Here is a 54,177-nt window from a genome sequence, read left to right on the forward strand (position 1 = left end):
TATGTGAACATAAGCAAGAATTCGCAGGGCCTTGAAGAAATCGAAGTGCAGGGCAAATTTATCACGCAATGGATCGGAAAACGCATTGTGCGCGATCAGATCACGGCAACGAGCGGGACGCAGGATATTCTATACCGGATCGTCCGTGAAAATATCATTTCCCCGCGGGTTGCCGCCCGCCGCATTCCGAATATTCTTCTTGACCCGCTGGACGTGGACACAGGAAGCGGCAGGATCAACTACACGTCCGAAGCCTTCATAAATGCGCTTCTGGCCGTGGAAACGGCGGCGAAAGCGGCAAAGCTGGGCTTCCGTTCCCGTTCTGATGTGCGCACGGGCAAGCACTATTTCAGCGTCTACGCTGGCCGCAACCTGACCGCGGATCAGACGGAAAACCCGCCTTGTATCTTTTCGCAGGAATTCGACAACATCACAGAGCAGGAATACACAAACAGCGTTGAAAACCTGAAAACAACCGCCTATGTAGGCGGCGAAGAGGTAGAACCGCGGGTTGTGGCCGAAGTAGGCGGCGGCGCGTCCGGCCTTGACCGTGAAGAAATCTTTGTGAATGCAACGGACATTACGAAGGTTTACACGGACAGCGCGCAAACGGAGATCACGCGCACGGACGCGGAATATTTGGCGTGCCTCTTGGAGCGGGGCGCGTCGGAGCTGGAACAATACGCCGAAACATTGAGCTTTTCCAGCAAGATCAACACGCACGCAAAAACGAAAACAAAATAATACGGCGGCACTTCCCGAAAGGAACGGACTTCGGGAAAGTGACCGCCGCAGAAGTAAAGCGCGCGGAAAGCTGGATTGCCAACTATCCACGTAAAATTTTAGGTTGGAAAACGTCTGAAATGCTCTTCCGTGAAGCCGTCGCCGCCCTCTGAAAAAAATATTTCAAATTTTTTCGCATTTACTCTTGACATTTCCGTTTCGATTTTGTAAACACCCCGTGAACTTTATGAAAACCAGGGCAGAAGCGGGGCCTTTCCCGCTAAGGGAAATCCCCCGCCTGTAAGCAGGGGATTTCCAAAAAGGCGTAAAGCTTATGTCAAACCCTTTAGAACCTGTATTCATAATCGAAATTGCCGGATGAGCGGGAATTTTTGAAGCCAATCAAGGCAAATTTTCTTGCAAGGCTGTCGCCTTGCAAGAAAATTTAACATAGAGTGGCTTCAAAAAGGCCGCTTAGACGGTGGTTACAGGTTGTGGATACAGGTTCTACAGCCCCAGGCGCTCAAACTGCTCCGGAGGCGCGTCGTTTTCCTTCAGCAGCGCTGCCATCAGCCCTTCCAGCCGGGCCTTCTGGGCTTCATCCTCTATGGGGTGCTCCTGGGAAGGGTCTGCCTGCAAATCGAAGAGCAGATCCCCATAGCCATGCCCGCCGCCAAAATTCCCGTCAGGCTCCATCTGCATAACAGGCGCGCCCTTTGTAAAGGAGAAAGGCGTGTGCCACTTCATGGACTGCAGGGACTCTTCACTAAAGAAGCTTGCCATATGGGTGGGCATCATGGTGTATTCGTAAAGGGGCTGGTTTTCCGGGGCGGCCGGGGCCTTCATCAGCACATACCGCCCGTCTGTACAGCAGAGCATGCCCCCGTGTATGCCGAAAAGGGCCGCCTCCCGCACAGGCTGTTCCTTCTGGAGAACCTTGCCCAGGTCTGTGCCCAGCATGTCCTTGGGCACAGGAATCTGGAAGAAGCGTAAGAGGGTTACCGGCAGGTCGATGGTCTGCACCAGGGCCTCCCGCCGCTCCCCCTTTATCCCGCAGCGGGGATCCCAGATGAACAGGGGGATATGGGACACTTCCTCGTACAGGGGCATGTAATTTTTAGCCCAATAGCCATGCTCTCCCAGCATGTAGCCATGGTCTGTGTTGACAATGAGCATGGTGTCCTTCCACATGTCCTGCTCGTCCATCACGTCTAGCACCCGGCCTAACTGGGCATCGCACATGGACAGCAGCGCTTTATAGCTGCGCCTGCCCTCTGCCACCTCCTCCGGGGATTCCTTCACCATGGCATAGTCGGGCCAGTCAAAGCGCTTGCCCGCGTACTCTGTGGGGTACAGCTCCTTATATTTGTCATAGGTGAAGAAAGGCTCGTGGGGGTCAAAGCACTCAATTTGCAGGAACCACTTGTCCGCGTCCCTGTTCTGCCGCAAAAACGCAATCCCCGCGTCAAAGCATTTCACCTGGGGGTGATCTTTCTCCTGCTGCATAAAGCGGCGGTTCACCACGTCCTGCCGGTAGAGCATCCCCCGGTAGCCGTCAAAGCTGATAAGGTTGGGATCTTTATCCTCCACCCCGCCTATCACCGCCTTCCAGCGATCCCCCTCCTGGCCCCGGAAGTTTTCCCAGGTGGCATAGCGGGTGTGGTAGGTGCCGCCGCCGTCCTCCCAGTAGTGCCCGTGGTCGCTGATGAGATGGGAATGTATGCCGTTCTGCCATAAGATCTGGGGCATGGAGTCGTCAAAAGGCTCTATAGGCCCCCAGCTTCTGTGCAGGAAATTGTACCGCCCGGTGTGCAGCTCCCGGCGGGCAGGCATACAGGGCAGGCTGCCCGCGTAGCAGCTTTCAAACTGCACCGAGCGCTGCTGCAAGCGCAGGAAATTGGGGGTTAAGGATTCTGTGCAGCCGTATGCTTCCAGCATGTGGCGGTTGAGGGAATCGAACATAACCATGATTGCGCGCATATAGCTCCTCCTCTCTTTAATGTGTTTATCGTCTTAATTCCGGTTTTTCTTTAGGCTTTGCCTGAAGATGGGAAAATGCAGGATTTTTGCGCAGGGCTTGCATTTTGGTGATGGATGCTCACAACCCAAATGTGAACAAACAATTAAATTACAAAACTGTTCGCTGCAAACCCGCTGTTTTGTAAACGGATTGTCATCTTTGTAACCATATTGTTGTTTTTGGCCGGAAACGGGGAACGCCGGATGTTGGCCCAGCTTTCCAACAGCTTCTACGCCAGACTGTAATTGGCGGCAAAGTTCTCGTCCCAGTTCTTCTCCAGGGCTTCCCGCCACCTGAGGGCCTTTTCCGTCAGCTCTTTTGTAAGCTCCGGCAGCTCCTCCGCCAGGTTGCGGGTTTCGCCGGGATCGGCTTCCAAATCGGACAGGAACACAGGGGCCTGCACAGGCTCCCCTTCCACCAGCACGCCGTTTAAAACCAGCTTATACCTGCCGTGGCGTACAGCGGTCTGCCCGTCCATTTCCCAGAAAATATCTTCGTGGGGGCTTTCCGCGCCCTGGGTGAGCACCTCCTGCAGAGAAGCGCCGTCCAGGGTGTAGGCTTCCGGATCGCCCCCGGCCCAGCTCAGCAGGGTGGGGAACACATCCATAGCGCCGCAAGGCTCTTTGATAACCTGCCCGGCGGGGATAACCCCGGGCCAGGAGAAGATGCCCGGCACCCGGACACCCCCCTCAAAGAGGCTGTATTTATGGCCTTTAAAGCCGCCGGTCTGCCCGCCGTAATAGGGGTCGGGGGTGCCGTCCAGCCAGTTGCGGGACTCCCGGGAGGGGCCGTTGTCGCTTTGGAAGAAAATGCAGGTGTTTTCATATTCCCCGCAGCGCTTCAGTTCGTCTAGTATCTCCCCCACGCCGTCGTCCACCGCCGCAATCATGGCGGCCATCACCTGCCTGTCCCAGGGCAGGTGGGAAAAGCGGGCCATATATTTTTCCGGGGCGTGCATGGGGTAATGGGGGGCATTATAACCCACATAGAGGAAGAAAGGCTCCTGCTTCCCCGCGTGGCCCCGGATGCTCTCCACTGCCTTTTCCGTAATAAGCTCTGTCATGTAGCGGCCGTTCTCCCGCACCTCTTTTTCGTTTTCCCACAGGTCGTGGGTGGGGTCGGTGTGGCCGTCTGCCATGCCCCAGTAGAAAATGTGGGAGTAATAATCCACGCACCCAGCCATGAAGCCGTAAAAATCATCAAAGCCGTTCTGGTTGGGGCGGCACTCATCTTTAAGCCCCAGGTGCCATTTGCCCACCAGGGAGGTTTTATATCCCTGGCCCTTTAAGGCCGCGGCAATGGTGGGCACCTTGGGGGTCAGGCCCGAAGCCTTCCTGTGCCCTGCCAGAATGGCCCGCACCCCGGCATTGCCGGGATAGCGGCCTGTGAGCAGGCAGGCCCGGGAAGGGGAGCACACAGGGCTGCCGGAATACCAGTCGGTAAACCGCGCGCCGGAGGCTGCCAGCCCGTCAATGTGAGGGGTGACAAAGTCCTTGCTGCCCATACAGGACAGATCCCCATATCCCTGATCATCTGTCATAATGACAATAAAATTCGGTTTTTTAGCCAAAGCTTCCGTCTCCTTTCAGCGGTAGATGGACACGTCCACCAGGGGGCCGTCCCCCTCTTTGGCGTGCTCATACAAAAAACATTTTACCTGCCTGTCGCCTATCACATAGTTTTCCGGCTTTTCCTTCCGGCAGCGGTCCGTAGCCCTGGGGCAGCGGCTTGCAAAAGGGCACTGCTTCATGTCCCCTGCCAAGTCCGGCAAATCCTCGCTGGCGTGTATCTCCAGCTTTTCCTCCCGGAAAGGCTCCGGGGTGCTGGAAAGCAGCAGGACGGTGTAGGGGTGCAGGGGGCTTTGGATGATATCGTCTGTGCCGCCCTGCTCCACGCAGTTGCCGGCATACATGACCACCATGCGGTTTGCCATATACCGGGCAGAGGCCAGGTTGTGGGTGATGTAGAGATAGGTGAGGCCTTCCTTTTTCTGTAAGTCCAGCATCAGGTTCATAATGTCAATGCCAATGGACACGTCCAGCATGGAGGTAGGCTCGTCTGCCACCAGGATGGAGGGCTTCACCGCCAGGGCGCGGGCAATGACAATGCGCTGGCGCTGGCCGCCGGAAAGCTGGTTGGGGTGCTTTTCCATGAAGTCAGCGGCAGGGGTGAGGCCTACGGTTTCAAACAGCTCCACCACCCTCTCCCGCACCTGGGCCGTGCTCAGTTCCGGATAGTGCAGCTCCACCGCCCGGCCCACAATGCGGCCCGCCTTATGGGCGGGGTTTAAAGAGCCGAAGGGATCCTGGAAAATCATCTGCACCTCCTTGCGGAAGCGGCTCACATCCTTTTTCCCTGTGTGGCCGGTCACGTCCATGCCGTTTACGGAGATGCTGCCCTCTGTAGGCTCATACACCTTGCACAGCATTTTCGCCATGGTGGACTTCCCGCAGCCGGACTCTCCCACCACCGCCAGGATTTCCCCCTTGCGTATCTCAAAGCTCACATCGTCCACAGCCTTCAGGCTGGCCTTGCCGAAAAGGCCCTGGCGCTTGACGAAATATTTCTTTACATGGTCAAACTTTACCGCCACATTTTCCATTTACCCTACCTCCTTTGTAAGCCTGTGGTAGCAGGCGCAGCTATGCCCGCGCCCCAAATCCTCCAGCGCCGGCGGGGCTGACAGGCAGTCCTCCTGGCGGCGGGTGCAGCGCTGGTAGAACAGGCAGCCCGGGGGCGGGGTGATTAAATCCGGCACGCTGCCGGGGATGCCGCTCAGTTCCTTGCGAGGCCCCACCAAAGAGGGGAAGGCCTGCAAAAGCCCGCTGGTGTAGGGGTGCGCCCCGCCCTGGAGCAGCTCTCCCACAGGGGAGATTTCCGCCATGCGCCCGGCATACATAATGGCAATGCGGTCGCACATTTCCAGCATCAGGGGCAGGTCGTGGGTGATGAACAGCACAGAGAAGCCCATCTTTTCCTTCAGCTCCTGTATCCTGCGGATGATGTTATACTGCACCACCACGTCCAGGGCTGTGGTAGGCTCGTCAAAAATCACCAGGTCCGGCTGCAATGCCAGGGCCATGGCGATAACCACCCGCTGGCGCATACCGCCGGAAAGCTCGTGGGGGTATGCCTTAATGCGGGCGGGGTCGATATTCACCAGCTTTAAAAGCTCCCCGGCCCGCTCCAGGGCCGCCTTGCGGGGAAGCTTTTCGTGGGCCAGGATGGCGTCCATCAACTGGCTGCCAATGGTGACCACAGGGTTCAGGTTGTTCATGGCGCTTTGCAGCACCATGGAGGATTTTTCCCAGCGGAAGGTGCGCAGCTCCTCCTTGGTAAAGGCCAGCACGTTTTTGCCGTTGAACGCAATGGTTCCGCCTGATATGTGGGCCGCGCCCTTTAAAAGCTGCATGATGGAGAAGGCCACTGTGGATTTCCCGCAGCCGGACTCCCCGGCAAGGCCGAAGAACTCGCCCTTATGGATGTCAAAGCTTACGTCCGTTACGGCCTGCACCTCCCCTCTGTCCGCTGTGTAGCGGACATTGAGATTTTTTACAGACAATACGATTTCCCGGTTTTCCATGGTTTCCATCCTTTCCCCGTCACAGCTTCACGGCGCCGCCCCGGTCGTTTGCGTAGATATCCAGGAACGAGTTGCCGATAAGCATAAAGCTGAAGCCTAAGGTTGCGATGCATAGGCCGGGGGGCAGCATCCACCACCAGGCGTTGTATAAAATGGCGTTGTTGTCAAAGGACACGGAGAGCATCTGGCCCCAGCTTATGAGGGAAGGGTCGCCCAGGCCCAAAAAGCTCAGGGTGGCTTCCGTAAGCATGGCGGAGGTTATCACCATCACCATGTTGGCTGTGACCACAGGGATAATGTTGGGCAGGATTTCCCGGAACATGATTTCCAAAGTGCCCATGCCCTGCACCTTTGCCGCGTCCACATATTCCCGGCGGGCCTCCGACAGGGTTTGGGAGCGGATGCTGCGGGCCATCCACAGCCAGTTGAGGCCCCCGATAATGATAATCAGGTTCCAGATGCCCATGCTGGGCAAAAACGCCGCCAGCACAATCATAAAGGCCAGGGTGGGCACCACCAGGAACACGTCTACAATGCGCATCAGCACTTCTCCTGTGCGCCCGCCCTTATAGCCTGCCAGCAGCCCCACGAAAATGCCGATGAAGCTGGTGAGCAGCCCAGCCAGCACGCCTACGGACATGGTGACCTGGGTGCCGTACACCACCTGGGAGAAGATGTCCTGCCCATAGCTGTTCACCCCCAGGGGGTGGGCCAGGGAAGGCTTTTCCCAGGGCATGAAGCTGATATCCTTGGGCTGGTACGGGGCTATCAGGGGGGCAAACACTGCCACCAGGGCGAAGAACAGGAGGATGAAAAGCCCCACCTTGGCCCGGGTATTTTTCAAAAGGTATTTTTCCAGCATCAAGTAGCCGTCGGACTTCTGCCTTGCCGCCTTTTCTTTTTTCATAAGTAATCGCCACGCGATACGGAATCCGCACAAAAAGCCATAACGCTATGCCCTTTTGTGCCCGGTACCGTCCTTTCTTTGATATTTTTCACACGCCCGCGCTCCTTTCTCAGTCCAGGGATACCCGGGGGTCTATCAGCGGGTAAATTAAATCCGCCAGGAAGTTGATGGCCACCACGCTCAGGGCAATGATGGCAAAGCAGCCCTGCACCAGGGGATAATCGTGGCTTAGGATGGCGTTCATAATGGTTAGGCCAATGCCGGGATAGGAGAAGATAATCTCCGTGGCGATGGCGCCGCCCACCGCCTGGCCCAGGCTGAGCATCAGCCCGGTGAAGGAAGGGAGCAGTGCGTTGCGCAGGGCATATTTCGTCAGGATTTTGCTGCGCCGCAGCCCCTTTGCCTGGGCCAGCACAATGTAGTCCTCAGAGAACACCTGCAATATGTTGCTGCGCATCATAATCATGCGCCCGGCAAGGGACACAATCACCAGCGACAGCACCGGCAGGCAGGCGTGGTAGGCGATGTTCCCCGCCTTGGCCCAGAAATTGCCAAGCTCTGCCCCGGGGGTCATGGCGTGGCCCATGGGGAACCACCCCAGGTAATACCCCAGGCCCATGACCAGCAGCATGCCCACCCAGAAATAGGGGATGGACTGGATGTAGAAGGACGTGCCCACTGCCAGGTTGTCAAACCAGGATCCCTTTTTCAGGGCCGCCAGGGTGCCGATGATCCAGGCAATCAAAAAGGACAGCAGGGTGGAGATGATGACCACCAGCAGGGTCCAGGGGATGGCCTGGGTGATGATATCGCTGACAGGGATGGGGAAGTTTGTGTAGGACACCCCCAGATCCCCCTGAAAAAGCCCGCCCAGATAGCGCGCATACTGCTCAAAGATGCTCTTGTCCAGGCCGAACTGCTCCCGCACCTGCTGGGCATACTCGGCAGAGCCAAGGGCGCTTTGGGACGCCAGGTATTCCGCCGGGTCGCCGCCCATCATGCGGGGCAGCAGGAAGTTGAAGGTAAGCGCCACCCACAGGGTGAACAAAGCGCTTATAAACCTTTTGCATACATATTTTACCGTGATGCCTTTCAAGCTTTCCTCCTCCTTTTTAAAAGGGAGGATACTCCCAGCTACCAGGAATATCCTCCGCTTTATTTTTTACCTGTATTTATTTTTTCCCAAAAGACTTGCCCGAACCCCTTATAATCAGCCTACGGGCCGCACGTTGATAAGGTTGCGGTTGCTCTTGACAGACGCCTCGTAATCCGTCCATCCTGTAACGGCGGCGCCGTCATAGTAGGGGATGTGTCCGCTGGAGTTATACATGGGCAGGAACACGTAATCCTTTGCCAGCAGATCCTGCATCTGGTAGTAGAGATCCTTCAGCTTTTCCTCGTCCGTCTCGGCGGAAGCCTGCTCCAGAAGGCCGTCCATCTCATCGCTGCGGTAGCGGAAATAGTTCAGGCCGGGGGTGCTCTCGCCGGCGGGGGCGGTCATGGAGGAGTTGAAGCAGCTATTCAGGGCCGCGTAAGGATCCGGCGGGAAGTTGATGCCCATCTGCAGAAGGTCATATTTGCCTGTCTGGGCCAGGGAGGTCAGTTCGGGCCAGGTGGCCAGCTTGGGGATAATCTCCACGCCCAGGTTCAAAAGCCACTGCTGAATCATGCCGGCTTCCATCTGCTGGGCAGGGGCGCCGGAAGCGTTGTGATAGGTAAAGGACAGGCGCTTGCCGTCTTTCTGGTAGATGCCGTCGTCGCCCTTGGTGTAGCCCGCGTCCTCCAGCACCTTCTGGGCGGCTTCCAGATCAAAGGCCAGGGAGTTTTTGGCTTCCTCGCTTACATAGTCGCCAAAGAGATCCGGCAGCCAGCCGATGCTGGTGGGCAGCACGCCGTTATACTCGCCGCGGGAGATAAGCTCCGGCTGGTTGATGGCCATGGCCATGGCCTTGCGCACGGCCACATCGGAGAGCAGCTCATTTTCATGGTTTATCAGCACGGAGAAGTTGCCAAGGCCAGCGTAAATATCCATCTGGGCAAATTCCTTGGAGGTGAACTCCGGAATGCTGGACATGGCGATGGTGCCGGTGGTGCAGTCGATTTCCCCGTTTAAGAGGCCCAGGGTGGTGTTGGGAGAGGTGTTGTAGAGCACAATAAGCATTTTGTCCACCTTGGGGGCGCCGTTCCAGTAATCCTTGAAGGCGGTAAGCTCTACAGAGGTGCCCACTGTGTACTTGTCCCAGGCAAAAGGCCCGGTGCCTACAGGGGTTTCGTTAATAAAGTTTTCCGCGTCCTCGTTTTCCCAGATGTGTTTGGGCACAATCTTTACCTTGGTGAGATACCGGGGCAGGGCGGTGAAGGGCTGGCTGCAGGTGAACACAACCTTGTCCCCGTCCGCCTTTACATCGGACAGCTTGTCCCACAGGGCGTACTGGTCGAAGGTGGGCACGTCTTTGAGAATCTGCATGGTGCAGGCCACGTCCTCCGCGGAGAAGGCGGTGCCATCGTGCCATTTCACATCGGGATTTATGGTGAAGGTCAGTTCTGTAAAGCCGTCGTTCCAACTGTATTCCGTGGCAAGGGCCGGCTCCAGCTCGCCCTTCTTCTCGTTAAAGGTGAACAGCGGCTCGTAAAGGATGTCCAGCATGTCCGTAAAGGTGCCGGAGGTGGCAAAGGGGCTTTTGTTGGACATCTGGGTGTCCAGCACGTAAGCGCCCATGCGCAGGGTGCCGCCCGTGGCAGTGCCCTGGGCTTCCGGTTCGCTTTCTTCCGCGGAAGAAGCAGGCTCTTCCGCTTTGGAACTTACGGGGGCTTCCGCTTTGGAGCTTTCCGGTGCGTCTGCCTTGGACGATGCGGACGAGGAGCCGCCTGTGCCGCCGGAGCAGCCGGACAGCGCCAGCAGGAGCGCCAGCACCAGCGCCAGCAGGGCGCTCAGCTTTCTTTTCTTCATGTTCATGCCTCCTAAAAGTTATGTTCGTGTCCCAAGGCCCCGCCCGGTTTGGGAGCGGACGTACATCCCGAAAGCCGCTTCCCGTGTGTTTTCCCCGCCTGCCGGCGGGGAAAACACGGAAAAGCTTTTTTCAGCTCCGCCCGGTTTGAGGGCTTCGGCCTTGCGCCGTGATTTTATTATAGTTGGTAAGAGGGTATGAAAACATGTAAAATATTCAGGTTCGTTTGCAATTTATTCATATATTCACCAAAACACCCTTTGCTTTGACTTGACTTTTTATATGTTTTTGCTATGATTGGAGTGGTTATAGACCAACTGCCTGCTCAAAATACTTATGGGGGTGAGACTTTGTACCGCATTGTATTGATTGACGACGAGCCATGGAGCGCCGCCGTTTTAAAGGAAAGCATTGACTGGAAGGAACTGGGGTTCTATATAGACAGGCTGTACACAAACCCGATGGAAGCCCTGCGGGCCATCTGCGCCGATCCCCCCGACGTGGTGATTACCGACATCTCCATGCCTGTGCTGGACGGCCTGGAGCTTATCCGCAAGGCCCAGTTTGACGGCTGCACCAGCCGCTTTGTCATCCTCTCCGCCCACCGGAATTTCGACTATGCCAAGGCCGCCCTGCGCCTGGACGTGGTGGACTATTATTTGAAGCCCATCCATCCCGGGGAAATTACCACCCTGTTTTCCTCCATCAAGGCCACCCTGGACGAGGAGCACAACCTGTCCCCCGGCGAGACGCTGCCTGCCGGGCGCTTCGAGGAAATCCTTGCCTATATCGACGCGAACCTCCACCAGCACTTGACTTTGCAATCCATTAGTGATACCTTTTTTCTAAACAGGACGTACATCTGCGCCCTGTTTAAAAAGCACCTGGACGTAACCTTTTCCCAATACCTCACAAGCGCCCGCCTGGAAAAGGCCAAGTTCTACCTGTCCCATACAAACCTCAAGCAGTTGGAAATAGCGGAAAAGGTAGGCTTTAAAGATGAGTTTTATTTCAGCAAGGTTTTTAAAAAAGCGGAAAACATGTCTCCCGGGGTCTACAGGAAGCTGGCGGCCTCCCGCTGGGAAAAGCCCGGCTCCTGACGCGCCCGGCTGCAGAAGCATCCAGAAAAGCCTTCTGCACCTGTTTTTAACGGCCTGCCTGCTGTTTTTATGCCTGCTGGCGGCGGCCTGCTGGTGGTTTGCCTCCTCACAGCGCAAGGCCCTGGAGGAGCATCTGGGCGCAACCCTGACCATTATGGGGGAAAATATTGACGAATACTTTATGTCCCTGGAAAAGCTGGGCTTCGGCGTTTCCTCCAACTGGTCGGTTATCAATGTCTACTCCGGGGAAGATCCGACGGAAGTGGGCAGCGCTGTGGCAAACTCCCACCAGCTCATGTCCCTGCTGTGCAGCATTGAAACCTCCATTGCAGACGTGATGATTGTGGACATCAACGGCCTGGGGAAAAGCTATTTTTCCGGGGTGGACTACAATATCATCTCGGAGATCACTTCCCAGGAGGAGCTGCACGACCCTTATGCCCTGGAGCGCAGCTTCCATTTCTTCCCGCCGGAAAGCCAGTGGAGCAATGTGTACTTTGTATACAGCGTGCCTATCTTAAACCTGAATTCCTGGCCCAGCGACTCCCAGAAGGTAGCCACAGGCCTGCTGCTGTGCAACAAAAGCAGGATTTCCCGGCTGCTGATGACAGACACCGCCCTTTCTTATGAATATTTCGCCCTGTACCAGGGGGATGACTGCGTTTTCAGCAGCTCCCCCGTCCCGCCGGAGCCTGGGCCAAACACCCTCATCCAGGAAATCCCCCTAGCCCGGGGCGGGCTGACCCTCCGGGGGGCCGCCACCCTGGGGCAGGTTCAGGGCGGCTCCGGCCTGATGCTGCTGTTTGGAGGCTGCTGCTTTTTGGCAGTCACCCTGTTTCTCATCCTCCTCGTTCAGTTCACCAGGCGCTATATCCTGCGCCCCATTTCCGGCACCATTTCCCAGCTTGCAGGATACCAGGGGGAAAACCTTTCCGAGCATATCGCCTATTCCGGCGTGGGGGAAATTGACGCTATCATTGTGGATATCAACCGGATGATTGACAAAATCAAGTGCGCCACCCGGCAGATCCTCTTGACCCAGAACACCCTGTATGAAACGGAGCTGCGCACCAAGGAGGCGGAGCTTTACGCCCTGCAAAGCCAGGTGAATCCCCATTTCCTCTACAACACCCTCCAGTGCATCTGCGGCCTTGCCGCCATGGGCCGCACCCGGGATATCCAGGAGATTGCCCTGGCCATGTCCGATGTGTTTAAATATTCCATCCACCCCGGCACCTTTGTGGACTGCGCCGAGGAGGTGGGCATTATCTGCCAATATTTGTCCATTTATAAAATCCGGTATGACGGGAAGCTGGACTATGAGCTGAACATTGAGGAACCGCTTTTAGACTGCCGCATCCTGAAAATGATCATCCAGCCCACTGTGGAAAACGCCATGCTCCACGCCTACAACGGCACAGACAAGCGGCCTGCCATCCGCATTTACGGGCGCAGGGAGGATGGGGAACTGGTGTTCAACATCATCGACAATGGCGCGGGGATTCCCCGGGAGAAGCTGCAGAAAATCCAGGAAAACCTGGGCCGCAGCTTTTCCGAGTCCATTCAGGAGGCCTCTCCCTTTGGCCTGGGGCTTTATAACATCAACCGCCGCATTAAGCTGGTATATGGGGAAAGCTATGGCATCAGCCTGTTCAGCAACCCCAACGGCACCCAGGTGGACATCCGCATCCCTGCCGCGCCCCCGGAATATCCTGCCCTGCCGGAGCAGGAAGAACTATAAGAACCCAGAAAGGAATGTTATGCCATGCCATCCCTCAGCCTGCTGATAAAGCCCGCCTCCGGCGGCTGCAACGTCCGGTGCCGGTACTGCTTCTATGCCGACGAGCAGCAGAACCGCGGCACCTATTCCTACGGGCTTATGTCCGAGGAAACCCTGGAAGCCCTCATCCAGAAGGCCCTTTCCTATGCCACCCAGAACTGCTCCTTCGGCTTCCAGGGAGGCGAGCCTACCCTGCGGGGCCTGGAATTCTTTCAAAAAGCTGTGGCCCTGCAAAAAAAATATAATATCCATGGCGCCCAGGTGGCAAACGCCATCCAGACAAACGGCCTGCTCATAGATGAAAGCTGGGCGCGGTTTTTCCACGACAACCATTTCCTTGTGGGCCTTTCCTTAGACGGCACCAAGGACATACACGATGAAAACCGCCTGGATCCAGAAGGGAAGGGCACCTACAGCCGGGTGCTGCGGGCTGCCCAAATCCTCACAGCCCACCAGGCAGACTTTAACATCCTCACAGTGGTGACAGGGAAAACAGCCCACTCCATCACGAAAATCTACAATTTTTTCCGCCGCAGCGGCCTGCTGTACCAGCAGTACATCCCCTGCCTGGATCCCCTGGGGGCTCCCCGGGGCGCATCCCTTTATTCCCTCACCCCGGCCCAGTATGGGAAATTCCTGAAAACCCTTTTCGATCTCTGGTACAGGGATGTGACAGCCGGGAACTTTATCTACATCCGGTATTTTGAAAACCTTGTGGGGATGCTGCTGGGCCGCCCTCCGGAAAGCTGCGGCCTTTCAGGCCAGTGTACGGTGCAGCACGTGGTGGAGGCGGACGGCTCTGTATACCCCTGCGATTTTTACTGCCTGGATCAGTGGAAGCTGGGTACTGTGCAGGAGGATGGTTTCCCTGCCCTCTCCCAAAAGGAAAAGGCCCTGGCGTTTATCTCCTCCTCCAAAAGCCTGGCAGACGCCTGCCGGGACTGCCCCTATTTCTTCCTCTGCCGGGGCGGGTGCCGCCGGGACAGGGAGCCGCTCCAAGGGGGCGGGACGCAGGAAAACTATTTCTGCCCTGCCTATAAGGCGTTTTTTGCCTATGCCCTGCCCCGCCTGCGGGAAATAGCCCGGGTGCTGGGAGCATCCCAGAGAGGGGGCGGACTGCTGTGACAGCCTTCATCATGTTTGCCGTGTGCCTGCTGGCCTCCTGCGTGGGGGCAGTAGCCGGTTACGGCGGCGGGGTTATCATCAAGCCTGTGCTGGACGCTTTGCACATCCTGCCCGTTTCCACCATCAGCTTTCTGTCAGGCTGCACGGTGCTGTGCATGTCTGTAGCTTCCCTGCTGCGCAGCCGGGGAAACGGGGTGAAGCTGCGCATTGCCACCACAGCCCCTCTGGCGGTGGGCGCGGCGGCAGGAGGGCTGCTGGGCAAGTGGCTGTTCGAGCTGGTGAAAGCCCGTTCCAACGAAGCCATTCTGGGCACGGTGCAGTCCCTGGTGCTGCTGATAACCACGGTACTGGTGTTTTTCTACACCCTGAAAAAGGACAAGCTCCCTTCCTATCATCTGAAAGGCACAGGAGCGTGCCTGTTTGCCGGCGGAATGCTGGGGGTGGTGTCTGCCTTTCTGGGCATTGGGGGCGGGCCGCTGAACATGGCCCTGCTGTTTTTCTGCTTCTCCATGGAAGCAAAGGAAGCCGCTAAAAATTCTATCTTCATCATCATGCTCTCTCAAATTGCCAGCCTGCTCAGCGCCCTTGCCCAGGGAAATGTGCCGGGGTTTTCCTGGCCCCAACTGGTGCTGATGGCCCTGGGCGGCGTGGGCGGCGCGCTGCTGGGGGCAGAGCTTGCCAAAAGGATGGACAACAAAGCCGTGGAAAAGCTGCTGCTGGCCCTGATGCTGGTGATTATCCTGATTAACGTCTACAATGTGGGGGCCTATGGCGTGGAGGCCTTGCAAAGCATGGTTTTCTGCATATAGTAAAAAGAGCGGCGCACCCAGGTGGGTACGCCGCTTCTGTTTGTCGCTTTAGCTCGAAGAACCACCGGCTCAGCCGCTCAACTTGAAAATCGGGCTGTACCGATTTTCAAGCTGGACTTTGATGGAGCTGTCAAAATAGTTGAGGAAATCGCAGTAGTTCTCAAAAATCAGGTTCTTGTCCTCGTTCTGGGCAAAAGCTGGTAGTTCACATCGTAAAACTGGATTTGCTTGGTGAAATACCGGTCGCCAATGATGCAGATACCGTCCGGCACATTTCCTGGTAGGGGATGGTCTGCTGGGCGGTCTTGGGGAGCCTACCGTCCCGTTTTGCCTTGCTGACTGATGCCGAAAGCCGCCGTTTGTCCCGGCTGCTCAGTTTCGCATCCGGGGTCAAGCGCAGGGTGGCCTTTAAGTCAGACTTTTCTTTTTTCAGTTCCTTTTTTGCCGCTTGCAGGTTTCTTGCCTGCTTTTGATGCCTTCCTCCAGTTCCCGGATGCTCGCCTGTTCCGCAGGGGCGATATGGGGGAATGCCCGCACCCTACCGCCGCCACGCTTGGCATGGCCCTTCTCCAGAAGGTGGGTGAGCTGGTAACGCTTTTTGTTATGCACCACCAGTTCTAAGGAATTGGCGGTCTCCTTCTGCTTCTTTACCGCCCATGCCATCCATCTGTATGTCAAGGAAGATAATGTCAAAACCGGTTCCTGCCGCAAGCAGTCCTTCCCCCGTTGCAAAACCGCTTATATGAAAATCGGGATTTCCATTCTTTTCAGCACCCATCCCCGGCAGATTAAAGTTTCCCTGTCGGGGAACAGGCTGATGATCTGCTCCTCTGTCCTTATCGCAGGCTCATTCACTGTTCCCACTCCCCTTCCCGTTATATTCAGAAAGAAAAAGCCCTGCAACCGCCAAAACCGTCCCCATAACGGAAACCCATGTCACCGGCTCCTTCAGTAGCACGGAAGTCACCACCGTTATGACGGGAACCATGTAAATATAGACGCTGGTCTTGACTGCGCCAAGCACCTTTACCGCAAGGTTCCATGTGACAAAGCAGAGTGCGGATGCCCCCAGCCCAAGATACAGGATATTGAGTAAATACGTCATACCCCAAACCGTTCCAGCCCGACTTCAAAATCGAAAAGGAATAGTGCCGGAACCATGAAAAGGATGCCGTAAAAGAATGTCCGCCGCGTGGTGAGTATGACCGGGCAGGACGATTGCATTAGGAAAAATCCCTTTGACTTCCAGTTGAACACCGTTTTAGAAGATAACACCGAACCAAAGGTACCTTTATCCCCAACACAGGAAGCGTCTTTCCTGTCCTTTGTGCAGAATGATAAAACCTATCAGAAGTATTACGACGAGATTATCATACTGTTAGGAACAGGGCTACGCATTTCTGAACTCTGCGGATTGACTGAAAGCGACATTGACTTTGAGCATAAGCTAATCAACATAGACTACCAGCTTTTGAAAGTATCGGGTATTGGTTATCATGTTGAAACGCCAAAGACAAAAAGCGGTATCAGACAAATCCCAATGAGTACCAAAGTCTATGAAGCGTTCAAGCGTGTGCTGAATGGCAGAGGACGGGCAGACAAATTGATTGTCGGCGGTTACAGCAATTTCTTATTCCTCAATCGGAACGGGCTACCGAAAGTAGCAATCAACTATAGCTGTCTAACGAGTGGACGCGGGTTCCCAACACCTTGAAATTCGCCAGCACATCGGCTTCGATGCGTTCCAGGCGGGGCTTTGCTTCTTTCAGGCTGTCCGCTTCAATGCCAAAGGTGATGTACTTGGTCTTTGTCAGGCCGTTGTTCCCCCTGGCAAGCTGGCCTTTGAGCATCCCCGAATACTCCCGCCGGATGCCGTTAAATGCGTCCACCTGCTCTGGGATATGGATGGACTTCTGGTACTCCTCCATATCGGCCCGCTGGTTGAGGAAAGAAAGGAAGATCAGCAGCTTTGGCTGTATGGCTGTGTAAAAGGCAGCTTTCAGAGAACGCTTGTGATTGTTGAGTGTCTTACATAAGAATATCCACTACGGCTTCCGACATACTTTTCTCATCTTCTGCATATAGAAGTTTCATGATACATCACTCCTATCTATCCATTATAACTACAATAGTTTAGTTGTAGCTTAGAGAGTTATATATTCCCGTCTTTTGGGCACCTTCTGCGCCTTGCTGCTTTTTCTGCAACTGTCTATAGGATTCTCCACCTCTTTCGGAACCAACCAGATAGTTCCTTCCCACACCGGGAATGCGACGGGCAGAGCAGTACGCAAGATTGGAACCTTTGAACGCTTCTCCCAGTTCCTTCCGGGCCGGAAGCCTCACCGTCATATACCAGTTTTTTCACGAGGAGGTGCAGCGGCACGCTGCCTGTTGATGGCGCAGAGGATGCCCTTGATGGAGGCAACGCTGATGTTATTGTCCATGCCCACGCCGAAAATAATCTCTCCCCCATGGCGGAGCTGAATGTAAGACACAGCCTTGGAGTCTGCGCCGCCGGAAACAGCGTGTTCGCTGTAGGAGATAAATTCATATTCTGTAAGCCCCACTGTGCGCAAAGCGTTGAAGAACGCGTCCAGAGGGCCATTGCCCTTGCCGGAGATAAACTGGGCGTGGTTGTCAAAACGCAAGGTGCCTTCAAAATCCACCACCACTTGGCCCTGGCCCCCGTCCTCTTCAAAGATTTTGTAGGCCATCAGGTGGTATGGCTCTTTCACGTCCAAATATTCCCGCCGGAAAATGGCGAACACTTCCCCGGCGCTTATCTCCCGACCCAGGCGGTCGCATTCTTCCTTAACCTTGGCCCCAAACTCCGGGTGCATGGCCTTGGGCAGTACATAGCCAAAGTTCTGCCGCATGACAAAGGCGGCGCCCCCCTTGCCGGACTGGCTGTTAATGCGGATAATCGGCTCGTACTGCCGGCCTAAATCTGCCGGGTCAATGGCGAGGTAAGGCACCTCCCAATAGGGGGAGCTGTGCTTTGCCATGTAGTTTACCCCTTTGCTGATAGCGTCCTGGTGGGAGCCGGAAAAGGCTGTGAACACCAGTTCCCCGGCATAGGGATGGCGGGGGTGTACCTGCATCTGGGTACACTCCTCGTATACCTTGCGGATATGCTTCATGTTGGAAAAGTCCAGGGCCGGATCCACCCCTTGGGCATACAGGTTCATGGCCACATTCATAATGTCCGCGTTGCCTGTGCGCTCCCCATTGCCGAACAGTGTGCCCTCCACCCGCTGCGCCCCTGCCATCAGGCCCAACTCTGTGGCGGCTGTACCTGTGCCCCGGTCGTTGTGGGCGTGGAGGCTGATAATGGCGCAGTCCCGGCGCTTCATTTTCCGGCAGCAGTATTCCACCTGGTCGGCATAGGTGTTGGGGGTACACAACTCCACTGTATTGGGCAGGTTGATAATAGCCGGGTTTTCCGGCGTGGCCCCCAGTTCTTCCAGCACCCGGTCGCAAATCATGGCAGCGTTGTCCATCTCTGTACCGGAAAAGCTTTCCGGGGAATATTCATAGCGGACGTTTACAGGCTCCTTTGCCATAAGCTCCTGGGTCAGGCGGCGGATAAGCCTTGCCCCTTCCACAGCAATTTCCGTCACTCCGGCCATGTCCGTATCGAATACCACCCGGCGCTGTAATTCCGAGGTGGAATTATAGAAATGGATAATGACGTTTTTTGCGCCCCGGATGGCCTCGAAAGTTTTGCGGATGAGGTGCTCCCGGGCCTGCACCAGCACCTGCACCGATACATCGTCAGGGATAAGCCCCTGGTCTATCAGCGCCCGGAGGATTTCATATTCCGTCTCCGATGCTGCCGGGAAGCCCACCTCAATCTCCTTAAAGCCGATTTTGCACAGCATCTGGAAAAACTCCAGCTTCTGCTCCAGGTTCATGGGGTTTACAAGGGCCTGGTTGCCGTCCCGGAGATCTACGCTGCACCAGATTGGGGCCTTTGTAAGGGCTTTGTCGGGCCAGGTACGGTCAGGCAGGGGCTGGGGGGTGAAGGGCTTGTATTTTTTATAGCTTTGCTTCATGAGGAATCCGTCCTTTCCATAGGGTTTGCCCAGAGGCAGAAAAAGCCCCGGATACAGAACTGCTTCTGTATCCGGGGCGAAAATCTCAAGGGTATTTACGCGGTACCACCCGGTTTCGGCGCGGGACGCGCCCTTCAGGCCTCTGACAAGGCTTGGCGGATAACGCCGCCGCACGACCCTCCCTACGGCACAGGCTTTCAGGGGGGCGACTCGGGGATCAGCATACACACTGGGCCGCGCACCTGCTTTCACCACCCGCAGGCTCTCTGAAACGCCGCTTGCAGCGTCTTCTTCCCGTCACTGTCATTCTCTCTATTTTTTCTAAGATTATAGCCCACCCCGCCTGTTTTGTCAAGATTTTTCTGCTAAGGCAGCAGGCGTTCCGGCTGTTTTAAAAGCTGTCTGCACATAAACAGGCGCCTGGAAATATGTGCAGAAAAACATATGCAAAAAGCTTATTTCTTTGCGGCGGCAACGAAGGCGTCAATTTTCTGCTTCAGCTCCGCAGGCTTTAAATATTTCAGCAGATAGCCGGTTGGATTCAGCGCCATGACCTTGCGCACGCTTTCCGGATCGCTCCTGCCTGTGAGGAAAACTACCGGGAGGCTGGCAAATTCCTTTACGGAACGCAGCATTTCCAGGGTCTGCCTGCCGTCGCAAACCGGCATTTCATAGTCCAGCAGAACCAGATCCGGCTTATCCAGGGTGATGGCCCGGATGGCGGATATCCCGGACTCTGCCACCAGCACATCATAGTCCTCCCCCAGCAGGGTTTTCATGCCGGTGCGGATGGTTGCGGAATCGTCCACCACCAGCACTTTAGGCTTGGGGTTGCTTTCCTCCTCCGCAACCGCTTCTTCCCGCCTGGACAGAAACTTCTCCACCTCTTCCAAGGCGTTATCTGCCTCCAGGGAGGTGCCCACGCCCTTTTCCAGCAGGCGGGGGGCAATCATGCAATAGGCAAAATACCCTGCCCCGCCTGTATTGAACAGCAGGCTTACCTGGGGCTTTTCCCGGTCGAACACCTGCTGGAACTGTTCATACGTCAGCAGGTTTTCATCCTTCAGCTCGTAACGGGAGGCCTCCGGGAAGTTCTCCAGCACCCGGCCCACAAACTGCCGGGCTGTATACCGGGCGGCGTGAACCAGCCTAGTGTCCAGCTTATTGGTTTTAAGGCCCATGGCCTTTCCCACTGTATTGATAAGCAGCTTTTCCTCAAAAATCAACAGGACTTCCTGCTTTTTTTCCTCTTTGGGCGCGCCGTAGGTCAGCCTGTAATATACGCCCCGGCCAAACTTTTCCCCGCCGTAGGTGTCGCTGATCACCTGGGACTCCAGATGGAACATATCGAACACCAACTGGACAATCAGCTTTTTCATGGCCGCCAGCTCTTCTTCCGGCAGAAGGCCCTCCCACTTGCTGACAGCCCCGCCAACAATGGCCTGATCCTCTGTGAGGGTGTGGCCGATAAGCCATCCGGCGCACACGCCCAGGAAGTGATCCACTGCGTCCGGGGCATACTCCGCCGCTTCCAGCTCCTGCTCCAGGGCGGGCAGGGTGTTCACCCGGAAGCCTGTATGTATTTTCCTGTGCCTTTCCAGTCCTTCATAGCCCACAGAGGCCATATAAGCCTCCTCCTCGGCAAAATGCTTCACGGTATGGCCTTTAAAGTATTTGACGCCCTCCTGGCAGGCCCGCTGGTTTTTCTTTTCTTCCTCACTGAAAGCCATAAGTTTTTTGATAATTTTAAAAGAGCCGCTGGTGCTCTTTGTCAATCACCTCAACGCCAATGTTATACTCGTCCAGCCATTTCAGTTGATTTTCCATGATGAGCTTCCTCCTCTTTGCGTACAATATCCTTTCTAAAAATTCCAGGGCCGGCGCGTGCTGCCAAAGCCTGCCAGCCCACTGAAATTATTGTACCACGGAGCGCCGTTTATGTCCAGATGAAAATCATTCTTATTTTTGTTTGGGCAGGGCATAAAATTTTTTTATTTTGAAAAGTTTTATGTAGACTTTTATACAGGGAGTATGATACACTATTAGAAAAGCGGGAATTCCCGCTTTTCTGGGCAGGGGAAGCTTCCCCTCGGCTCGCGGTTTCACGTGCAGGCATATCATAGATCAGGAGGAGTATATATGAAAAAAATTATCAGCCTTTTACTGGCCCTGGCAATCCCCCTATACGCCCTGCCCTTGGCAGCGGGAGCGGCGGGAAGCGATGAACAAGCTGGCTTCATTGACTTAAAAAACTTAGTCGACAGCGCTACTACTGGAGGCACGATTACTTTAGATGGCGATGCTGAAGTCAACGCTGATACAGTAGCTTCCCCGTGGACTATCGGAAAGAATATAACTATTGACGGGCAAGGCCATACTGTTATAATCCGGGCACCTGGTATTCTGTTAAATGCAGATGTGACGTTCAAAAATATGAAATTGAACCTTACAAGTGCGGATGGACGCAATGCGATTATTGCTAACGGGCACAGCCTAACGCTAGACACCGTAACCGCGGGTAATTTTTCTATCAATCTCTTTGGCGGTACGCTGGAAAAAGCAGACCAGGATAAATATACTGTTCCCTCCCCTGGTACAGCAGGAATTATCAATATCAAAGGAAAAACAAAGCTTCAGGGCGACCATCCTGATCCTTTGGGGCCTGCCAATATTTTTGCGGGTAATCTGTCAATAGGAAAATTTGGCGTAAATGTTGGAGAAGAAGGCGATGGTAAGTCCAGTACATTCAACGGCAATGTTACCATTAACATTGAGGATCGTTCTGACAAGGACTCTTTAGGAAACATTTATGCTGGAGGCGGACAGAATCGGACACCCCAGGGAGCAACTGCCGGGAAAGAAATAACTGCAAATCCGGATAAATACAAGGTTAATGGCACTGTTACTATTAAGGGGACAAATGCACTTCCCGACGTGGACGGCGCTGGCGCTACAAAGACGAAAGTGGTGTACAGTGCAAGCCCAAACTCCACGCCAACATGCGTTTTTAAGGATATTTCCAGCTTGACAGTTGAGGCGGGCAAGCTGATTATGGGCGCAAACAGCAGCTTCCGGGATGAACAAGAACTCTCCGTCCGTTCTGGAGCCGAACTGAACATCACAGGTTGTACTACCCCAGTCGGTAATTTTGCTGGCGGCGGCACGCTGGTGCTGGGAGAAAAACAGCAGCTTACCATTAACGGTACGGTGAGCGGAAAAACAAAGGTTGGTATTGGGAGTGTGTTTAATAATGCTTCGTCCGGGAGTGTCTCGGTCAATCAGCTTCTCATCTCAGCTCCTAAGTCCACTTCCACCTCCTTTTCCTTTCTTCCGAAAAGCACCGCAGATCAGTTAAAACTAACTATCCAAAATGATGGAAGCGGAAACTGGAAAGTCGTAGATCCCAGTGCCGGGGCCGAGCAGAAGATATTAGTGAAAAGCCTGGCGGCTAACACGCCGAAAGTAAATGATAATAAAACAGAGGTTGAAATTCCTTATGATGTAGAATTTGGGGAGGATTCAGCGTCCATTTCCTCTCTTTCGTTTATCCGTCTAACTGTGCTGATAAATAGTAAAGATGCTCAATGTGTGCAGAATAACGAACCTGACGAAAACGATTACTACACTTGGAATGATTCAGGTAGCAAATTTATCTTTGAAGTTTATGATGATAGTTTCATTTTCAGAATGGAGAATAGTGTTACACCTATCCCGGCTGGCACCTATAATTTTACTATCTCTGTTCCCACAGCTAACTGTGCGGCTGGGGTAAAGCCAAAAGCGCAGTTTACTGTTACTATCCCAACGGACGGCGAAACCCCAACGCCGACCCCAACGCCAACACCCACACCAACGCCGTCCCCCTCTCCGTCTCCAGAACCGGGTAAGCCTACCTCCATCGCTATCCCTGTTGCCAAAACCGGGCTGAAATATACGGGGGAAGAACTGACAGGCGTGGAAGCAGGAACGGGGTATACCCTGGTCGGCAACACAGCTACAGAGATAGGCGAGTATACCGCGACTGCAGCCCTACAGAATACTACAAAATACCAGTGGGCAGACGGCGCCACCGATGCAAAAGAAATAAAATGGAGCATTGGCAAGGGCGCGGCCCCTGCGGCGCCCACCGGGCTGAAAGCTACTTCCCCCACCAAGAAGGACGGCAGGGACGGGCAAATCAGCGGCACTACGGATAAAATGGAATACGCTACAAACAGTGGTTTTACAAACGCTAAGGACTGCACCGGCAACACCATTACCGGGCTTCCCGCCGGAACCTATTACGTGCGTGTGAAGGAAACTGATAAGTTTGAGGCTGGGAGCTATGCCGTTGTGAAGGTGCTGGCCTTCGGCGAGGTGGAAGAGGTGCCTGTTCCGCCTGTGGAGGTGAAAATCCCGGTTTCCGGCGAGGAAAAAACGGTGGAGGTTGTGGCCAGCATAAAAGATTCCACCGCTGTGGTGAGCACCATTGATACCACCCAGCTTGGCAGCGTGATTGGGGAAAAGGTGGACACCGGCATGGTGCTGATTGATTTCTCCGGCCTGGAGCAGGAGATTGACACAGTAGAGCTGCCCGGCGCTGCTATTGGGGAAATTGCCGCCGCGGCCCAGGCCCAGGGCAACGATGTGGAGGGGCTGTCTTTGAAGCTCTCCACAGGCTCCGTCTCCTTTGATGCCGCCGCGCTGGCTTCCATTCAGAAGCAGGCAGGCAGCAAGGTGACGCTGAAAATTCTTGCAAAAGATCGGCATGATTTAACGCCTGGGCAACTGGAGTCCATCGGCACAGCTCCTGCTTTTGATTTAAGCCTTCAGGGCAATGCCGCCATTACCGATTTCGGCAAAGGCAAAGCCACGGTTTCCCTGCCCTACACCTTAAAGCCGGGGCAGTCGGCTGCGGGCATCACTGTATACTATCTGGACGAGAAAGGGAAAGCCTCGGCCTGCCCGACCCGGTACAGCCAGGTGGAAAAAGCCGCCACTTATACCACAAGCCATTTCTCCCTCTATTTTGTGGGCTTTGACTCCGCTATCCAATGGAAAAATCCCTTTAACGACGTGCGTAAAGGCGACTGGTTCTATGGGGCTGTGGAATTTGCAGAACTGAACGGCCTGATGCAGGGAGACAGCAAAACTGTCTTTTCCCCCAACCAGAAGCTTTCCCGGGCGCAGTTGGCGCAAATCCTCTACAACAAGGAGGGCAGGCCTTGGGTGAGCGGCGGCAGCTCTTTCACTGACGTACCTGCCAAGGAATGGTATGCAAACGCTGTCAACTGGGCGGCCCAGAAGGGCTATGTAATGGGATATGACGGAACCCACTTTGGCCCTAACGATTCTGTTACCAGGGAGCAGCTTGCCACTATTCTCTGGCGGTATGCCGGGGAACCAAAGGCCAAGAAAAGCGCTCTCTCCTCTTTCACTGACGCAGGCAAGGCCAGCGAATATGCCCTGCCTGCCCTGCGCTGGGCTGTGCAGAACGGGATTGTTCGAGGCAAAGGGAACAACCGCCTGGATCCTACTGGAACTGCTACCCGGGCCGAAGTGGCCCAGATGCTTATGAATTTCCTGGCGTAAGGATAAGCCTCTATCTTAGTTCTTTGGGAAAACAGCCTTTCAGAAACTGTCTGCAAGTTTCTTGATGTATAGAGAAGCCCCCCGGTAAAACCGGGGGGCTTCTCTATTGAACGCACTTGAAAATGGAAATTCATCAATTCTCAGGCAAGGCTTGTTATAAATGTATCTTACAAATGGATATGCATGGCACAATATCAAAAAGGGGCTTCCAAGTGCTCCTTGAAAGCCCCTCTCATTACGAGAGATTAACGTATGAGTGAACTGTTAAAACCGAATCCCTGTTTATTGTGTTAGCAATTCGATATAGTCTCTCATGCGATTTCTATCACAACATTCATCACAGCGCTTAATATTTTCCGATTAAGGTTTCCTCTTTTATTTAAGGAAACTTCCTGTGACACATTGTTTAGTCAATCCGCCAACTTTTGAAACTGTACACCGGAAGTGTACCTCTTTCTTTTTCCAGCACATCATTGCCGCTTAATGCCTTCCGTCTATCTTTATGTTTATGTAAATTATCCGCTTAAAGAAGCTTATAACCAGACGTTGTTAAGCAGTCCCGTGCTTTATTGGCCTTTTACATGCTTGAGAATGCTTCAGTGGGTGTACCCCTCTTTCAGTTTTCTCGTTTCTCCCGATTTTTTATTATCTGCGGACTATGAGTCCGCAGACCTGGTGCTGTGATTCAACTGTATCCATCGGACTCACCCGCCTTTCTTTCATGATTTTCGCGCTTCGCATTGTCTCCTCTTCCAGAACTGCTTGCTGTTCAGAAAATCCCTTCGCTGCTCCTTTGCAGTTACTTTTTCTGTTTACTAAAACCTGTCTGCCTTTTTAGCTTTGGTTGCAGCTATTTTTTCTTTGTCAAATCAGGCTTTGCAGTTCTTTTTACTCTCTCCTCACCGTTTTCATGCTTAGCTTTTGCCTTGCCTACTTCCGGTTTGCGAATGCGCCTTTGAGACTTTAGTTTTTCTTATTCCCTTGTCTCTGGCTATAGTATACTACTAAACCAGGAGCTTGTCAATAGGTTTTTTAAACTTTTTTGAAAAAATCTTTGCGTTTTTTACAAGCCTGCGGCATATGATTACTTTGCGGGCATTAAAGGGCAGGGAAACGGGCAGGCTATAGAAGCGGAAAGAGGTGAAAGCCTCGTGAAAAAAACGGATATCCGGTGGTTTTTGCCGATTCGCTCTTGACTTTAGCCCCATTTTTATGTACAATGTGTTTCAGAGAAAGCTCATCATGCTTTCGGAAAGGAGCGCAAACTGCTTATGGATAACGGTTATGAGGCCGACCTGATTACCCTAATCGACGATGAAGGGCAGGAGCATGAATTCGAAATCATCGACGAGCTAGATAACGATGACGGTCACTATATGGCGCTGGTTCCCACCCAGCAGGATCCGGAGGACATCTCCTCTGACGCGGAAACCTACTACATCTTTGAGGTTGTCGAAGAGGACGGCGAGGAACAGCTTCAGGAAGTTGATGATGACGAGCTGCTGGATAAGCTGGCAGACATTTTTGAAACCCGCTTTAATGAAGCCTATTTCGACGAGCCTGAGGACGAATAAAATCTTTTCACGAAATTGAATACTGCGCCTTTGGGCGCGGCAGGCTGGCTTTTGTGTAAAACAGCCTGCCCGATTCGCGGACTGTGCACATATAACCCTACACTCCTCATATTGGGAGCCTTGTCTCCGCTTGCGGATTGCAGACCTCCCGGCGCGGCGTTGACCGTTGCTGGACGAAGGGAGCGAGAACCAAATGGGAGGGCACCCACCTGCTTTTTCTGTAGCAGGTTATTGAGATGCACAATACGGTCGGGCGGGCTGCTTTTTTATTTTGCTGCGTAAGGGGATGTTTATGAATATCAACCGGGAAGAATGCTGCTGTTTCACAGGGCATAGACGTATAGAAAGTGGACATCTCACGCTTCTGCGGCAAAAACTCCAGAGCGAAATCACCTCCCTAGCGGCCAGGAAAGGGGTTAAAGCCTTTATGGCTGGTGGTGCCCTGGGGTTTGACACCATGGCCGCCCAGGCGGTTTTATGGGCCAGAGAGAAACAATTCCCGCACCTCAAACTGATTCTGGCACTGCCCTGTCGTGAACAAAATGCCCGCTGGAGCCAGAAAAACTCTGAGATATACTATAAAATTCTCGAACAGGCCGATCAGGTCATTTATGTTTCCGAACACTATACCCATTCTTGCATGTTTCAACGCAATCGGTATATGGTGGATCACAGCGGGTATTGCATGTGTTACTTACAGCCAGGCAAAGCCAGCGGCGGCACTGCCTATACGGTGAAATACGCCCAGCAGCAAGGCGTGCCTGTAATCAATCTGGCGGACATGCGGGAACAACCAGAGCCATGGGATGAAATAGATCCCTATTATTTTACATTATAATAGGATTAAAACAGAAAGCAGGCGGGTTACCGGAAGGTATCCCGCCTGAAACTGCTTCATGCAGTGAATTTTCTATATTGCAAATAATCAACCATCAATCCAATATGGATCTACCCAATAATTACGTGTTGCATTCCAACGACGATATTGGAATTTACCATTATAAACCCTTGTATAAATTAAGATCTCATCTCTTAAAGGCATAATACCATCCACAGTCTACTGCTCCTCCTTGATTGCATATCCTAATTTTTTAAACACATCAACTGTGTCTTGCATAATTTCATATGTTGAACCATCTGCCTCTACTACTGAAAATGTACCATCTTTATGTTTTAATATATATCCATTAAAAACAGCAGCTACAGAAGTCAAATTATCCGTGTATATATCCTCTCTAGGCGGTTCATAAAACGGCTGAAAAACAAATGAATATGACCACACAATTACTATCGCACAAAGAATATAGAAAAGAATTTGCGCGAAAAGTGTTACAGGCTTTCCAGGATTGCTCAGCATATCGAATCGTTCATAAATTTCCGTTTTCTCTGGCGGCTTCTCGCGCTTCCAAAAAGGCCGCCACAAGTTTTTAAACTTGCCATGAAACAATTTAAGGGAGAAAAAAGAAAGTATGCGGACAATTATCCCTTTGTGCGTATTTTCTTTAGGCTTACTCTCATCTTCATAAACCCGAATAAGCGTCTGCATGTATGCCGTCTTCTTGAATTTTGAAAACACTTGCCTAACCGTGAAATCGCATTTGATTTCTAGTATCTGGCTTAAGTCGTGCTGTAACAAAATTATTAAGGGATTCCACCAGAAAAGGCATTGGAACAGCTTCGCAAGAAACTTTATCCATAAATCATGGTTAAGAAAATGTGCGTATTCATGTACAAGTACGGAAAACAACTCTTCATTTGAGTAATCCTTAGCAGGTAAAAGAATTATTTTCTTAAACAAGCCAATACTCTTCGGGCCATCCAAAGTGGGATAAACCATCAAATGGATTTTCATTTTCCGGCCTGTTTCTTTCTGCACTACTTTTAGAATCTCCTCGCCCAGCAGGTTACGGTTATTCCGAAATCTGCCAAAATGATGCATGTTTCTGCAATAAGAAAACATCCAGTAGACAAGACAGACTCCGCTTACAAAGAACCATATCCATAGAAGAATATCCAGAATGCTAAACTCTCTGCCAGCTATGCTTCCACAGGACTTCGCGAGAAACAAATATATGTCATTATATATCTTTTCCACACGAATGGGTTCAGTAAACGGGAAATCTGCAGGCAACAACATTCTGCAAAGAGACAGTACGTGCAGCACCAGCACTGTAATAACGCCAAAGCCCTTCAAAAAAGCCTTATTATTCCGCAACAAATGGACAGCAACGATAAAAAATGAACTAAAAAGAATCCCCATACATACTGAGAAAAAACTTACTTCTATGTTCATTTCTCTCCGTCAGTCCCTGTTCTAACATTTTCCCGGATCTCCTTTTCCAGGATCTCCTCCAGCCTTTGCTTGACTTTGTCTGGGTTTTCATTCCCGCTTTTCATAACCGCAGCCGCTGCAACCTGGAACAGCGTTTCCGCCTTTGCGCCTCTGTCAAGGGCAAGCTGCATATAGAACTCCTCTTTGGAAATTTTCGGCTTGAACTGCCGGGCATACAGCTTGCTGCGCAACAGGAACCCGCAGCACTCTACAGCGCCCTTCTTTTCCAAAGATTTCAACATGGCACGAAGATATGTCTCATTCCAGGCATGTTCCCCGCCTGTGTTCAGCATTTCTTCCACTAAAAGCGGCTTTCCAGCGTCCCACAGAAAGTTCATCAGCTCATCTTCGCGCTTGGTCAGCACTATCCTTTTGATACATCCACCTCCTTTCAACCTGTTTTAAGCAGAACTTCACAAATACCTGTCCACACCAAATGAAACAGTTGTGCATCTGTCTGTTTGTAGTATACTCCACTTAAAAGCATTTGTCAATATAAAAATTATGATTTTCCTGGCATGTTTTATGCACAGTTGGGTTTGTTTACAGGCGAAATGATAAACCCATTACCAGCAGGCCGTCTTTACAAGGCAGTGAAAACATGATAAAATCCAGATAGACATTATTTTCTGCTGATTTTGGGAGGGAAAGCGCATGAAACTGCATTTTGACGGCATACGGGACAAGGCCCCCTGGGAACAGGCCGGCATTGCCCTGCCCAGGTTTAACCTGGAAAGGGTTCGGGAGAACACCAGGAAAGAGCCTGCCTGGCTGCACTTCGGGGCGGGCAATATTTTCCGGGCTTTTCCCGCCGCAGTGCTGCAGCGGCTGCTGGACGCTGGGCAGTATGACAAAGGCGTGATTGTGGCGGAGGGCTTTGACTATGAAATTATCGACCGGGCTTACCGCCCTTTTGACAATCTGAGCCTGCTGGTGGTGCTGAAGGCGGACGGTTCCATGGAAAAACAGGTGGTGGCTTCCGTTACGGAGAGCCTGAAGGCCTCCCCTCAGTTCCCCCAGGACTGGGAGAGGCTTATAGAAATCTTCCGCGCCCCCTCCCTGCAGATGGTAAGCTTTACCATTACGGAAAAGGGCTATGCCCTCTCCCCTGCCGACCTGCAGCGGGGTCTGGCCCCGGAAGCACTGATGGGAAAGGCCGCTCTGCTTCTTTTAGAGCGCTACCGCGCCGGGGCCTGCCCTATTACCTTGCAAAGCATGGACAACTGCTCCCATAACGGGGACAAGCTGCGGGAGGCCCTGCTGGCCTATGGCAAAGCCTGGGTGCAGGCAGGGCTGGTGCCGGAGGCTTTCCTGTCCTACTTGCAGGATGAAAGCAAGGTTTCCTGCCCCTGGAGCATGATTGATAAAATCACTCCCCGGCCTGACGGGAAAGTGCGTGAAATGCTGGAAGCCCAGGGCTTTGCAGACAGCGGGACAATCCTGACGGAAAAGAACACCTATACCGCCGCTTTTGTCAACGCGGAGGAGACGGAGTATCTGGTGATAGAGGACAGCTTCCTTAACGGCCGCCCACCGCTGGAACTGGGAGGCGTGCTCTTTACAGACAGGGGCACTGTGGATAAGGTGGAAAAAATGAAGGTTTGCACCTGCCTGAACCCTCTGCACACCGCCATGTCCATTTTTGGCTGTATGCTGGGATACGAGCTGATCTCCGCTGAAATGCAGGATGAGGACATCCGGGGCCTTGTTACCAAGCTGGGCTATCAGGAGGCCATGCCTGTGGTGGTGGATCCAGGGGTGCTAAAGCCCGCAGACTTTATAGACGCAGTGCTCACCCGCCGCCTGCCCAACCCCTTCATGCCCGACGCGCCCCAGCGCATTGCTACTGACACCTCCCAGAAGCTTCCTGTCCGCTTTGGGGAAACCATCAAGGCCTATCAGGCCCAAGGGCTTTCCCTGGACAGCCTGCTGCTGATCCCCCTGGTGCTGGCAGGCTATGCCCGGTACATCAAGGGCGTGGACGATACGGGCGCGCCCTTTACCCCCTCCCCGGATCCCCTGCTGGAGGAACTGCAGGCCATTGTTGCCCCGCTGGAAGTGAAAAAGGGACAGCAGGACATGTCCTGCCTGAAAGCGCTGTTCAGCCGGGCGGACGTGTTCGGAGTGGATCTCTACGCTGCGGGGCTGGGAGAGCGGATAGAATCCATGACAGCGGAACTGTACGCAGGCCCGGGCGCTGTGCGGGAGACGCTCCATAAATATGTAACCATGAAATAATCTTAATAGTGATAGTAAAAGGCCCTGCCTGCTGGACGCAGACAGGGCCTTTCACTATTATGCTTATGCACCTCAGTCAACCTTGGGAAGCTTTGCAAGGCTTTCTGCAATTTCCTCATCTGTGGGAATATAGTCGCCCATAACGCCGTCATTAAACTTCTGATAGGCGGTCATATCAAAATACCCAGTGCCTGTCAGGCCAAAGAGAATCGTCTTTTCCTCCCCGGTTTCCCGGCATTTAACAGCCTCGTCTATAGCCGCCCGGATGGCATGGCTGGACTCCGGCGCTGGCAGGGTGCCCTCCACCCTGGCGAACAGCTTGGCGGCCTCAAACACGGCGGTCTGCTCTACAGACACAGCCTCCATCAGGCCGTCATCATAGAGCTGGGACAGCACAGAACTCATGCCATGATACCGCAGGCCCCCGGCGTGGTTGGCGGAAGGAATGAAGCCGGAACCAAGGGTATACATCTTAGAGAGGGGGCACATCATGCCTGTGTCGCAGAAATCATAGGCGTATCTGCCCCGGGTGAGGGAGGGGCAGGAAGCAGGCTCCACCGCGATAAAACGGTAATCGGCCTTGCCCTGGATTTTTTCGCCCATAAAGGGAGAGATAAGCCCGCCCAGGTTGGAGCCGCCTCCGGCGCAGCCGATGATGACATCGGGCTTGATATGGTACTTCTCCAGGGCCGCCTTTGCTTCCAGGCCAATAATGGACTGGTGCAAGAGCACCTGGTTGAGCACAGAGCCCAGCACATAGCGGTAACCCGGCGTGGAGGTCGCCACCTCTACAGCCTCGCTAATGGCGCAGCCCAGGCTGCCGGAAGTGCCGGGATGCTCTTCCAGGATCCGCCGGCCCACTGCCGTTTCTTCCGAAGGGGAAGGGGTTACAGAAGCGCCATAGGTGCGCATAACTTCCCGGCGGAAGGGCTTCTGCTCGTAGGAAACTTTTACCATGTACACCTTGCAGTCCAAATCAAAATAAGAGCAGGCCATGGAAAGGGCTGTGCCCCACTGCCCGGCCCCTGTCTCTGTGGTAACGCCCTTAAGGCCCTGCTTTTTGGCGTAATAGGCCTGGGCAATGGCAGAGTTCAGCTTATGGGAGCCGGAGGTGTTGTTCCCCTCGAATTTATAATAGATTTTGGCAGGGGTATCTAGGGCCTTCTCCAGGAAATAGGCCCTCACCAGTGGGGACGGCCGGTACATCTTGTAAAACTGCCGGATTTCCTCCGGGATTTCAAAGAAGCGGGTGTCTGTGTCCAGCTCCTGGCGCACCAGATCGTCACAGAAAACCGGAGTAAGCTCCTCAAATGTGACGGGCTGCAAGGTACCGGGATTCAGCAGGGGGGCAGGCTTATTCTTCATGTCTGCCCGCAGGTTGTACCAGGCCTTGGGCATCTCGCTTTCGTCTAAAAAGATCTTGTAAGGGATTTTCTGTTCCATTGTCTCTCTTCCTTTCCTGAATTTATCTATATAAAAACCTGCGGGAATTCCGCAAGATTTTGCATAACCGCATAGGAAATCCTGCAAAAGGCAGGGTTTTCCGTAAAACCAAAAAGCGCATTCATCCTAAATCTCTTAGGACAAATGCGCTTGCATCTGCGGTACCACCTAAATTCATCCCTTTGGGGGACGCACCTCTTTCGCGTACTTCCATACGCTATCCTTTATAACGGCAGACTTCCGTCCCCCCTAAGGAAAGAAAACTTTCTTCGGGCAGGCCCTCACAGGTCCATTCCCGCCTGCCTGCGCTGCCCCGCTTCCACCTGCCGGGACTCTCTTGAAACGCATTCTGCTAAACGGTACTACTCCTGCTCATCGGTTTTGCAAGTATTTATTTCTTGTCTTGCAGTATAGCACAAAGCGTCCAGGTTGTCAAGTGTCTGGGCCAAACTTTTTCCAGCTTCTTACAGCCAGACCCCCAGCCCTGTTCCCAGCTTTTTCAGGGGCGGCAGGACAAGCTTTAAGGCCAGGCCCGTTAAAAGCCCGGTAAGGGTTCCAAAGAGAATCAGGCCGGGCACATAGGACAGGACTGCCTGGGAGGTGAGCAGCCATGCTGTTCCCAACTGGGCGGCATTATGGGTAAGCGCCCCTGAAACCCCCACCCCCATCAGGGAGCACCTGGTGCGGCGCAAAAGGAAGCAGGCCGCCAGGGTGCTAAGCAGGCCGCCGGACAGGCTCATGGCCCCGGCGGCAAGCCCCCTGCCCAAAAAGGCAAACCCGCCTTTGAGCACAGCCAGGAACAGGGCGCAGGGCAGGCCCATGCTGCCAGCAGCGTACATGGCGGCAATATTGGACAGCCCCAGCTTTGCGCCCGGAGGCAGCATAGGCAAAGGGGGCAGCAGACTTTCCAGAAAGGAAAGGGACAGGGCCAAGGCCCCCAATATGCCCGTAAAGGCCACCCGGGCAACTTTCTGCTTCGTAAAAACCGCTGCGCCCCCCCTGTCTCGACTGTTTTTCACACCACCGTCTCCTTTAATAGGTTTCCGCGTCTGCCTCTCCCGCTGCCCCTTCCAGCCGGAGCACCAGCCGGGCAGGCAGGCAAAGGGCTGTTTCTCCGGCACGGGAGATAACCCCGGTGCGCACGCAGGTTTGATCAGGGCAGGTGGACGCAAGAAAACACCCGCCCTCCGGCGAAATCCGCAGGGTGGCCCGGTGCCCCCCCTCCCCCTCAAACTCCAGCTCCATAGGGGCTGCAAGGGCAGACAATTCCTGCCGGCAGAGGATTTCTCCGTCCCGTTCTACTATGGCGGCAGCCCCCTGGGGCCGGTTTCCCAGCACCAGGAAAAGGATGCTGGCAAGGAGAAGCAGTCCCAGCAGAAGCAGCCCGTCCCGGGGCGCTATAAGCTTTTTTGTTTCCATAAAAGAACGTCAGGCCTTGTACACGATTTTTCCGTCGATAATGGTGACAAGGGTTTTGCACTGCATGTCCTTTAAGGGATCCCCTTTGTAAATGACCACGTCCGCGTCCTTGCCGGGGGTCAGGCTCCCTACCCGGTGGGCGATACCTGTAATTTCCGCCGGGTTCAGGGTGACAGCCTTCCAGGCTTCCTTTTCCTCCAGCCCGGCTTCCATGGCAAGGCCCGCGCACAGGGGCAGGTATTTCAGGGGGATAACCGGGGCGTCGGTGATGATGGCAACCTTCAATCCCTTCTCCACCAAGGCCCTGGGGGTGTCCCAGCACTTGTTTTTCAGCTCGAACTTGCTCTTGCTGCCAAAAGTTGGCCCCACCAGGCAGGGGCGCTGCTCTGCCGCCAGCTCTTCGGCAATGAGATGGCCCTCGGTGCAGTGATCCAGAGTGATACCCACCCCGAATTCCTTTGCTATGCGCAGGGAGGTGAAGATATCGTCTGCCCGGTGGGCGTGGCTTTTCAGGGGAATCTCCCCCCGCATTACCGGCAGCATGGCATGGAGCTTCATATCAAAGTCCGGCTTCTTGTTTTCTTTGGGATCCTTCTCCCAGGCATCCAAGGCTTCCTTATAGTTCTGCGCCTTTTGCAGGGTTTCCCGCAGCAAGGCGGCAGTGCCCATACGGGTGATGGGGGCTTTTTTGTTGTTTCCGCCATAGCAGCGCTTGGGGTTTTCCCCAAAGGCTATTTTCATGGCTACAGGGTTCTTCACCACCATGTCGTCCACCCGCCTGCCGCAAAGCTTCACAGCCAGGAAAGTGCCCCCCACCACGTTAGCGCTGCCGGGGCCGGTGACGGCGGTGGTCACCCCGTGGCTGTAGGCATCGAAAAGAGCCTCGTCCATGGGATTCAGGCCGTCGATACCCCGCATGTGGGGGGTGACCGGGTCGGTGCTTTCGTTGTAGTCCGCCCCTTCAAAGCCGATGGCTTCTTCGTCCAAGCCGATGTGGCAGTGGCCCTCCACAAAGCCCGGGGCCACTAGGCACCCGGAAGCGTCAAGGATTTCCGCGCCGGCAGGTGCTTCCACTGTCTTGCCCACTGCCAGGATTTTGCCGTTGTCAATTAAAACCTGTCCGCCGGGGATGTCTTCCCCATCAATGGGCCTGATAAGCCCGTTCTTAATTAAAAGCATGGTAAAACCTCCACAAAAGAAAATAGTTAAGGCGATACCGCATCATGCTAAGCAGTATAAGGCGCCAGCGGCGCTGCCCTAAGACTTTTCTTAATAATACCAATTTCCCCGGCCCATTGCAAGAGGGTTTTTGTGAAATCTTGCCATAGGGCAATGGTTGTGGTATAATTGTCCTAAATCATTTAGGATGGGCGGGGTATACGCCCGGGAAAGGACGGGAGGCAAATGGACAGTTCCCTGTTTCAAAACGCGCAGCAGATTATCCAAGGAAGCCTGCGGGCAGTGCTGCCGGACGAGGCTGTAAGGCGGGCTTTGGGGGATTTCAGGCCCAGGGGTGGCAAAACCCTGCTGGTGGCCGCAGGCAAGGCGGCCTGGCAGATGGCCAAAGCCGCTGCGGACGCTTTGGGCCGGGTGGACGGCGGCGTGGTGGTCACAAAATACGGGCACGTGCTGGGAGATATTCCTGGGGTGGAATGCCTGGAAGGCGGGCACCCGGTGCCGGATGAAAACAGCTTTGCCGCCACACGGCGGGCGCTGGAGCTGACAGCCGGGCTTTCAGAGCAGGATACGGTGCTGTTCCTGCTTTCCGGCGGGGGCAGCGCCCTGTTTGAAAAGCCCCTCATCCCCGGCGGGGAGCTGCAGGATATCACAAACCAGCTTCTGGCAAGCGGCGCGGGCATTGTGGAGATGAACACCCTGCGCAAGCGGCTGTCCGGGGTAAAGGGCGGGCGGTTTGCCCTGCACTGCGCCCCGGCCCGGGTGTTCAGCATTGTGCTCAGCGACATTATCGGGGATCCCCTGGACATGATTGCCAGCGGCCCTGCCTACCCGGATTCCAGCACCCGGGAGGAGGCTTTGGAGATTGTAAAAAGGTATGGCCTGCGCCTTTCTCCCAAGGCTTTGGCCCTGTTGGAGGAGGAAACCCCCAAGTTCCTGGAAAATGTGGAAACCCGGATTACCGGCAGCGTGCGGGAGCTGTGCGCCCATGCCGCGGCGGAATGCGAAAAGCTGGGGTATGCCCCGGTTATCCTCACAGACCGGCTGTGCTGCGAGGCCCGGGAGGCAGGCAGTTTCCTGGGCAGCATTTTGAAAACCCATGCCGGGCAGGGCAGGCCAACGGCCTTTATCGCCGGAGGCGAAACAGTGGTGCATCTCACCGGAAAGGGCCTGGGAGGGCGCAACCAGGAGCTGGCCCTGGCGGCGGCTCCCCTTATCGCGGGACTGCCTCACGCGGCGGTGTTCTCCCTAGGCAGCGACGGCACCGACGGGCCTACAGACGCTGCCGGAGGCTATGCAGACGGCGGCACTGCGGCGGCACTGGAAAAAGCCGGAGTGGATATCCCCTCTGTGCTGCGGGACAACGATGCCTATCACGCCCTGCAAAAATGCGGGGGCCTGCTGATGACCGGGCCTACCGGCACCAATGTCAACGATGTGGCAGTGGGGCTGGTGCAATAAATCAGGCCCCGGGGCATATCCCTGCCCCAAAGCCTTATTACATAAAGAGACTGCCCCTTTTTACACCGGGGCGGAAGAAAGGATGAAGATTTTTGAAAAAGAGAGTTTGTTCCTTCCTGCTGGCCTGTATCCTTATGGCCAGCGCCCTGCCCGTCGCTACGGCTTCCGCTGCGGGCCGCGTGTTCCATGATATTCCCAAGAAAGAGTGGTATGCCGGCTATGTGTATGCCATGGCAGACAAGGGCATTATCAAAGGCACCAGCGACACCACCTTTGCGCCTAATATTTCTGTAAGCCGGGCGGAGTTTGTCAAAATGCTGGCAGCCTCCCTTGTGCCCCAAAGCGAAATTGACCAGTATAAGGGCATGAACCTGTTTACCGACGTGCCTTCCAGCCAGTGGTATGACCCTTATGTAAACTGGGCCGCCCAGCATGGCATTGCCAACGGCAGCGACGGGAGGTTTGACCCCAACGGGCCTGTAACCCGCCAGGAAGCCGCCGCTTTTATGGTGCGGGCTGCCAAGGCCTATCCTGACAAGATAGATTTGACCGAGAAAAAACCCCTTATAACTTTTAAGGATCAGGATAAAATCGCCAGTTGGGCCAGAGAGGACGTAGCCGCCTGCCAGAAGGCCGGTATTATAAACGGCAATACGGACGGCACCTTCGCCCCCGGCAGCAAGGCGTCCCGGCACCAGGCCGCCGCCATGCTGTGCCGCCTGGCAGATATTGCTCCCTTTGAGGGCGATCAGATTCCCGAGCCTCCCGAGCCTCCCAAGCCTCCGGAGCCGGTGTTTAAGGCCCCCGTCACCTTCAGGAAAACGGTGGCAGGCGTGTCTGTGCGGGGCGTGGAGCTTGACCCCTCTAAGGGATATGCCGCCAAGGCTGTGCTGGCGGGGAACCAGTTCTATAAAAATGACACTGCTTCCAATATCATCAAGAACAACAACGGCTATGTAGCTGTAAACGGCGCCGACTTCAATTCCGGAAGTGACCTCAGTACCTCCAGCGGCATTGTCAGCGGCGGCAAGGTAGTGCGGGTGTACAATAATCCAGTGGATCCCAAGCCCGCCTTTGTGGTGGACAAAAACGGCAAGGCATCCATCCAGTTTATGACGATCAACCAGACTGTCACCCTGGAAAAAAACGGAAAAAAATACGCTTCCTTTGATAGGGTGAGCACGAACCGGCCTGTGCGTGCCCCGGACGCCACCCGAATGATCTATACCCGGGCCTTTGGCAAAAGCGTCCTGGACGGCAAGATTTTCCGCGGCCTGGCTGTAGACGGGAACGGAAAGGTTACCAATGTTTACAGCAACGCCAGCAATGTGCCCATCCCCAGCAGCGGCTTCCTGCTGATAGAGAGGGCCGAACGCCAGGTGGAGGAAAAGCTTTTCACCGATGCCAAGCCCGGCGACACCCTGCGGGTGGATGTGGCCTATGAAGGCTCTGCCGTCCAGGACATCCAGACCTCCCTCAGCGCCGGGCCTACGGTTGTGAAAAACGGCAAGGCATACGGCAACGCCACCACCTACAAAAACGAAGGCTTTTTGGACACCAGCTTCACAGGCGGCTCCCGGGCCCGGATGGCTCTTGGCGTAAAAACCGACGGCACTGTGGTGATTGTCAGCTGCACCTGCACCCTGGGCGCCCTTTCCAAGGTGATGGCAGCCCTTGGCTGCGAGACTGCCATGAACCTGGACGGCGGCGGTTCCTCCACCCTGTATGTAAACGGATCCTGGCTTGCAAGCCCGGGCCGCAAGCTTACCAATATGATTGTTTTCAGCAAGAAATAACAGGCTTTAGGCGCTTATTAAAAAAGGAACAGCGGCGTGCTGCTTTACAGCACGCCGCTGTTCCTTTCCGTTTTACAGACTTTCTAAGGCGCTGGGCAGGCCTTTACAGATCTTCTACAAAATAGGCGTTTGTCCCTGCATACAGGCCTTTTCCGTCACGCACCTCTATACGCAGCCAGCCTTCCTTGCCTGTGAGGGGGAACTCCGCGTCTGTAATGGTTTCACCCCGGGGGGCTAACTGCTTGTAGCAGTCCCGGCCCTTCTGGATGGCGAATATTTTTTCTACAGGGGAGGTTTTCACCCGCAGCACGCCGTCCTGAATGGAAACCCCTTTCAGCTCTGGCCCCATAGACCAGTAGAACCGTCCTGCCCGCAGCGCCCGGATTACGCTTTTATAGGTAAGCTTTTCAGCGGCTATCATCACAAAGCCCCCAAAGGAATCGTTAAGCGGATTTGTAAAGGGCACGCGGTCATGATTATCGTCTGTAGCCAGGGCAAAAAGCTTCTGCCCGGAGCGGAGCATCTCGTCATAAGACTGGGGATGGAATCCGTACAGCCCGTCATGCTCGCAGCCGTAATTATAAATCTCCATGGCAAATAGGCCCCGGAGATCCTTATAGTCCTCGTAGGTTTGCAGCGACCAGTAAGGATGGTTATAGCAGACTAAAAACCCCAGCTCGTTCATGGCGGCGACGTACTCATTCAGGGAAGCCATATCCCCATACCGCCGGGGCGGGCGCAGGCTTTGGGCCTTTATCTCCTGCTTTTCCGTGGGATCTGTGTCGAACAGGTTCAAGTGATAGGTTTTCAAATCCGGCCAGCAGCCAGGGCCGGTTTCAAAGCCGCACATCTCTGTCTCATAAGCTGCCAGAGCCAGAAAGTTTTCATCGTCCAGCTCCTTGTGCCAGCGATACTGCTCGTGGTCTGTGAAGGCCACAATGGAATACCCCTGGCCCTTATAGGCCGCCTTAATCTCCTCAGGCGTCAGTTCTCCATCGGAAATAGTGGTGTGGCAATGGAGGTTCGCTTTGTAAAAACCCTCCTCCGGCAGCAGGACTCTGTCTTCCAGCTTCATAGCGTCTCCCTCTTTTCTTTCGTATTATTGTAGTCCCTCTCTCCCCCGGCCCAGGCACGCCGCAGACTTTTTCCGCTTTTCAGAACCGCCGGACCATGGTCTTTTCAGCCTTATTCTACCATGTTTTAGGAGGGCTGTCTACAGGCAATACCGCACAATTCATGGCTGTCGCTTTAAGCGGCATCGCCTGTAGGAGAAAAAGAATCTGTATTATAAAAAAGCCCTTGCTGCAGCGCCCGTTTAAGGGCTGCCGCAGCAAGGGCCTTCTGTACAGAAATGCACAGGTTAGATTTCTGGAAGCCGCCAGCTTCCTATAAATACATATTGCAGTTTACCCTCTATACAAACACTGATGAAGCCTGGCTGACTCAGACAGCGAAGAAACCAGTGCAGCAGCCAGAGGCCCTTTTCCCGCAGTATCCACACTAGGGTTCGGCGCATCCTTCCAGTCCGGCAGTTCCAATTCCAGCTCTGGCTCATACCAGCCGGGGAACAGATCGCTGAACCTGGGAGAAATCTCAAAGGTGCGGTCATCCGGATTTTCCGCGCTTCCATAGCCAAGCTCTCCTGCAACGTAGTCGGCAGACCAGGAAAACCGGTAGATAATTTCCCGGCGGGCAGAAAGGATATAGTCGTGCAGCTCAGCCGGCGTATTATCTAAATCCATATAGGCCAGTTTAACCGCTCTCTCGTCTACATCCTGAGATACAATTTCATATACCTCCTGGGCAGTTCTGGCGCCAGATATAACCTCTGTCCAGCCCGCCTTTTCATACTCTTCCCGCATAATCTGGTCAATGGCGCGGCCGATTTCCTGACACTGTGCCCCTCTGAGTTTCACCGCGCCAGCCCGCTCTTTAGAAACACCTGCCTCCTCTGCCAGATAGGCACGGACGCGTTGAGAAGTGGCTTGATAAATCTTATCGCTTTCCGCCTCATATGCCTGCTCTTTCTGCGTATCAGCAGCATAGGCTGTTGCTGCAAAAACAACGGCGAATACACTTACCAGCAAGGCCATACATACTTTTTTCACAGATAAATCCTCCTTCCATATCATCCCGTCTCCATCATACATTTTGTACAGTGGGGTTAAACGATTCCATAAAGAAAAAATGGCGGCTTCCGGCACCTTTAACAGGCGTCGTTTGATTCGGTTTAAGGAATTATTGTATAAATAATTGCCCACTATGTTGTAAATTTAGTGTATCATGGTTCTCATATGCCTGTCAAGAAGTATGGAGAAATATGCGCAAAAATTATGTCTACCTGTCTCAAGCTGCAGAGGCGCAAAAAAGCCTCCGGTTCGTCACAACCCGGAGGCTTTTGGAGCAGCAAAAGATTTTATTCAAACTGTACGGCAACGCCCTTTGCGTCAGACTCCAGCGCCGCTTCCATCAGGCGCAGAATGCGGAGGGCTTCCTCGTTTTTCACAATCTGCTCGGCCTTGCCCTGCACCACGTCGCACACATTGGAATAAAGCTGGTTGCGATCATAGGTGATGTCTGGCAAGGGCAGATCGTCCATGGTGTCCTCGTTCCGGGGAGCCATGGTTTTGGAAAGGCCCTCGCCCATGAGGATAGGCGTGGCATCCTTGTCCTCCCAGCTCCGCAGGATAACCATGTGGCCCGGATCCCGGAAATCCTTGATTTCCGCTGTTCCCTTGGTGCCGCAGAGATACCAGTGAGGCAGGGTGATGAAGTTGCAGGTACCCACTTCCACAGTGGCAGTCAAGCCGCTTTCAAAGGTCATCTGCATGATGAAGCCATCGTCTACCTCGTCATTGGTGACGTGGGTCATTTTGGCGTATACAGTCTTGATTTTCTCCGGGATCATCATCACTAGGCGATCCAGCAGGTGTACGCCCCAGTCAAACATCATGCCGCCGCCCTGGGCCTTCACGCCCCGCCAGTCGCCGGGAATGCCCCGGGAGCCATGGTAACGGCTTTCGATGTGGAAAATATCCCCCAAGGCCTTTTCCTCATAAAGCTTTTTCATAATCAGGTAGTCCTTGTCCCAGCGGCGGTTCTGCCGGGGATAAAACACCTTGCCAGTCTCCTTGGCAACCTCCAGCACATCCTCCAGATCCTTGCTGTTCATCATAACGGGCTTTTCACACAGCACGTTTTTGCCTGCCTGCATAGCCCGGATGGACAGATCCTTGTGGCTGTCATTCGGTGTGGCTACCAGCACCACGTCCACCTGGGGATCCTCCAAAATCTGCTCGAAGCTGTCATACGTATGGAAGCCCTGGTTTCTGGCCCACTCCTGGCGCTCTTCCTTTACGTCATAGGTGCCTGCCAGCACCATTTTGGTTTTCAGATCTGTATCGCCAGGGGCCAGTTCCCGGCCTTTAGAGCCGTCTGTCATCCAAAGGGCCTGCCCGCTGCCAGTGGAAATGGCCACAGCATGGCCGCCGCCCATACCGCCGCAGCCCACAACAGCTACAGCAACCTTCCCGTCTATCATATGAAAAACCTCCCTTTAATTTATGTATACTGCCCAACATCCGGGCACCGCACATGGCATCTGGATGCTTGTTCTCATTTTACATGGTTTTCCGCTTTTTGGCAAGAGATTTTTTGTTGTTTTTATTTATATCAAGTGGCATCTCCAAAACAAGCGCTGCAGCTTCAAAAAGTGCCGCGTCTCTTTCCCTGAAAAAGCTTAATAACGGGAAAGCCGGCCCTGAACATCCCGCCAAAAGATTCTTGTTGAAAAAGCGGGAACTTTGGTGTATACTATATGTTGTATAAGTACAGGCAAATTGTGCAAATGGAATGGGCCGCCCCGAACCGGAGAAAAATTGTCCATGCATTTTCCAGCCTGCGGGGCAGGGAAATACATAATAAAGCTTTCCAGCGGGGCGCCCCCGAATGAAGAGTAAGGATGAGAATGAAGTATGATAGGAACCGATATCGCCATCGATCTGGGCACCTCTAATTTCAAGGTTTACTTAGACGGCAAGGGCATTGTGCTCAGCGAGCCTTCCATTATTGCCGTGGATACCCTCACCGATGAAGTCATTGCCATCGGCACAGAGGCATATAAAATGCTGGGCCGCACCTCAGACCGCATTGTTGTCTCCCGTCCCCTGTGCAACGGCGTTATTTCCGATTTCTCCCTGGCAGAGCACCTGATCACCTATTATTTAAAGCGCCTGGGCAGCAGCCGGGTCTTTATGCCCCGGGTGGTAGTCAGCGTCCCCTGCGGGGTAACCGAGGTGGAAAAGCGGGCGGTGGTAGACGCCATTGGCGCGGCCGGCGTGCGCAAGGTGTGCCTGATCGAAGAGCCTGTGGCGGCGGCTATCGGGGCGGGGGTGGACATTGCCGCCCCCCATGGTACCATGATCGTGGACATCGGGGAAGGCACCACAGACATGGCGGTTATCTCCTTAAACGGCATCGCCATTGCAAACTCCACCCACATTGCCGGAGACGATTTCAACGACGCCATTGTGAAATATGTCCGCCGGAAGTTCAATCTGGTAATCGGGGATCGCATGGCAGAGGGGGCCAAACGGGCTATTGGCTGCGCCTATCCCCGGAAAAGGCTGGAAACCTTTGTGCTCAAAGGCCGCAATGCCATGAACGGCTTGCCGGAAACCACCATTATGAACTCGGACGAGATGATTGAAGCCCTTATAGAGCCTGCCATTTCCATTGTCCGCACAGTGCAGGCTACCTTGGAGGAAACGCCGCCAGAGCTGCTGGCAGATATCTTTACAGACGGCATCTATCTTACAGGAGGTTCCGCTAACCTCTACGGCCTTTCCACCCTGCTTTCCAAAAAGACGAAAATCCCGGTGGTCACCTTTGACAACCCGGAAAACTGCGTGGTGCTGGGGGCAGGGCGGGCCATCAAATACATTGACAAGATGGACGGGCGCAGCCACGGCAAGATGAACCCCCTGGTGTCCTACGGGTAAGGGGCTGGGCGCGGGTTCAAACGCCGACATGTACCTGCAAAAATTTTGCCCGCAAAAAAAATCGGCCCCCTGGTCTCCAAAGCTGCCGGCGCTGAGGAGCCAGAGGGCGAGCAGCCGGAGCCTGCAAAGGGGCGGATTCCTCGAAAGCCCCCAGAGGCTCCGGTCCTTTTGGACGACCCGCTTCTTTGCCGGCACGCAAACGCTGCCGGCTGCTTGGTCATATTGTGGCCCAGGCGGGGAGAAATTATGCAGGAAGAAAAAATTTCTAAAAAAGCGCCCCTTTCCCTTGCAAATCAGGCCGGGCTGTGGTATGATATCTTATGCTATTTTGCGACAGAGTTTTGGCTTCCGGGAAAAACCACCCACATCTTGTGGGCCGGGGCTGCAAAAAATACCTTTATAGGGGGAGAACCAAATGAGCGTTGTGGAAATTATTTTCGGTATTGTGCTGCTGCTCTTTTCCATTGCCATTATCCTGGTGGTTTTGCTGCAGGAGGGCAACCAGAAAAATGTGGGCGTGGTTACAGGCGCTGCCGACACCTTTTTAGCCAAGCACAAGGCACGGAGCGTAGACGCTTTCCTGGCGCGGTGGACGAAGTTCATCGCTGTGGGCTTCTTTGCCTTTGTGATTATTGTCAATGCGGTGATGTATTTCACCAAGTAACAGCCTGGATGCGTACAGGCCCGGCAGTTTGAAGATTTTGGTGCCCCGCGGCCCTGCGGGGCGCTTTTTCTGTGTGAGGGGGGAGCAGGTTGATCCGGTTTGTGGAAAAAGAGGAGGACAAGCGCAGGCTTTCCCGGCTGTGCGAAGAGACAGCCTTCGGCTGTAAAATGGCGGCGCTTATCCGGTCTTATGGCTTTGACAAAGGCTTTGCCTGCTTTTGGCTGGAGGAGAAAAACGGCTGTGCCTACTGCCTGGTGGACGGCCTTCTGATTGTCTGCGGGGAAATTGGAGACAAGACAGAGGCAAGGGAGTTTTTACAGGCAATCGGCTCGGAGGCTGTTATCGCGCCGGAAGCCGCTGCCAAGGCCCTGGGGCTTTCCCACGCTTTGCAGGGGGAGGTGCTGAAAAAGGTGCTGCCTTCCGGCAGCGAACCAGCGCTTCCCTTAGGGGAAGCACCTATCCGGGACATATACGGCCTTCTGGAAGCCTGCGGCATGGCCGGGGACTTTGAGCCGTTTTATCTGGATCTATCCCTGAAGCTGCGCCGGGGTACGGCCCTGGCACTGACAGAGTACCAGGACAGGGCCTTGGCAGGCTGCGCGGTAGTGTCCGCCATCAGCCGCAGGGGCGCGGTGCTTTCGGCTTTGGCAGTGGAAGAAAGCCTGCGGGGCCAGGGTATTGGCAGCAGGCTTCTGGAAAAAGCAGAGGCCTGCCTGCCGGGAAAAACCTTGTACATATTCCGGGAACAGGACAAAAACGGGCCTTTTTACCGGAAGCACCAGTATGTCCATGAGGACAACTGGATATATACGGCTTGGAAGGAGGACAGGCATGTTTCCATATTTTAACATAGATGAAAGGCTGCTGGCGCTGTCGGATAAGGCGGAGGCCCTGTGCTGCCCCGCCTTTGGGAAGATTGAAGAAAACCAGCGGTATAACCAGCAGAAAATGCTGGCGGCCTTCAACCGGGCCAGGGTCAGCGAGCGGCACCTGTTCGGCAGCACAGGCTATGGCTATGACGACGCGGGCCGGGACGTGCTGGACCAGGTGTATGCTTATGCCCTGGGGGCGGAGGACGCCTTGGTGCGGTGGAACTTCGTCAGCGGCACCCATACCCTGACTGTGGCCCTTTTTGGGCTTTTGCGGCCCGGGGACAAGATGCTGTGCGTGACGGGCACCCCTTATGACACCATCCAGGGGGTTATCGGCCTGCCCGGCAGGGAAAAACCTGGCTGCATGACGGAATATGGCATTGGCTATGAGCAGTTGGATCTGCTGCCAGACGGCAGGCCGGACTATGCCGCCATGGAGGAACAGATTTCCCCGGCGTACAGGATGGTGTACATCCAGCGCTCCCGGGGATACAGCCTGCGGCCCTCCCTCTCTGTTGCGGAAATTGGGCGCATAGCGGAGATTGCCAAGCGGAAGGCTCCCGACTGCATTGTGATGGTAGACAACTGCTACGGCGAATTTGTGGAAAAGGCAGAGCCGGTGTCTGTGGGCGCAGATATTATGGCAGGCTCCCTGATTAAAAATCCCGGCGGCGGCATGGCCCCTACAGGGGGATATATCGCAGGCCGGCATGACCTGATAGAGCTGTGCGCTTACCGCCTGACCACACCGGGCACAGGCCGGGAAATCGGCTGCACCCTGGGCCACAGCCGGGAGCTTTTCATGGGCGCTTTCCATGCCCCCCATGTGACGGGGGAAGCCCTGAAAACGGCTGCTTTTGCCTCAGCCCTGTTTTCCCTTTTGGGCTTTGGCGTTACCCCTGCGCCAGAGGAAAAGCGGGCGGACATTATCCAGGTGGTGCGGCTGGAAACCCCGGAAAACCTTATCGCTTTCTGCCAGGGCGTGCAGAAGGGCGCGCCTGTAGATTCCTTTGTGGTGCCGGAGCCCAGCGACATGCCTGGGTATGACAGCCAGGTGATTATGGCGGCAGGGGCCTTCACCCTTGGATCCTCCATCGAACTTTCCGCCGACGCGCCCCTGCGGGAGCCTTACGCCGCCTGGATGCAGGGGGGGCTGAACTATCACAGCGGGCAGTTGGGAATGCTGCTAGCGGCCCAGGAGATGCTGGAGGCCGGGCTGGTGCGGCTGTAATGCTTGGAAAACACGCGGGGATGGCCGGGATTTCCGGCTGCCCCGCCTTTTCTTTTCATGGGCTTTTGGAAGGGGCAAAGAAATGGCGGTGGAAGCCTTGTAATCGGCCTGTTACTTGATTTTCCCCGGGGAAAATGATAGAATAGGGACAGATTCTCTATATAAAGCAAAAAACGATGCTGAACACAAAAAGCTGTTCTTTTATGGCTTGTTGTGCGAATTCTGTGCCGCATGGCGGATGGGGTGGGGTTTGTTGAATATCAGAAAATGGGAGGTTGCGCCCCTCAATAAAGAGCGGGCGGCAAAGCTTTCGGAGGAATATGACCTGCCCTCTTCCCTGGGCATCCTGCTGGACATCCGGGGGTTCCACACCCGGGAAGCCATCGAAGGGCTTTTCCAGGGGGAGGCGCTTGCGGATCCTTACCAGATGCGGGACATGGATAAGGCTGTGGCCCGTATCCGGCGGGCTGTGGAGGACTTTGAAAAAATCGCGGTGTACGGAGACTATGACGCCGACGGCGTAACCGCCACTGCCATGCTCTTTTCCTATCTGCAGGCCATGGGGGCCGATGTGCTCTACTATATCCCCCAGCGGGAGGGAGAGGGCTATGGTATGAACCGGGGGGCTGTGGAGGCCCTGCACCAGCAGGGGGTGAACCTGATTGTCACAGTGGATAACGGCATCTCCTCCATAGAAGAGGTGGCCCTTGCAGGGGAACTGGGCATGGACGTGGTGGTGACTGACCACCACAGGCCCCACCAGCGCCTGCCCCAGGCCGCTGCCGTAGTGGACGCTCACCGGGCTGACGATGAAAGCCCTTTCCAGGAGCTTTCCGGGGCTGGGGTGGTATTAAAGCTCCTGATTGCCCTGGAGGACGGGGATGCGGGGCAGGTGGTCAGCGAATATGGCGATTTGGCGGCTTTGGGAACCATTGGCGATGTGGTGCCTGTGCTGGGGGAAAACAGGGCCATTGTGCAGGCTGGCCTGAGGCTGCTGGAAAAAGGGGGCCGGCTGGGGCTGGATGCCCTTCTGGCCCAATGCGGGAAACAAACCGGGCTTACAGCCACCTCCCTGGCCTTTTCCGTTATCCCCTGTATCAATGCCACCGGACGCATGGGCGCGCCGGAACGGGCAGTGCGGCTGCTCACCTGTGAGGAGGAGGACACTGCCCAGAGCATGGCGGCGGAGATTGCGGAGGACAACCAGCGCAGGCGGCAGATTGAGCGGGCAATCAGCGGGGAAGTGATGGCGGCAGTGGAGGCTGATCCCCGGCTGCGGTATGCCAGGGTGATTGTGGTAAGCGGCAAGGGCTGGCACCACGGGGTGGTGGGCATTGTGGCGGCCCGGGTGACAGAACGCTATGGCAAGCCATGCTTTGTCATTTCAGTGGACAGCGGGGAAGCCCGGGGCAGCGGGCGCAGCGTGGAGGGCTTTTCCCTCTTTGAGGCTGTCTCTCACTGCGCGGAGCTGCTCACCCGCTTTGGCGGGCACCCCATGGCGGCGGGGGCCAGCATGGCGCCGGAAAATGTGGACGCTTTCCGGGAGAAAATAAACGAATACGCAAAAGAAGCCTGTCCCTTTATGCCCGCCCAAACCCTGCGGTTGGACTGCAAGCTGCGGCCCGGCATCCTTTCCCCTGCCCTCCCCCGCTCCCTTGCCCCTCTGGAGCCTTTTGGCAGCGGCAACCCTCAGCCTCTTTTCGGCCTGTACGGGATGGAACTGCGGGAAGTTCTGCCAGTGGGCGGAGGAGAGCACCTGCGGCTGCTCTTTTCGCGGGAGGGGATGACTGTGCGGTGCATGCGCTTCCGGGTAAAGCCGGAAGAGTTTCCCTATGCCCCGGGAGACTTGCTGGATTTGGCTGTAGCTTTGGAAGCCCGGGAATACCGGGGAGAGGAACAGTTGAGCATTGTGATAAAAGACATGAAGCCTGCGGGGCTGGAAACAGCGGACTGTATAAAAAGCCTGCGGCTGTATGAAAGGCTGCGCTGCGGGGAGCCTTTATTACAGGAGGAGAAAGCAAGCCTTGCCCCGGACAGGAAAAAGCTTGCGGCGCTGTACAGGCATTTAGGAGGGAGAAAAGGCCGCCCCGCAGGCCCTCTTGCCCTGTTGCGGGCCTTGGGAGAGCCGGAAAGCGGCCTGGGAAAGCTTTTGGTGTCTCTAGACATGCTGGAGGAGCGGGGGCTTATCATCCGGCAGAAAAAGGGGGAGGCCCTGCATATAGCCCTGGCGCCTGCAAAGGAAAAGGTGGATATCTTCGCCTCTCCCCTGTACCAAAGGCTGGCAGGCCCGGAACTGTAAATAAAGAGGAGGGATGAAAAATGGCGGACATTATCCAGATAAGTTCTTATGAAGAGCTGCAAAAAATCATAGGGGAAAGCGGCAAGGACTATGACAGGGAGCGCATTGGGGAGGCCTACTGGCTGGCGGAGGAAAAACACCGGGATCAGCGGCGCAGCTCCGGAGAGCCGTATATCATCCACCCCCTGTCTGTGGCAGCCATTCTGGTGGAGCTGGGCATGGACTCCCAGTCTGTGATGGCGGGGCTTCTCCACGACGTGGTAGAGGATACCGACTGCACCATTGAGGACATCACCGCCCAGTTTGGACATGAGGTGGCCCTGCTTATTGACGGCGTGACAAAGCTTGACAAAATCCCCTATTCTTCCCGGGAGGAGCAGCAGGCGGAAAACCTTAGAAAAATGCTGATGGCCATGGCAGAGGACATCCGGGTGATTATCATCAAATTTGCCGACAGGATGCACAACCTTTCCACCCTGGAATACGTTTCCCCCCAGAAGCAGCGGGACAAAGCCCGGGAGTGCCTGGAGGTTTATGCCCCTATTGCCCACCGCTTAGGTATGCGCACCGTAAAGGAATGCATGGAGGACATCTCCTTAAAATATCTGGATCCTTCCGCATACCACGAGGTGCTGGAAAACCTTTCTTCCCGCAGCAAAAGCCGGGACGAATTCATTGCTTCCATGAAAAAGCAGATAAAGGAACGCATCGGGCAGGCAGTGCCCAATGTGTATATTGAAGGCCGGGTCAAGAGCATTTACAGCATTTACCGCAAGATGTTCATCCAGGGGAAAATCTTTGAGGAGATTTACGACGTTTTTGCCTTGCGGGTGATTGTGGACACCATTGAGGATTGCTACAACGTGCTGGGCATTGTCCACGACACCTTCCAGCCCCTGCCCAACCGTTTCAAGGACTATATCTCGCTGCCAAAGCCAAACATGTACCAGTCTTTACACACCACTGTGATAAACAAGGCTGGCGTGCCCTTTGAAGTGCAGATCCGCACCTGGGAGATGCACTATACGGCGGAATACGGCATCGCGGCCCACTGGAAGTATAAGCTGGGCATGTCTGCCAAGGCTTCCGACAACCGCTCTATGGACGACAGGCTCTCCTGGATACGCCAGATGCTGGAAAACCAGGCGGAAAGCGAGGATATCACCGACCTGGTACACTCCATCAAAAGCGATCTTGTGCCGGAAGAGGTGTTCGTGTTCACCCCCAAGGGGGATGTACGCAACCTGCCTATGGGTTCGACGGTTATTGACTTTGCCTATGCCATCCACAGCGCTGTGGGCAACCGGATGATTGGGGCCAAGGTGGATAAGCGCATTGTGCCTTTGGATTACAAGGTGAAAACCGGGGAGATTATTGAAATCCTTACCACCAAGGAGGTGGGCAAGGGCCCAAACCGGGACTGGCTCACCCTGGTGCGCACCAGCGAGGCCAGGAACAAGATAAGGGCCTGGTTTAAAAAGGAGAAGCGGGAAGAGAACATTATAGAGGGCAAGGCCGAGCTGGAACGGGAGTTCCGGCGCAGCGGCATGGCTTTCAGTCCGGAGCTGATGGCCTACATGGTGGAAAGCGTGGGCAAGCGCCACAACTGCTCTAATGAAGAGGATTTTTACGCTGCCATCGGCTATGGCGGCATACAGCTTTGGAAGGTGCTGCCCCGTATTAAAGAGGAATACCAGCGCCTGCACAAGGCCTCTGCCCCGGAGGATCCGTCCCATCTCCCCCCTCCTGCGGTTCCCCGCAAACAGAAGGTGGCAAACGGCGTACTGGTGGAGGGGATGGACAACTGCCTTGTAAAGCTTTCCCGGTGCTGCAACCCCCTGCCTGGAGACGACATTGTGGGCTTTATCACCCGGGGCTTTGGCGTGTCCATCCACAAGCGGGGCTGCTCCAACGTCCCCCAGGATTTGACCCAATGCCCCGAGCCGGAACGATGGGTGAACGCCTATTGGGAGGGGGATGTGAAAGACGATTTCAAATCTACCCTGCACATTGTGGCGGAAGACCGGGCAGGCCTTTTGGCTGACGTGACCATGCAGCTTTCCAATATGAAAATTTTTATCCACTCGTTAAATTCCCGCCAGGAAAAGGGCGGCATCAACGCGGTAATTTCCGCCACCATTTCTATTAACGGCCTGCCCCAGCTTCAGAACATTATCGACCGCCTGTCAAAAATCAAGGGTGTGCTGTCCATTGACCGCACTTAAGGGACTTTTTGAAAAGAAGTCCAAAACATTGCTTTCGACAAGTTTCCTAAGAACCCTCAAAAACCAAGAATCCCCGTGGAGAGGACAACTAACCGCCTGAGTGTGAACACAAAGTTACTGTGAAAAATATGCAGAAAGGAACGATACCGGGCACAAAAGGCTGTATTATCATGGCTCTTTGTGCGAATCCTGTATCGCATGGCGATTTTTATGGCAAAGGAGGAAAAAGCCTATGAGGACGCTGACTACAGACCGCCTGCTCCTGCGGCCCTGGAACATGGACGATGTGGAAGCCTTTTACCTATATGCGTCCAGCCCGGACGTGGGGCCTTCCGCCGGATGGAAGCCCTGTGAAAGCCTGGGGGAAGCCGAAGAAATCCTGGAAAAATGGACGGCTGAAGATTATCCGGACGTCGTATTTGCCATGGAGGAAAAGGGCACGGGTGCCGTAGTGGGTTCCATCGGCCTGCACAGGGATACCCACCGCGCCCCTAACGTCCAGTGCCGCATGTTGGGTTACTGCACCGCCAAGGAGCACTGGGGCAAGGGCTTTGCCACGGAAGCCGCCCATGCGGTTATAGACTACGCATTCCAGCGCCTGCGTGTAAAGCTTTTGACAGTTGATCATTATGTAGGCAACGAAGGTTCCCGGCGGGTGATAGAAAAATGCGGGTTTACCTATGAAGGAACACTGCGCCGCGCCCTGCAGATTTATGACGGCACGTATAAGGACGCCAGCTTTTACTCGATGACTGCTGCCGAATACCGCCTGATTCGAGCCAAGGCAGCAGGGCTTGCCCTGGTTTTGCCGGAGGAAGTAAGCGAGGAGGCGTTTATGGCTTATTATGGCGAATGGGGCGGCGAGGGGCCTGGCTTTAATCCGGCAGCTATGGAGCTGAAAGGCAGAAGCCATAAGCAGTGGCTGAAGGACACTATTGCCATGCGCACAAACCCGCCGGAGGGCCTGGTGCCCTCCACCGCCTATTTCTTTGCAGATAGGGCAGGCCGCGTGCTGGGGGCCATAGATTTCCGCCACGAGCTTAATGATTACCTCCTGCACTACGCCGGGCACATCGGCTATGGCATCCGCCCTAGCTGCCGGGGCAAGGGCCTTGCGCCCTACATGCTGGCCCTATGCCTGGAAAAGGCCCGAGAGCGGGGCCTTGCCCGGGTGCTTGTCACCTGTGATGATGAGAACCAGGCCTCTGCCAGCACCATAGAGGACTGCGGCGGCGAACTGGAAAACAGGGTGGAAGAAGAGGGCCGTTTAACCCGCCGGTATTGGATAGACCTGTAAAGGAGAGGTTTGGTTTTGGAAACAGGGCCGCAGGCATTAAAAATGTGCGGACAGGATGGGGAACTGGACAGACTGATGGCAGCCCTGCTGGTGCAGTTGCAGGACTTGCAGGTGCCTGTCTCCCCCAAAATCCTGCCGCAGGTGCAAGTGAACACCCGGGCCAAGCGGCGGCTGGGCTGCTGCCGGTTCCGGGAAGGAACGTATACCATTGAGGTGTCCGCCGGGATTTTGCAGTCCCCAGACCTACTGAAGGAAACGCTTCTCCATGAACTGCTGCACACCTGCCCTGGGTGCCGGAACCACGGGCCTTTATGGAAAAGCTATGCGGCAGTTGTGAACCAGGCTTTGGGCACCTCTATCCAGCGGACGGTGAAAGTGGAGGAAGCCTTATCCCCCCTGCGGCAGGAGGAGGTAAAGTATGTCCTGCGGTGCCAGTCTTGCGGCAGGGAAATAAAAAGGCTGCGCATGTGCAAGGTGGTGAAAGCACCCTGGCGGTACCGCTGCCTGTGCGGCGGGAAGCTGAAGCGTGTGCGGTAAGGCTAAGTCCGGCTTTTTCACAAGGGAGTGCTGAAACAGGCATTCCCTTTTGTAAGAAGTTGTACCGATTGGAGTGGTACAAAGTTTTTCGAGAAAATTTTGTGGGCTTCAAGGCGGAAACCACAAGAAAACCTGTCGGTTTTCGAGGATTTCCAACACAGAAGCCTGCAAAATTTGCCGGAAAGATTTGTGCTATGCCCTATTGGTACGACTTCTAAATTCTGGTTGCCAGGTGTGCGCCTTTATGTTACAATAGATTGAACCCAAGACGGCCCGGGCGGGGCGTACTGCCAGTAGGGAAAGGGAACGACCAGGCAAACCGGAAAGCCTCCGGCGGCGATTCCCCTGCCAAAAACAGACTTCTTGCCCAGGCAACATAGCCAATATATATACGCAACCTGTACGGAAGCGGATCCACACTTAAACGCCTGAAGGAACGGTGGAAACGCCTCTGCATGTTTCCCCCGTTCCCTTTTTGGAAAGGGGAAAATCCTGTATGGAAAATCAAAAGACAGCCGCCCCCGGCAAAAGGGCCGGGGCGTGGCAGACTGTAAAGGCTTACTGCCGCCTGTATTTTGTGGACGCAATGAGCGCTATGGCCCAGGGCCTGTTTGCGTCCCTGCTTATCGGTACTATCATTTCCACCATCGGCGCCCAGTGCGGGCTAACGGTGCTGGAGGACATTGGAAACTTTGCGAAATCCATGGCCGGGCCTGCTATGGCGGTGGCTATTGGCTATGCCTTAAAGGCTCCGCCTCTGGTGCTCTTTTCGCTGACTGCTGTGGGCAGCGCCTCCAACACCCTGGGCGGCGAGGGAGGCCCCCTGGCAGTGCTGCTGATTGCCATTCTTTCCGCCGAGCTGGGAAAGCTGGTCAGCAAAAAAACGCCTGTGGACATTCTGGTTACACCCTCGGTCACCATCCTCTCCGGCGCGGCCCTGGCTTATCTCTGCGCTCCTGCTATCGGCACAGCCGCCGCCAGCGTGGGCAGCCTGATTATGTGGGCCACAGATTTGCAGCCCTTCTTCATGGGAATTTTTGTCTCTGTACTGGTGGGAATTGCCCTCACCCTGCCTATCAGCAGCGCGGCTATCTGCGCTGCCCTGGGGCTTACCGGGCTGGCAGGCGGCGCGGCAGTAGCCGGGTGTTGCGCCCAAATGGTAGGCTTTGCGGTTATTAGCTTTCAGGAAAACAAGTGGGGAGGGCTGGTGGCTCAAGGCCTGGGCACGTCTATGCTCCAGGTGCCCAACATTATTAAGAATCCCCGAATCTGGATTGCCCCCACCCTGGCCTCCGCTGTCACCGGGCCGCTGGCTACCTGTCTTTTCGGCCTGCAGATGAACGGCGCACCTATTTCCAGCGGCATGGGCACATGCGGTTTGGTAGGGCAGATTGGGGTCTATTCCGGCTGGGTCAGCGACATTGCCGCCGGGACAAAAGCAGCCATCACTCCCATGGACTGGCTGGGGCTTGCGCTGATTTGTTTTATCCTACCCGCCCTGCTCTCCCTTATCATTGACTTTGGCCTGCGCAAGCTGGGCTGGGTGAAGAATGGGGACATGGAGTTGAATCTGTAAAATCGCCTTAAGCACAAAAGGGAAGCCCCGTCCATTTGGACGGGGCTTCCCTTTTGTGCTTTCTCAGGCTTTATTGATTTTTACCCCACCGTGCTCAAATCCCATTCGCTGAAAATCTTGGGCACGTCGGAAATCAGCCGCTTGGTATAAGCCGCCTTCGGGTGGATAATTACATCCTCCGCAGGGCCAGCCTCCACAAACGCGCCATGCTCCATAATGTACACAGAGTCGGATACATAGTACGCCAGGCCGATGTCGTGGGTGATGAAGATGATGGTCATATTGATCTCATCACGCAGCTTCAGCAGCATATCCAGAATCGTCGCACGGGAGCAGGCATCCACCATGGACGTGGGTTCGTCCGCTATCAGAATCTTCGGCTTCAGCAGGAAGATTCTCGCTATCATCAAACGCTG

Annotated in this window: 41 protein-coding genes, 1 other RNA gene and 5 pseudogenes; 22 read left to right on the top strand and 25 right to left on the bottom strand. The window is 54.8% G+C overall.

Going from position 1 to position 54,177, the window contains the following annotated elements; all coding sequences use genetic code 11:
• On the top strand, positions 1 to 744 hold a 744-nt coding region (locus D1841_RS08230), incomplete at its 5' end, for a siphovirus ReqiPepy6 Gp37-like family protein (RefSeq protein ID WP_202622558.1).
• A 486-nt stretch (positions 745 to 1,230) separates the two neighbouring features.
• On the opposite strand, the gene D1841_RS08235 is transcribed toward D1841_RS08230, so the two are convergent.
• From D1841_RS08235 to D1841_RS08265, 7 genes are all read right to left on the bottom strand, one after another.
• Positions 1,231 to 2,703, bottom strand: coding sequence for a sulfatase (locus D1841_RS08235; RefSeq protein WP_160642755.1), 1,473 nt, complete (start codon positions 2,701 to 2,703; stop codon positions 1,231 to 1,233).
• Positions 2,704 to 2,972: 269 nt separating this feature from the next.
• Positions 2,973 to 4,313, bottom strand: coding sequence for a sulfatase (locus tag D1841_RS08240; protein WP_201751264.1), 1,341 nt, complete (start codon positions 4,311 to 4,313; stop codon positions 2,973 to 2,975).
• Between the two features lie 15 nt (positions 4,314 to 4,328).
• Positions 4,329 to 5,345, bottom strand: a complete 1,017-nt coding sequence (locus D1841_RS08245) for an ABC transporter ATP-binding protein (protein WP_160642754.1) — start codon at positions 5,343 to 5,345, stop codon at positions 4,329 to 4,331.
• Positions 5,346 to 6,326: an ABC transporter ATP-binding protein gene (locus D1841_RS08250; protein WP_160642753.1), complete on the bottom strand. Its 981-nt coding sequence runs from the start codon at positions 6,324 to 6,326 to the stop codon at positions 5,346 to 5,348.
• A 19-nt stretch (positions 6,327 to 6,345) separates the two neighbouring features.
• Positions 6,346 to 7,233: an ABC transporter permease gene (locus D1841_RS08255; RefSeq protein WP_160642752.1), complete on the bottom strand. Its 888-nt coding sequence runs from the start codon at positions 7,231 to 7,233 to the stop codon at positions 6,346 to 6,348.
• 109 nt (positions 7,234 to 7,342) lie between these two features.
• Entirely contained in the window at positions 7,343 to 8,329 is a 987-nt protein-coding gene (locus D1841_RS08260) for an ABC transporter permease (protein WP_160642751.1), read from the bottom strand.
• Positions 8,330 to 8,443: 114 nt separating this feature from the next.
• Complete coding sequence (locus D1841_RS08265; protein WP_160642750.1) at positions 8,444 to 10,183, bottom strand: ABC transporter substrate-binding protein; 1,740 nt, start codon at positions 10,181 to 10,183, stop codon at positions 8,444 to 8,446.
• Between the two features lie 348 nt (positions 10,184 to 10,531).
• Between D1841_RS08265 and D1841_RS08270 the strand changes: the two genes are divergently transcribed.
• Genes D1841_RS08270 through D1841_RS08285 form a run of 4 tightly spaced genes read left to right on the top strand, consistent with a single transcriptional unit; the run spans position 10,532 to position 14,995 of the window.
• Positions 10,532 to 11,281, top strand: coding sequence for a response regulator (locus D1841_RS08270; RefSeq protein ID WP_160642749.1), 750 nt, complete (start codon positions 10,532 to 10,534; stop codon positions 11,279 to 11,281).
• Positions 11,181 to 13,022, top strand: a complete 1,842-nt coding sequence (locus D1841_RS08275) for a sensor histidine kinase (RefSeq protein ID WP_160642748.1) — start codon at positions 11,181 to 11,183, stop codon at positions 13,020 to 13,022. Before D1841_RS08270 ends, D1841_RS08275 begins: the two co-directional genes overlap by 101 nt.
• A 24-nt stretch (positions 13,023 to 13,046) precedes the next feature.
• Positions 13,047 to 14,186 (top strand): anaerobic sulfatase maturase, encoded by a 1,140-nt coding sequence (locus D1841_RS08280; RefSeq protein ID WP_160642747.1) that lies wholly within the window; start codon positions 13,047 to 13,049, stop codon positions 14,184 to 14,186.
• Complete coding sequence (locus tag D1841_RS08285) at positions 14,183 to 14,995, top strand: sulfite exporter TauE/SafE family protein (RefSeq protein ID WP_347563969.1); 813 nt, start codon at positions 14,183 to 14,185, stop codon at positions 14,993 to 14,995. Before D1841_RS08280 ends, D1841_RS08285 begins: the two co-directional genes overlap by 4 nt.
• A gap of 108 nt (positions 14,996 to 15,103) precedes the next feature.
• Here D1841_RS08285 and D1841_RS18700 read toward each other — a convergent pair.
• From D1841_RS18700 to D1841_RS08295, 3 genes and pseudogenes are all read right to left on the bottom strand, one after another.
• A pseudogene (locus tag D1841_RS18700) lies at positions 15,104 to 15,371 on the bottom strand (VirB4-like conjugal transfer ATPase); the annotation flags it as partial.
• A gap of 53 nt (positions 15,372 to 15,424) precedes the next feature.
• Entirely contained in the window at positions 15,425 to 15,688 is a 264-nt protein-coding gene (locus tag D1841_RS08290) for a hypothetical protein (RefSeq protein ID WP_347563968.1), read from the bottom strand.
• Positions 15,689 to 15,842: 154 nt separating this feature from the next.
• Positions 15,843 to 16,198 (bottom strand): annotated as a pseudogene (locus tag D1841_RS08295) (EamA family transporter); the annotation flags it as partial.
• Between the two features lie 7 nt (positions 16,199 to 16,205).
• Between D1841_RS08295 and D1841_RS08300 the strand changes: the two are divergent.
• A pseudogene (locus D1841_RS08300) lies at positions 16,206 to 16,688 on the top strand (site-specific integrase); the annotation flags it as partial.
• Here the strand turns inward: D1841_RS08300 and D1841_RS08305 are convergent.
• The 3 genes and pseudogenes from D1841_RS08305 to D1841_RS08315 form a co-directional block, all read right to left on the bottom strand.
• Positions 16,675 to 16,950: pseudogene (locus D1841_RS08305) on the bottom strand (VirB4-like conjugal transfer ATPase); the annotation flags it as partial. The pseudogenes D1841_RS08300 and D1841_RS08305 overlap by 14 nt on opposite strands.
• A gap of 390 nt (positions 16,951 to 17,340) precedes the next feature.
• A complete protein-coding gene (leuA, locus tag D1841_RS08310) occupies positions 17,341 to 19,050 on the bottom strand; it encodes a 2-isopropylmalate synthase (protein WP_160642742.1) in 1,710 nt (569 codons plus the stop codon).
• A gap of 455 nt (positions 19,051 to 19,505) precedes the next feature.
• The gene (locus D1841_RS08315) at positions 19,506 to 20,825 is read right to left on the bottom strand and encodes a response regulator (RefSeq protein ID WP_371721631.1); all 1,320 of its coding nucleotides are present in this window, start codon (positions 20,823 to 20,825) and stop codon (positions 19,506 to 19,508) included.
• Positions 20,826 to 21,189: 364 nt separating this feature from the next.
• Between D1841_RS08315 and D1841_RS08320 the strand changes: the two genes are divergently transcribed.
• The 4 genes from D1841_RS08320 (at position 21,190) to D1841_RS08335 (ending at position 27,033) form a co-directional block, all read left to right on the top strand.
• Positions 21,190 to 24,621, top strand: coding sequence for an S-layer homology domain-containing protein (locus tag D1841_RS08320; RefSeq protein WP_160642741.1), 3,432 nt, complete (start codon positions 21,190 to 21,192; stop codon positions 24,619 to 24,621).
• 1,271 nt (positions 24,622 to 25,892) lie between these two features.
• Positions 25,893 to 26,195: a DUF1292 domain-containing protein gene (locus tag D1841_RS08325; RefSeq protein ID WP_160642740.1), complete on the top strand. Its 303-nt coding sequence runs from the start codon at positions 25,893 to 25,895 to the stop codon at positions 26,193 to 26,195.
• Between the two features lie 59 nt (positions 26,196 to 26,254).
• Positions 26,255 to 26,459: non-coding RNA, 6S RNA (ssrS, locus tag D1841_RS08330), on the top strand.
• A gap of 28 nt (positions 26,460 to 26,487) precedes the next feature.
• Positions 26,488 to 27,033: an SLOG family protein gene (locus D1841_RS08335; protein ID WP_160642739.1), complete on the top strand. Its 546-nt coding sequence runs from the start codon at positions 26,488 to 26,490 to the stop codon at positions 27,031 to 27,033.
• Between the two features lie 87 nt (positions 27,034 to 27,120).
• Here the strand turns inward: D1841_RS08335 and D1841_RS19495 are convergent, their stop codons facing one another.
• From D1841_RS19495 to D1841_RS08345, 3 genes are read right to left on the bottom strand one after another with little or no spacing between them, the layout of a single operon-like run.
• Complete coding sequence (locus tag D1841_RS19495; RefSeq protein ID WP_256376669.1) at positions 27,121 to 27,249, bottom strand: hypothetical protein; 129 nt, start codon at positions 27,247 to 27,249, stop codon at positions 27,121 to 27,123.
• A gap of 3 nt (positions 27,250 to 27,252) precedes the next feature.
• Complete coding sequence (locus D1841_RS08340) at positions 27,253 to 28,488, bottom strand: M56 family metallopeptidase (protein WP_160642738.1); 1,236 nt, start codon at positions 28,486 to 28,488, stop codon at positions 27,253 to 27,255.
• Positions 28,485 to 28,892: a BlaI/MecI/CopY family transcriptional regulator gene (locus tag D1841_RS08345; RefSeq protein ID WP_160642737.1), complete on the bottom strand. Its 408-nt coding sequence runs from the start codon at positions 28,890 to 28,892 to the stop codon at positions 28,485 to 28,487. Before D1841_RS08345 ends, D1841_RS08340 begins: the two co-directional genes overlap by 4 nt.
• Positions 28,893 to 29,181: 289 nt before the next feature.
• On the opposite strand from D1841_RS08345, the gene D1841_RS08350 reads away from it, so the two are divergent.
• On the top strand, positions 29,182 to 30,765 hold the full coding sequence (locus D1841_RS08350; RefSeq protein ID WP_160642736.1) for a mannitol dehydrogenase family protein: 1,584 nt from the start codon (positions 29,182 to 29,184) through the stop codon (positions 30,763 to 30,765).
• A gap of 72 nt (positions 30,766 to 30,837) precedes the next feature.
• Here the strand turns inward: D1841_RS08350 and D1841_RS08355 are convergent, their stop codons facing one another.
• The 4 genes from D1841_RS08355 to D1841_RS08370 form a co-directional block, all read right to left on the bottom strand.
• The gene (locus D1841_RS08355; RefSeq protein WP_160642735.1) at positions 30,838 to 32,208 is read right to left on the bottom strand and encodes a TrpB-like pyridoxal phosphate-dependent enzyme; all 1,371 of its coding nucleotides are present in this window, start codon (positions 32,206 to 32,208) and stop codon (positions 30,838 to 30,840) included.
• Between the two features lie 464 nt (positions 32,209 to 32,672).
• A complete protein-coding gene (locus tag D1841_RS08360) occupies positions 32,673 to 33,227 on the bottom strand; it encodes a Gx transporter family protein (protein WP_160642734.1) in 555 nt (184 codons plus the stop codon).
• 13 nt (positions 33,228 to 33,240) lie between these two features.
• A complete protein-coding gene (locus D1841_RS08365) occupies positions 33,241 to 33,627 on the bottom strand; it encodes a NusG domain II-containing protein (RefSeq protein WP_160642733.1) in 387 nt (128 codons plus the stop codon).
• Positions 33,628 to 33,636: 9 nt separating this feature from the next.
• A complete protein-coding gene (locus D1841_RS08370) occupies positions 33,637 to 34,806 on the bottom strand; it encodes an amidohydrolase (RefSeq protein ID WP_160642732.1) in 1,170 nt (389 codons plus the stop codon).
• 225 nt (positions 34,807 to 35,031) lie between these two features.
• On the opposite strand from D1841_RS08370, the gene D1841_RS08375 reads away from it, so the two are divergent.
• Both D1841_RS08375 and D1841_RS08380 read left to right on the top strand, forming a co-directional pair.
• Positions 35,032 to 36,264, top strand: a complete 1,233-nt coding sequence (locus D1841_RS08375) for a glycerate kinase (protein ID WP_160642731.1) — start codon at positions 35,032 to 35,034, stop codon at positions 36,262 to 36,264.
• Positions 36,265 to 36,356: 92 nt separating this feature from the next.
• Positions 36,357 to 38,060, top strand: coding sequence for an S-layer homology domain-containing protein (locus tag D1841_RS08380; protein ID WP_160642730.1), 1,704 nt, complete (start codon positions 36,357 to 36,359; stop codon positions 38,058 to 38,060).
• A gap of 103 nt (positions 38,061 to 38,163) precedes the next feature.
• Here the strand turns inward: D1841_RS08380 and D1841_RS08385 are convergent, their stop codons facing one another.
• From D1841_RS08385 to D1841_RS08400, 4 genes are all read right to left on the bottom strand, one after another.
• Complete coding sequence (locus tag D1841_RS08385) at positions 38,164 to 39,135, bottom strand: CehA/McbA family metallohydrolase (RefSeq protein ID WP_347563967.1); 972 nt, start codon at positions 39,133 to 39,135, stop codon at positions 38,164 to 38,166.
• A gap of 331 nt (positions 39,136 to 39,466) precedes the next feature.
• The gene (locus D1841_RS08390; protein ID WP_160642729.1) at positions 39,467 to 40,168 is read right to left on the bottom strand and encodes a hypothetical protein; all 702 of its coding nucleotides are present in this window, start codon (positions 40,166 to 40,168) and stop codon (positions 39,467 to 39,469) included.
• A 308-nt stretch (positions 40,169 to 40,476) separates the two neighbouring features.
• The gene (locus D1841_RS08395; protein ID WP_160642728.1) at positions 40,477 to 41,601 is read right to left on the bottom strand and encodes a Gfo/Idh/MocA family protein; all 1,125 of its coding nucleotides are present in this window, start codon (positions 41,599 to 41,601) and stop codon (positions 40,477 to 40,479) included.
• A 79-nt stretch (positions 41,602 to 41,680) separates the two neighbouring features.
• Entirely contained in the window at positions 41,681 to 41,950 is a 270-nt protein-coding gene (locus tag D1841_RS08400; RefSeq protein ID WP_160642727.1) for a hypothetical protein, read from the bottom strand.
• Between the two features lie 84 nt (positions 41,951 to 42,034).
• On the opposite strand from D1841_RS08400, the gene D1841_RS08405 reads away from it, so the two are divergent.
• The 9 genes from D1841_RS08405 to D1841_RS08445 all read left to right on the top strand — a co-directional run bounded on the left by D1841_RS08405 (position 42,035) and on the right by D1841_RS08445 (position 53,761).
• Positions 42,035 to 43,060, top strand: coding sequence for a rod shape-determining protein (locus D1841_RS08405; RefSeq protein WP_160642726.1), 1,026 nt, complete (start codon positions 42,035 to 42,037; stop codon positions 43,058 to 43,060).
• Between the two features lie 415 nt (positions 43,061 to 43,475).
• Positions 43,476 to 43,724, top strand: coding sequence for a preprotein translocase subunit SecG (gene secG, locus D1841_RS08410; protein ID WP_160642725.1), 249 nt, complete (start codon positions 43,476 to 43,478; stop codon positions 43,722 to 43,724).
• Positions 43,725 to 43,813: 89 nt separating this feature from the next.
• A complete protein-coding gene (locus tag D1841_RS08415) occupies positions 43,814 to 44,572 on the top strand; it encodes a GNAT family N-acetyltransferase (protein ID WP_160642724.1) in 759 nt (252 codons plus the stop codon).
• The gene (locus D1841_RS08420) at positions 44,556 to 45,827 is read left to right on the top strand and encodes a methionine gamma-lyase family protein (protein WP_160642723.1); all 1,272 of its coding nucleotides are present in this window, start codon (positions 44,556 to 44,558) and stop codon (positions 45,825 to 45,827) included. The genes D1841_RS08415 and D1841_RS08420 overlap by 17 nt, the downstream gene beginning before the upstream one ends.
• A gap of 253 nt (positions 45,828 to 46,080) precedes the next feature.
• Positions 46,081 to 48,126 carry a single-stranded-DNA-specific exonuclease RecJ gene (gene recJ, locus D1841_RS08425; RefSeq protein WP_160642744.1) on the top strand — a complete coding sequence of 682 codons (2,046 nt, stop codon included), beginning with the start codon at positions 46,081 to 46,083 and terminating at the stop codon, positions 48,124 to 48,126.
• A gap of 20 nt (positions 48,127 to 48,146) precedes the next feature.
• Complete coding sequence (locus D1841_RS08430; RefSeq protein ID WP_160642722.1) at positions 48,147 to 50,351, top strand: bifunctional (p)ppGpp synthetase/guanosine-3',5'-bis(diphosphate) 3'-pyrophosphohydrolase; 2,205 nt, start codon at positions 48,147 to 48,149, stop codon at positions 50,349 to 50,351.
• Between the two features lie 232 nt (positions 50,352 to 50,583).
• The gene (locus tag D1841_RS08435; protein ID WP_160642721.1) at positions 50,584 to 51,648 is read left to right on the top strand and encodes a GNAT family N-acetyltransferase; all 1,065 of its coding nucleotides are present in this window, start codon (positions 50,584 to 50,586) and stop codon (positions 51,646 to 51,648) included.
• Positions 51,649 to 51,690: 42 nt separating this feature from the next.
• On the top strand, positions 51,691 to 52,185 hold the full coding sequence (locus tag D1841_RS08440; protein ID WP_166554246.1) for a SprT-like domain-containing protein: 495 nt from the start codon (positions 51,691 to 51,693) through the stop codon (positions 52,183 to 52,185).
• A gap of 496 nt (positions 52,186 to 52,681) precedes the next feature.
• On the top strand, positions 52,682 to 53,761 hold the full coding sequence (locus D1841_RS08445; RefSeq protein ID WP_160642719.1) for a PTS transporter subunit IIC: 1,080 nt from the start codon (positions 52,682 to 52,684) through the stop codon (positions 53,759 to 53,761).
• Positions 53,762 to 53,841: 80 nt separating this feature from the next.
• On the opposite strand, the pseudogene D1841_RS08450 reads toward D1841_RS08445, so the two are convergent.
• Positions 53,842 to 54,177 (bottom strand): annotated as a pseudogene (locus D1841_RS08450) (ABC transporter ATP-binding protein); the annotation flags it as partial.

The sequence above is a fragment of the Neglectibacter sp. X4 genome (assembly GCF_009917365.1).
Lineage (GTDB): Bacteria > Bacillota > Clostridia > Oscillospirales > Acutalibacteraceae > Acutalibacter.

Bases quoted from the DNA above. Each gene is read 5' to 3' on its own strand.
- D1841_RS08235 (WP_160642755.1), bottom strand. From the start codon at position 2,703: ATGCGCGCAATCATGGTTATGTTCGATTCCCTCAACCGCCACATGCTG.
- D1841_RS08245 (WP_160642754.1), bottom strand. From the start codon at position 5,345: ATGGAAAATGTGGCGGTAAAGTTTGACCATGTAAAGAAATATTTCGTC.
- D1841_RS08250 (WP_160642753.1), bottom strand. From the start codon at position 6,326: ATGGAAAACCGGGAAATCGTATTGTCTGTAAAAAATCTCAATGTCCGC.
- D1841_RS08255 (WP_160642752.1), bottom strand. From the start codon at position 7,233: ATGAAAAAAGAAAAGGCGGCAAGGCAGAAGTCCGACGGCTACTTGATG.
- D1841_RS08265 (WP_160642750.1), bottom strand. From the start codon at position 10,183: ATGAAGAAAAGAAAGCTGAGCGCCCTGCTGGCGCTGGTGCTGGCGCTC.
- D1841_RS08275 (WP_160642748.1), top strand. From the start codon at position 11,181: ATGAGTTTTATTTCAGCAAGGTTTTTAAAAAAGCGGAAAACATGTCTC.
- D1841_RS08280 (WP_160642747.1), top strand. From the start codon at position 13,047: ATGCCATCCCTCAGCCTGCTGATAAAGCCCGCCTCCGGCGGCTGCAAC.
- leuA (WP_160642742.1), bottom strand. From the start codon at position 19,050: ATGAAGCAAAGCTATAAAAAATACAAGCCCTTCACCCCCCAGCCCCTG.
- D1841_RS08320 (WP_160642741.1), top strand. From the start codon at position 21,190: ATGAAAAAAATTATCAGCCTTTTACTGGCCCTGGCAATCCCCCTATAC.
- D1841_RS08325 (WP_160642740.1), top strand. From the start codon at position 25,893: ATGGATAACGGTTATGAGGCCGACCTGATTACCCTAATCGACGATGAA.
- D1841_RS08335 (WP_160642739.1), top strand. From the start codon at position 26,488: ATGAATATCAACCGGGAAGAATGCTGCTGTTTCACAGGGCATAGACGT.
- D1841_RS08340 (WP_160642738.1), bottom strand. From the start codon at position 28,488: ATGAACATAGAAGTAAGTTTTTTCTCAGTATGTATGGGGATTCTTTTT.
- D1841_RS08350 (WP_160642736.1), top strand. From the start codon at position 29,182: ATGAAACTGCATTTTGACGGCATACGGGACAAGGCCCCCTGGGAACAG.
- D1841_RS08355 (WP_160642735.1), bottom strand. From the start codon at position 32,208: ATGGAACAGAAAATCCCTTACAAGATCTTTTTAGACGAAAGCGAGATG.
- D1841_RS08365 (WP_160642733.1), bottom strand. From the start codon at position 33,627: ATGGAAACAAAAAAGCTTATAGCGCCCCGGGACGGGCTGCTTCTGCTG.
- D1841_RS08370 (WP_160642732.1), bottom strand. From the start codon at position 34,806: ATGCTTTTAATTAAGAACGGGCTTATCAGGCCCATTGATGGGGAAGAC.
- D1841_RS08375 (WP_160642731.1), top strand. From the start codon at position 35,032: ATGGACAGTTCCCTGTTTCAAAACGCGCAGCAGATTATCCAAGGAAGC.
- D1841_RS08385 (WP_347563967.1), bottom strand. From the start codon at position 39,135: ATGAAGCTGGAAGACAGAGTCCTGCTGCCGGAGGAGGGTTTTTACAAA.
- D1841_RS08395 (WP_160642728.1), bottom strand. From the start codon at position 41,601: ATGATAGACGGGAAGGTTGCTGTAGCTGTTGTGGGCTGCGGCGGTATG.
- D1841_RS08400 (WP_160642727.1), bottom strand. From the start codon at position 41,950: ATGCATGGACAATTTTTCTCCGGTTCGGGGCGGCCCATTCCATTTGCA.
- D1841_RS08405 (WP_160642726.1), top strand. From the start codon at position 42,035: ATGATAGGAACCGATATCGCCATCGATCTGGGCACCTCTAATTTCAAG.
- secG (WP_160642725.1), top strand. From the start codon at position 43,476: ATGAGCGTTGTGGAAATTATTTTCGGTATTGTGCTGCTGCTCTTTTCC.
- D1841_RS08420 (WP_160642723.1), top strand. From the start codon at position 44,556: ATGTTTCCATATTTTAACATAGATGAAAGGCTGCTGGCGCTGTCGGAT.
- D1841_RS08430 (WP_160642722.1), top strand. From the start codon at position 48,147: ATGGCGGACATTATCCAGATAAGTTCTTATGAAGAGCTGCAAAAAATC.
- D1841_RS08435 (WP_160642721.1), top strand. From the start codon at position 50,584: ATGAGGACGCTGACTACAGACCGCCTGCTCCTGCGGCCCTGGAACATG.
- D1841_RS08440 (WP_166554246.1), top strand. From the start codon at position 51,691: ATGTGCGGACAGGATGGGGAACTGGACAGACTGATGGCAGCCCTGCTG.
- D1841_RS08445 (WP_160642719.1), top strand. From the start codon at position 52,682: ATGGAAAATCAAAAGACAGCCGCCCCCGGCAAAAGGGCCGGGGCGTGG.